Genomic DNA, 56,768 nt, shown 5'->3' with positions numbered 1-56,768 from the left:
ACCATGGTGTTGGGGAAGACCAGGAGCATGATGCCCAGGCCACCCAGGATGTAGAACACCACCAGGATGAGCTTCTTGCCGTATTTGTCTGCCGCGCGGCCCAGGAGCAGGCCGCCGATGGCCGAGGCCAGGCTGAAGACCAACAGGAACGTCAGGGATGAACCAAGATCGTAGCCGGCCTTCTTCATGATGCTCGGCAGCCAGGTGTTGAGCCCGTAGACGAGTACCAGTCCGCAGAACAGGGAAACCCAGAAGAACACCGTGGACCGCAGGTATTTCCTGGAGAACATGGTGGTGATGGTCTTCCACCACGGATCGGCGGTGTGTGAACCGGGCTGCGCGACAGTTGCAACCGGCCGGTAGTCGACGATCTCCAGCTTGGCAGCCAAGGTCTTCGCTTCCTTCTTGCGTCCCTTGGACTCGAGGTACTCCAAGGACTCCGGGAGGAACTTCCAAATGATCGGCAGCAGGACAACCGGCGCGGCACCAATAGCAATCACGGCCCGCCAGCCACCAACCGGCAGCACGAACATTGCAGCAAGCGCGGCCGCAACGATGCCCAGCGAGTAGCCGGAATACATGAGGCCATAGTTGTAGGAACGCCTGTTGGGAGCTGAGTACTCGATGGTCAGGGCTGCGGCCACGGGGATGACACCGCCCATACCGAGTCCGCCGATGAGCCTGAAGAATCCAAACAGCTCGGGCGTCGGAGCCCAGGCCGCACCTGCCTGCGTGAGGGTGAAGATCACCATGGACGCCAACAGCATCTTCTTGCGGCCAACGAGGTCACTCAGAGTTCCGATGAACAGGGCTCCGATAAGCATGCCAATCAAGGCATATGATCCGAGGCCGCCGAGCGCAAGCGGGCTGAGGTTCCATTCCTTGTACTCGGCCAGCGCCGGAAGCACTGCCCCCAGAACGCCGACGTCGTAGCCCTCCGCGAGTATGGCGAGCCAGCAACAAATCAGCACCAAGCCGGTGGTGCGCTTGGGCACGTTCCAGTCATTGACAGGTGCGGCGGCCATGGCTACTTCACCAGCGCAGACGCAGTGGCGGACGCGGGTGTCCAGCGGAGGTGGTTGGTTGTTTCTTCGGTGTCGGGTTCGCGGAGCAGGGACAGCCGGGGGCGGACGGCGTCGGTGCGTGTGCTGGGGGGCTTGCGGCGGCCGGCGCGGAATTGCGGGATCCATGCGGCGCCGGGGCCGTGGTATTCCTGTTCAGCGGCGGCGTGCAGGGTCCATTGGGGGTCGTACAGGTGGGTTCGGCCCAAGGCGATGAGGTCCGCGCGTCCTGCCAGGAGGATGGAGTTCACGTCGTCGTAGCTGGAGATCGCTCCGACGGCGATCACGGCCACCCCGGCAGGGGCGGCGACTTCCTGGCGGATGCGGTCCGCGAACGGGGTCTGGTAGCTGCGCCCGAACGCGGGCTTCTCTTCCTTGGCTACCTGGCCGGTGGAAACGTCCAGCCCGGCAGCGCCGTGCTCCACAAAGGCCTTGGCGATCTCGACCGAATCGTCGGAGGTGTTGCCGCCTTCGATCCAGTCCGTCGCGGAGATCCGCACCGTGACCGGCTTGTGGGCGGGCCAGGCCGCGCGGACGGCGTCGAATACTTCCAATGGGAACCGCAGCCGGTTCTGAAGGCTGCCACCGTACTCGTCGGTGCGCTTGTTCGAGACCGGGGAGAGGAAGGAAGAGAGCAGGTAGCCGTGCGCGGCGTGGATTTCCAGGAGGTCAAAGCCTGCCTCACCAGCGCGGATCGTGGCGGCGACGAACTCATCCCGGATGGCGTCCATGCCTGCGCGGTCCAGTTCCGCCGGGGTCTGGTTTTCCGGGCCGTAGGGCACGGCGGACGGACCAACGGCCTGCCAGTTGCCGGTCTCGAGGGGCTGGTCGATGCCTTCCCACATGAGTTTGGTGGAGCCCTTCCGGCCGGAGTGGCCCAGCTGCGCGCCGATCTTGGCGGTGGAACGGGTGTGGACGAAGTCCACAATTTCCTTCCAGCTGTCGCGTTGCTCATCGGTGTAGAGGCCGCTGCAGCCGGGGGTGATACGCCCGGTTTCGGACACGCAGACCATTTCGGTCATGACCAGGCCCGCACCGCCGAGGGCTTTGGAGCCGAGGTGGACTTTGTGGAAGTCCCCCGGGATCCCGTCGGTGGCGGAGTACATGTCCATGGGCGAAACGACGATGCGGTTCTTCAGTTCCAGTTCTCCGATGCGGAAGGGCTGGAACATCGCCGGCGCTACCTGGGACAGGCCCTGGGATTCAGCGAAGTTGCGGTCCACGGCGTCGGCGAATTCGGGGTCGCGCAGGCGCAGGTTTTCCTGGGTGATGCGGCGGCTGCGGGTAAGCAGGTTGAACGCGAACCGGGTGGGGTCCTGGTCCTTGTACTGGCCGATCCGTTCGAACCACTCCAGCGAAGCCTGCGCGGCGCGCTGCGTTGAGGCGACCACGGGACGGCGCTCGGCCTCGTACGCGGCCAGGGCGGAATCCACATCCGGGTGTTCATGCAGGCACGCGGCCAGGGCGAGGGAATCTTCCATGGCCAGTTTCGTGCCCGAGCCGATCGAGAAGTGCGCGGTGTGCGCGGCGTCGCCAAGCAGGACCACGTTGCCCTTGCGCCAGCTCTGGTTCCGCACCGTGGTGAAGTTGATCCACTTGGAGTTGTTCGACAGGACCTCGTAGCCGTCCAGTTCCTCGGCGAAAATCCCGCGGATCTTCGCGATCGCCTTCTCATCCGAAACTCCGGGAGGGAAGACCTCGTTGGCGGTCTCGTCGAACCCCGCCGCGTGCCATACGTCCTGGTGCATTTCCACGATGAACGTCGAACCCTCATCGGAGTACGGGTAGCCATGGATCTGCATGACACCGAACTCGGTTTCCTTGACGAAGAACTTGAACGCCTCGAACACCTGGTCCGTGCCCAGCCACATGAACTTGTTGGTCCGCGGGTCCAGGTCCGGGCCGAACGCGTCCGCGTACCGGGCACGAATCTGGGAATTCACACCATCAGCTGCCAGCACCAGGTCATAGTTCGCCTCCAGGTCCTCTATGGCCGGGGCCAGCGTGGAGAACCGGACATCGACGCCCAGTTCGATGCAGCGGCGCTGCAGCAACTCCAGCAACTCCTTCCGGCTCATTGCCGCGAAGCCCTGTCCGCCCACCGTGACCACCTCGCCACGGAAATGGATGTCAATATCGGACCACCGCGCGAACCGGCGGCTCATGTACTCCGCGACCACCGGGTCCGCGTTCCCGATCCCGCCGAGAGTCTCATCGGAAAACACGACACCGAAACCAAACGTGTCGCTGGCAGCATTCCGCTCCCACAAGGTGATCTCGTGCGAGGCATCCAGCTGCTTCATCAGTGCTGCGAAGTACAACCCACCCGGGCCGCCTCCAACAATTGCGATCTTCATGCTCATGCTCCTTCTCAAGCCTGGCTTTGGCCGGCGGGGGTAAGTTGTTGGGTTTGTGCTTCGCCTGTGGCGCTCTCGTTGAGGAGGCCATCGCGGAGCTTGAAATGCTGGAGTTTGCCGCTGGGATTCCTCGGCAGCTCGGTGACGAAGCGGACATCGCGCGGGTACTTGTACGGGGCGATGGTCTGCTTCACGAAGTCCTGGATTTCCTTACGCTTCGCGGCGTCGCCAATGACGCCCTCGCGCAGGACGATAAACGCGCACACAATGCTCCCGCGCTCAGGATCAGGGCGGCCGATCACCGCGTTCTCCACCACGTCCGGGTGCTGGTCGATGGCCGTTTCCACCTCGGGCGCGCCGATGTTGTAACCGGAAGAAACGATCATGTTGTCGGAGCGGGCCTGGTACGTGAAGTACCCGTCCTCATCCATCGAGAAAGTGTCGCCCGTGACATTCCAGCCATTCACGACGTAATTCGCTTGGCGTGCGTCGTCCAGGTAGCGGCAACCCGTCGGCCCAATCACGGCCAGACGGCCGGACTGGCCAGGGCCGAGCTCCTCGCCGTCCTGATCAAGAATGGTGGCGCGGAACCCCGGCACGGCCTTGCCTGTAGTACCTGGACGGATGTCATCCCCGGCAGCGGAAATGAACACATGAAGCAACTCTGTGGCGCCGATTCCATTGACCAGCTTCAGGCCGGTCGCTTCACGGACCGCTTCCCAGGTCTCCTTGGACAAGTGTTCGCCCGCCGAAACCGCAACGCGGAGGCCACGGAGCAAGTCCCCGCGCTTTTCCTTCAGGATCGCCCGGTAGGCAGTAGGAGCCGTGAAAAGGATGGTGGCCCCTGCAGCCGAAGCATGCTCGGCCAGTTCCACAGGCCCGGCTTTCTCCGTCAAAAGCGACGACGCGCCAAACCGCAGCGGGAAGATCACCAATCCGCCAAGCCCGAACGTGAAAGCAAGCGGCGGGGAACCAGCGAAGACATCATCAGCGGTGGGCTGCAGGATGTGGCGGGCAAAAGTGTCCGCATTCGCCAGGACGTCCCGATGGAAATGCATGGTCACCTTGGGCACACCCGTCGTCCCGGACGTCGGCCCCAGCAGGGCTACGTCGTCCGCAGCCGTGTCCACAGCCGCGAACTCCCCGCTCTTGCCTTCGCAACGGACGGTGAGGTCGCCGTCGTCGGGTCCTCCGTAGCTGAGGACGGTGACGTCCTCGCCCGCCGCCGTCGCGAGCTCATCCACGAAGCGGTGATCGGAAATCGCGACCACGGGCTTGGTGAGCTGGATCAACGTGGCCACTTCGCTGGAACGCAGCATGGGCATCGTGGTGACCACCACGGCGCCCGCCTTAAGAACGCCCAGCCAGGCAGCAACCAGCCACGGATTATTCGGACCGCGGAGCAGCACACGGTTTCCGGGCTCAACCCCCAGGTCTTCGGTAAGGACCTGGGCAACCTGGTTGGAGTGCTTTTGCAATTCGCCGTAGGTCCAAACCGTGCCATCCGGGGTCCGGAGCGCTGGCCGGTCCGGGCCGTACGTCTCGACGGCGTTGTCGATCAGTACGGCGGCTGCGTTCAGCCGCTCCGGGTAGTGGAGTTCGGGAAGGGTAAATTCGAGCGCCGGCCAAGTGTCGGCGGGCGGCAGGTGGTCGCGGGTGAACGTGTCCACGTGGGCCGATGGCGTCATGCTCATGGCCGTTCCTTTCAGTGGTGCATCAGTGAAGCTGGGGATGGTGTTGGGGGTAAGACTGTTCAGGCGCGGATCATGCCTTCTTGGGCGACTGTGGCGAGGAGCCTTCCTTGCCGGTCGAAGAAGCGGCCCATCGCCAGGCCCCTGTTGCTTTGGCCTGATATGGCCTCTTGTGCATAGAGGACCCAGTCGTCGGCGCGGCCATCGCGGTGGAACCACATGGAGTGGTCAAGGCTGGCGGTGGTGAGCCCGGGACTGGACCAGTTAAGTCCGTTGATCCGGAGTAGCGGCTCCAGGATCGTGTAGTCGCAAACGTAGGCAAGGGCAGTACGGTGCAGGTTGGCGTCTTCAGGGAGGCTGTCGAAAGCCTTGACCCAAATCGCCTGCTGAGGCATGGATCCACCCTCAAGCTCAATGTATACCGGTCCCGGAATATGCCGCATGTCGAAACTACGGCCTGTAGACCAATAGTCTGCGGCTGGGCCTTCTGTCCCGTCCAGCGCTTCCGCTGCGGAACGCAGCGATTCAGGCTCGACGGCGGCAGGAGCCTCCGGCTGGAAGTCCGGACCATCTTCGGGAACCTGGAACGAACCCATCGCGGCATATACAGGCTTGCCATTCTGGAAACCGCGGACATTACGGGTGGAGTAGCCGCGACCGTCGCGCAAACGTTCCACTTCATAACGAACATGCGCACCGATGTCCACGGGTCTCATGAAGTAGCTGTGCATCGAGTGGAGCTGCCTGTCGGCGTCCACGGAAAGCATCATGGCCGCTGCCGCCTGGGCCACCATGTCTCCGCCATAGGCTTTGGGCCACGGCACGTATTGGGTGGTCGCTTCATAGGCTTCGTCGAAAACCTGGGCCTCTGTTGGGGTGAGGTCCACAGCCCTGAGGAAGGTCTCCGAGGTCAAGGTTCCAGTGATCATGGTGGTTATGCCCGGCGGTAGTCGGCGAGGGTTTCGTCCGGGACGTCTTCGAGGTTGACCACGAGGTTCTCCGGGGTGCGGGCGGTCAGCCACACGAGTTCTTCGGTGACGGACATGTTTGCTTCGACGTGCGGCATGAACGGCGGAACGAACACCCAATCGCCGGCCTTCATGTCGATGAACTCTGAGTAGTTCTCGCCGAAGTAGATGCGGCCGTGGCCACGAAGTACGTAGCCGCCGGTTTCGGCTTCGCCGTGGTGGTGGGGCAGGGAGCGGTACCCGGGGGTGTTGGAAACCTGGCCGAACCAGATCTTGGTTGCCGGAGTGTGCTGGATGCTTACTCCGGAGACGCGGATGCAATCCCCGGACTGGGCGGTGTTGGTGTCTTCTTCACCCGCGCGGGTCACTACGGGGACGACCTTGCCGTCAGCGCCGGCATAGATGGAGTTGTCGCCTTCAAGGCGGTATTCGGTGGTGGTCTGGCTCATGGGGTTCTCCTTTTGGCGGTGCGTCTTAGGCGTTGGCAGGGGGTTTTAGGCGTTGGCCGTGAGTTTTAGGCGTTGGCGGGGACTGGCGCGACTGGCGCGTGGATCCGGAACTGGTTTTCCAAGCGGCCGATGCCGTCGATTTCGGTTGCGAGGACGTCGCCGTCGTTCAGGAAACGCGGCGGGGTCATTCCCATGCCTACTCCCCCTGGCGTGCCCGTGAGTACGAGATCGCCGGGGCGCAGGGTGGTGAACTGGGAAATGTACGAAAGGAGCTTCGCGGGGCCGAACACCAGGGTGCTGGTATTGCCCTGCTGCACGAGTTCACCATTGACGTAGCCACGGACTTCGAAGCTCTCGCTGGCCTCGTCCGCAGTCAGCATCACCGGGCCCACTGGTGTGGTTGCGTCGAAGGCCTTGCCCTGGAACCACTGCAGCGTGCGGTTCTGCCAGTCACGCATGGAGACGTCGTTGGCAACCGTGTAACCGGCAATCGCCTTCCGGGCCTGATCTTCCTCAGCACGGAACAGTTCAGAACCCACGACGACGGCGAGCTCGGCTTCCCAGTCCACGCGACCGCTGCCATGGACTTCTACGGCGTCAGTAGCGCCCACCAGGGTGTCCGCGTACTTGGCGAAAAGGGTGGGGTACTCAGGAAGTTCGCGGCCCATTTCCTGGATGTGGTCCCCGTAGTTCAGTCCGCAACAGATGACTTTTCCGGCGCGCGGCAGGAGCGGGGCAAAGTCGGCTTCAGTTGCTGCGATGACGGGCTGCCCTGCTTCCGCTGCCTTCTCGGCGATCAACCGCCATTCCGGCTGGGCCAGGAGCGCGCCGACGTCGGTGGCCGGCAACGCAAGGTACGTGTCGACGCCCGTGGCGAGTGCCGCCGTCGTACTTCCGCCGGAGGTGCGCAAGGTGGCAAGTTTCATGGGTTCTGCTCCTTCTGGATTCAATGTGTCGACTTTTTTACGATCGTCACATATGCTCAACGTAGCACGGCAGAAATGATCTGCACAGAGGCATTTCAAAAGTTTTTGCAGTTGCCACAACGAGGAGGAACAGCATGAGCCACAAGACGATCAACCCTGAGTCGCTCCCCAAGCCATCCGGTTTTGCGCACGGCATGCTTGCCGGCAACACGGTGTTCCTGGGTGGACAGACGGCTTTGGACAAGAACATGAACATCGTCCCCGGCGGCATCGTGGAGCAGTTCACGCAGGCGTTCTCCAACGTCCTCACCACGCTGCGCGAGGCTGGCGGACAGCCGGAGGACCTGGTCAACGTGACGATCTACCTGACGGACGTGGACGACTACATGGCGAACGGCCGCGAGATCGGACGGATCTGGCGTGAAATGGCTGGCACACAGTACCCGGCGATGGCCGGCATCGGCGTCACCCGGCTGTGGCAGAAAGAAGCCCTGATCGAAATCCAGGGCATCGCAGTTATTCCTGAGGGCTAAATCTCTGGCTCTTGCACTTGCGGTGACGGAGGATGTCACCATGGGAACCGTCACCGAATACTTGGCCAGCGTCAGCGAAGACAACCGGCGGATGCTGGAGCGGATCGTTGACATCGCCCGGGAACTCGCGCCCGACGCCGAGGAAGGCACCAGCTACGGCATGCCTGCCTTGCTTGTGGACGGCAAGGGCTTCGTGAGCGTGCTCGAAACCAAGAACCATCTGGCCCTGTACCCTTTTAGCGGCCAGATCCTGCCGGAGATGTCGGAGGAGTTGGGAGGCTACTCGTGGTCGCCGGGGACATTGCGGTTCTCTGCGGACAACCCTGTTCCCGACTCCATGGTTCGGCGGATTCTTGAGACGCGGCTGGCTGCGATCAGGAAGTAGAGGCGCCCGTCCGGCGAATCAGTGTTTGGCGGACACGTCCTGTGAGATCGCGTTGGCCGTTGCGACGACTTCCTGCCGCACCGACTCAAGATACTTGTCCGGGTCCGGCTCCGCCGCGACAGCCTGGGCCTGGAGGGACACGTTGATTGCCGCAACGTTATCGCCATTGTTGTGGTTCCACACCGGCGCCGCGATGGACATCAGGCCGATTTCCAGTTCCTGGTCCAACAGGCACCAGCCTTGCGCACGGACATGCTCGACGGCGGCCCTCAAGTCTGTCGCATTGGCCACGGTTCGCGGTGTGATGGGCTTGAGTTCGACCCTGGCCAGGTATGCCTCGAGCTTGGCCTGTGGGAGACCGGCGAGCAGCACACGGCCCATGGAAGTGGCGTAGGCCGGGAAACGGGTGCCCACGGTGATGCCGACGTTCATGATGCGCTTTGTGGCTACGCGAGCCACGTAAAAGATGTCCTGGCCGTCCAGCACGGCCGCGGAGGTGGACTCCCCCAGCTTCAGCGACAGTTCCTCCAAGTGCGGCTGCGCCAACTGCGGCAGTGACAATGCCGAAAGGTACGAATACCCGAGCTGCAGCACCTTGGCCGTGAGTGCGAAGGTTTTGCCGTCGGTGCGGACATACCCGAGCTCCACAAGGGTGTGCAGGAAGCGCCGCGCGGTTGCCCTGGTGAGGTCGGTCCGGGCTGCGACTTCGCTGAGGGTCATGACCGGATTGTTCGCATCGAACGCCCGGATCACGGACAGACCCCGGGCCAACGACTGAACGTACTGGTCGCTGGCCTGCGGGGTTACTACCGATTCGCTCATGGTTACCAATCCTAGGGGGCGTTGTGGGGCCTGCTCTGCATCCCCACCGCCTCCCTAACCTCGCAAGCTCGGCCAGGGAACCCGGGCGATGTGGGCCCTGCCAGGGCAATACCAAGCAGAGCGGGCCTCACAACCCGGGGGAGTCTTAGGCGCCGGGCTTCAGGGGCAGCGGGACCAATTCCTGGATCTCCTCGAAGGTGCACCCGAACGTCTCGCGGACTGTCACACCATCGGGCCCCGTGAGGAAGACGGCCTTGTCGGTGTACACGCGGGTCACGCAGCCCACGCCGGTCAACGGGTAGGTGCACTGTTCCACGAGCTTGGACACGCCCTCGCGCGTCAACAAAGTCATCATGACGAAGACGTCCTTGGCGCCCGTGGCCAGATCCATCGCCCCGCCCACGGCGGGGATCGCGTCCGGGGCGCCCGTGTGCCAGTTGGCGAGGTCGCCGGTGGCGGATACCTGGAAAGCGCCGAGGACACAGATGTCCAAGTGACCGCCGCGCATGATCGCGAACGAGTCGGCGTGATGGAAGTACGAGGCTCCGGGCAGCTCCGTGACGGGGATCTTGCCTGCGTTGATCAAGTCACCATCGACGTCATCCCCAACGGCGACCGGACCCATGCCGAGCATCCCGTTCTCCGTGTGGAGCGTGATGTTCTGTTCCTCGGTGAGGTAGTTGGACACGAGCGTCGGCTGGCCGATGCCAAGGTTCACGAACGAACCCGGTGCGATGTCACGTGCCACCAGCTGGGCGAGTTCGTCGCGTCCCAGCGGCTTCTCGGACGTCTGGATACTTGTTTGGGTGCGCATGATCAGGCCACCTTTTTGTTTGAATCGGCAGAATCGACGCGGACCACGCTGTTGACGTAAATACCCGGCGTCACCACGTTCTCCGGATCCAAAGACCCGGTCGGCACGATCTCCGAGACCTGCACAATGGTGTGCTTGGCAGCGGCAGCCATGATGGGGCCGAAGTTGCGGGCAGTCTTGCGGTACACGAGGTTGCCCTTGCCGTCCGCCTTGAGTGCCTTGATCAGTGCGACGTCGGCGTGGATCGGCATTTCGAACACCTGCCACTTTCCATCCAGCAGGCGCGTTTCCTTGCCTTCGGCCAGCGTAGTGCCGTAGCCGGTGGGTGTGAAGAACCCGCCAATCCCAGCACCCGCGGCACGGATTCGCTCAGCCAGGTTCCCCTGCGGGACCAGTTCCAGCTCAATCTCGCCGGCATGGAACTTGGCATCGAAGTGCCACGAATCGGACTGCCGCGGGAAGGAGCAGATCATTTTACGGACCCGGCCTTCCTTGATCAGCAACGCCAGGCCTTGGTCACCCTGGCCGGCGTTGTTATTGACCACGGTGAGGTCCTTCGCGCCGCAGTCCATCAGGGCGTCGATCAGTTCGAACGGCTGGCCGGCGTTGCCGAAGCCGCCGATCATCACCGTGGAACCGTCCTTGATGCCGGCGACAGCTTCACCAACAGTGTCAATAAATTTCAGCATGATCCACCTATTCCGATACGCCCGCAGAAACGTTTTCCAGCACCACAGCCAGGCCCTGCCCAACACCGATGCAGATCGCCGCAACACCCCACCGCTGGCCGGAGGCCTGCAGGGACCGAGCCAGCGTGCCCAGGATGCGGGTGCCGGAGGCCCCAAGCGGGTGGCCCATCGCGATCGCGCCGCCGTGGCGGTTCACGATGGACGGGTCAATCCCCCACGCGTCGACGCATGCCAGCGACTGCGCGGCGAACGCTTCGTTAAGTTCGACGGCGCCAACCTGGTCCCAGCCGATGCCCGCCTTTGCGAGGGCCTTGTTAGCGGCCTCCACCGGCGCGAACCCGAAGAACTGGGGATCGTTGCCATGGGCACCCCTGCCCGCGATGCGGGCCAAGGGATCCATGCCAAGGATCGACGAAGCAGCCTCAGAACCAATCCACGCAGCCGAAGCACCGTCGGACAGCGGCGAGGCGTTACCGGCGGTGACCGTGCCGCCGTCGGGCCCTGAAGACTCAGGCCGGAATACCGTCTTCAAACCGGCAAGCTTCTCGGCCGAAGAACCAGCCCGGATGCCTTCATCCCGCACCAGGTCCGTTCCCGGCACCTGCGACACAAGGTTGTCGTAGAATCCAGAACTCCAGGCGGCATCGGCCAGGTTGTGCGAATCCGCAGCGAACTGGTCCTGACGCTCACGCGTTATCCCGTACTTCTCGCGCAGCCGCTCGGTTGCTTCGCCCAGGGAGATGGTCCAGTCCTTGTTCATGGCCGGATTCACCAGACGCCAACCGAGCGTGGTGGACGCCAACGTCATATCACCGGCCGGGTACGGCTTGGAGGTCTTCGGCAGCACCCACGGCGCACGGCTCATGGACTCTGCCCCACCCACGAGCATGAGTTCAGCATCGCCGGCATTAATCTGGCGGGACGCAATGATTGCCGCGTCCAACGACGAACCACAGAGACGGTTGACCGTGGTCCCGGGGATGGACACCGGAAGTCCAGCCAGCAGGGTTGCCATGCGGGCCACGTTGCGGTTTTCTTCGCCGGCACCGTTGGCGTTGCCGAACACCACCTCGTCGATCCGCTCAACGTCCAGCCCTGGAGCCCGGCGGACAGACTCGCGGACCACATGGGCAGCGAGGTCATCGGGACGGACAGCAGCAAGTCCTGAGCCGAACTTGCCAAAGGGTGTGCGTACGGCGTCGTACACAAAAGCCTGGTTCATGGGTTTCTCTTTCTGCTTGCCCAACTAGGTCGCAATAGGGCGCGTTTTGGGGGGTCTAAACGCGCACAAGTGCGACCTAGTTGGGTTCGTTGGCGTCGATCTCGGCGAATACTTTCTGCGCCGTTTTGAAGGCCGAGTTGGCCGAGGGCACACTGCAATAGATTGCGGTCTGCAGCAGGATTTCCTTGATTTCATCCCTGCTCAGGCCGTTGTTGAGGGCCGCCCGGACGTGCATCGCGAGCTCCTCCCAGTGACCATGGGCCACCAGTGCCGTGAGGGTGACGGCGGAGCGCATTTGCCGGCTAAGACCGGGCCGCGTCCAGATGCCGCCCCAGGCGATCCTGGTGATCATGTCCTGGTAGTCCTCGGTAAAGGAATCCTTGTTGGCGTTCGCACGGTCCACGTGCTCATTTCCCAGCACTTCGCGGCGGACCACCATGCCGGCGTCGTAAATGTCCTGCGCAGTCGCTTGCGGCTGCACGGCACCGTTCCGCTCGGCACCGTTTTGCTCAGTTGAAGAGCTCATCGTCCGTTCTCCTTCATGAAGGTCCGCATCAGCCCGGCCACAACTGCAGGCGCCTCCGCTGGCGCGAGGTGACCGACGCCGTCGAGCGTTTCAACAACGGCAAATCCGCCGCCGGCGGTGACACCGGCGACAACAGCTTCAGCGAACGACGGCGGCGCAACCGAATCCTCGACGCCGGCAATCGCCTGGGTGGGGACGGTGATGCTGCCGAGTTGCTCGCGGACGTCGAACCCGGCGAGGGCTTCGCAGCAGAACGAGTAGCTGAAGCGATCCGCGTCGCGGAGTGAGTGCAGGAGGCGGCTGCTGATTTCCGGCTGGCGGTCCATGAACCCGGCAGCGAACCAACGCTCGGCGGAGCCCTGGATCATCACAGGCGTCCCCAGTTGGCGCACGGTTTCAGCGCGCTCCAGCCAGCCCTCAGGCGTGCCAATCTTGGCGCCGCTGCACTGGACGGACAGGCTACGGAGACGGTCGCCATGCTTGATGCCGAGTTGCAGGCCGACTGTGCCGCCCAGCGAAACGCCCGCGTAGTGGAAGTTCGCGCCCGGGCTCACAAGGTCAACAAGATCGACGACGGCGTCAGCCAGTTCCGCGATATCGAAACCTTCCGTGGCAGCTGGCGAGATGCCATGGCCGGGGAGGTCCCAGCCGATGACGTCGTACTCATCACCAAGCAGCGCTGCCGTTTCGGTCCAGAGCACGGTGGAGGTGCCCAGCGATGGACCGACCACGAGGAGCGGCTTGGCTCCCAGTTCGCGCTGCGGGGATAGCAGCACGGCCTTGACGGCTGGCTTAGCCACGGGTGGCTCCTTTCGATGAAGATCCAGTGAAGTCCGGGTAGGCGGCGAGAATCCGGCGGCTTATTTCGGCAGCTTCACCGAGGTAGCTCGCAGGGTCCAGGAGCGCTTCGAGTTCGGCGTCGGAGAGCTTGTCCGCGGGGACGGTTTCGCGCAGCAGCTTGGTGTAGATACGAGACTGCTCGGCGGCAGGAGCCTTGAGCGTTTCGTCGACGACGGCCTGCAGCTTCTGCTTTCCATCCGCACCCAGGAGAGGCGCGACGGCGGCCGCCACACCTTCGCTGAGAAGCAACGGTCCCGAGATTTCCAGGTTGCGGCGCATGGCCTCGGGGAAAACGCGGAGGCCTTCGGTGAGTTCGCTGACGTGACCTGCGGCCCCCAAGGCCAATGCGAGCAGCTGACGCAGGGCCGGCCATTCGCTGTGCCAAGCACCGTCCGGGCGCTCATCGTTGAAGGTTGCCGCGGCGAGGTGGAGCTGCGATGCGAGGGCTGGTGCCTGCAGCGCCGCACTGCGGACGAGCACGGACAGTACGGGGTTCTGCTTTTGCGGCATGGCCGAGGAGACCCCTCGTCCGGCGGCGAGCGGTTCGCCGAGTTCGCCCACTTCGGGCCTGCTCAGGAACAGCAGGTCCGCGGCGATCTTGCCGAAGGAATCAACCAGTGCCGCAAGTCCATCGCCCAAGGATGTGACGGCCAGTCGGTTGGTGTGCCATGGAGCAGGAGCCGCTGCAAGGCCAAGCTTCGAGGCCAAAGAATCCGCCAATTCAAAAGGCGTGGTCTGCGAGGAAGCAGTCAGTTTGGTCCCCGAAGCCAGCGTTCCTCCGGCACCGCCGAACTGAACAGGCAAATGAAGCGACTCCAGCCGGGCAGCTGCCGCAGCAACCCCTTGGAACCACTGCGCAGCCCTGAGCCCGAAGGTGTACGGAAGCGCATGCTGCGTCAGGCTCCTCCCGACGCACAGCGTTTCCGCATGCTGTTCCGCCAAGGTGGCGAGCGCCGTCGTCGTTCGCTTAACGTCAACGAGCAATGCAGAAACGGCGCGGCTGGCGAGCAGCATGAGGGCGGAGTCGAGGACGTCCTGGCTGGTGAGGGAGGTGTGCACGGCGCTTGCCGCTCCCGAATCCTTGGATTTCACCTTGGCGCGCAGGTCACCAAGCAACGGAATCACAGGGTTGCCCCCGCCCTGGGCGCGTTCCGCCACAGAAGCGACGTCGTAAGAACCGGGATCAGCGGCTTCGGCCACAACTGCGGCGGAACCAGCAGGGACGAGCCCCGCTTCCTCGAGGACGGCAGCCCAGGAGGCCTCGACGTCGAGGATTGCCGCGATCACGGCACGGTCGCCCGTCAGCGCCGCGACAGCGGGCGACGCCGACACTGGGCTAAGGAGGCCGAAGTCGCCGTCGGTCATGGCTGTGAGTCCGCGTTGACGCTGGTCTCGAGTGAACCGTCCTGCTGGAAGTCCAGGAACACGGTCTCGTCGCCGCCCTGGAGCCGGATGTCCCAGGTGAGCCCACCGTCGGGGTCGCGGCGGGCGATGAGCGTCTTGCGGCGTTCCGGGTCCAGGGAGCTCAGCAGCGGGTCGTTGGCCAGTGCTTCCACGTTTTCCGGCAGGTAGACGCGGGTGAAGAGGCGGTTCATGAGGCCGCGGGCGAACACGGCTACGGAGATGAACGGCGCAGCGCCCGGTTTCGTGGGGCCGGGGTTGACCGTGGTGAAGGTGTAGACGCCGGAGTTACCGACCGAGCCGCGGCCCCAACCAGTGAACGTGTAGCCGTCGCGGACCAGGGAGCCCGTGCGCTGGACGATGTTGCCGTCGGAGTCCGGCTGCCAGATCTCAAGGATGGCGTCCGGGATGGTGTTGCCGGCGCCGTCGTAGACGGTTCCCTGCAAGCGGATGCTTCCGGTGCTGCCCGGAGCCAGGAGTTCGTTGTCCTTGTTAAAGGGAAGGGCGTAACCGTAGAAGGGTCCGACCGTCTGGCCCGGTGTGGGTGTCAGCTTGCTCATGTGCTTACTCCTCGTCCCCGGCGTCGCCGAATGCTTCGTTTTCCGTCCAGGTCCGCTTGGAGCCGGTCAGGATGATGTCCCACTTGTAGCCGAGGGCCCATTCGGGACTGGTGAGCTCATGGTCGTACTGTGCCACGAGGCGGTCGCGGGCGTCCTGGTCCACGATCGACTGGTAGATGGGATCCAGCGGGAAGAGCTGATCGCCCGGGAAGTACATCTGGGTGACGATGCGTTGCGTGAACTCCGAGCCGAACATGGAGAAGTGGATGTGGGCCGGGCGCCAGGCGTTCAGGTGGTTCTTCCACGGGTAAGCGCCGGGTTTGATCGTGGTGAAGCTGTACGAGCCGTCATCGCCAGTGATGCAACGGCCGACGCCGGTGAAGTTGGGGTCCAGCGGGGCGGGGTGCTGATCACGCTTGTGGATGTAGCGGCCGGCTGCGTTGGCCTGCCAGATCTCCACGAGCTGACCGGCGACCGGGCGGCCGTCGCCGTCCAGGACGCGGCCAGCGACGATGATGCGCTCACCCTGCGGCTCGCCGTTGTGCTGGATGGTCAGGTCCGATTCCAGCGCGTGCACATCCTGGTGGCCGAACGCGGGCGAGTAGAGCTCGATGGTTTCCGGGTCCGCGTGGTGGAGGTTCTTCGTCGGGTGCCGCAGGATGCTGCTGCGGTACGGTGCGTAGTCCAGGCGCGGCATGGTCTCCGGCGCCTTTCCGTTCTTCAGGGCCTCCGCATAGCGGTCCCCGATGCCCTTCATCTCAGCACTGAGATCCGCCTGGGTTTCCACTTTCCTGGAATCATGCGCTGCATGTGCCTCAGCGGGAGGCACGAGCTCCTCGGATTCGAGCGCTTGTGCAGAGTTGACTTGTGCAGTCTGTTCTTGCGGCACAGCCGGCTCCTTTCGATGGGTTGGATTGTTGCTTCAGGGTTTATGACCGGTGTAGCGAGTCGTATTGGACGGCGTGGCGAACCGGTGCATTGGGCGCTCCATAGCCGTCGTAGTTGCCGCGGCGTTCCACCATTTCGAAGAACACACTGCCAACCGTGGCGGTGTAGAAGTGGAGGAATTCTCCGTTGGCGTCCCGGTCGTAAAGGAGGTTGAGCTCCTTGAGGGTTGCCAGGAAGCCGGGTTCGAGGTCGAAACGGGCGTCCAGGTCCTCGTAGTAGTTGGCCGGAATCTCCAGGAATTCAAGGCCACGATCGCGTGCGGAACGGGCCGTTGCCACGAGGTCTCCCACGGCGAAGGCGATATGTTCCTGGTAGGTCTTGCGTGCACTCTGGGCCTGCTGCGCCGGTGCGAGATTCAGGACCAGCCTTACCGCGCCATTGCTGGTTTCCATGACCTGCGAGCGCACCAGGCCGCTGGGGCTTGGGACCTCGGCGAAGGGCTGTGGCTCCAATGCCAGGGCGCTGGTGTAGAAGAGAACGGCTTCGTCGAAGTGCTGCCAGGGCTGGGCGAGGTTCACGTGATCAATCACAGCGTTCCGCGGCGCTGCGGAGTGCTCCAGCCCCTCGCCGAACTCATGCGTCCACGCAGCGGTCCCATCCGGGCTGCCCTGGCAGAGGAAGATTTCGGTGGAGTCCGGCGCGGAGATGCCTTGGAAGACTTCCTCATCGGCTTGGACTTTGCGGGCAACCACCGGCGCCTTGAGTTGCTGGGCGCGAGCGGAGGCAATCACTGGAGAGTCGACGTCGAACCCCAAAGCGGCGATAGCTGGTTCCGAGTGCGACGCCGCTTGCTCGTTGATGATTACGCGAGCCTGGCCCATGGTCCACAGCTGGACGTCTTTGGTGCGGTGGCGACCCTCGAATTCGAAGCCGAGCTGGCCAAGGAGCTTCTCGAGCTGCGCGGTGTCGTCGGCTTTGACCTCGGCGAAGTTGAAGCCGGCGGGCTCGTTCACCTTGGGCAGTGTTGCCAGTTCCATGGGATAACGACGCCGGGAGGCGCCACCGTTGATCGACTCGCCGTCCGCGGAGGTGCCCGCCAGCCACTTGGCGCTCTGCTCCTCCAGCCAGATCAGGGAGCGCATGGCATCGACGGCCGTCCGCTCGGTGTCCGACTGACGGAAAACATCGTTGAAGACCTCAAGGGAAACCGGGCCCGTGTAGCCGGCCCGGACCACGTGGCCCATGAACTTGGCGAGCTCGAACTGCCCCTCGCCCGGGAACACCCGATAGTGCCGGCTCCAAGAGAGTACGTCCATGGAGAGCTTGGGGGCGTCGGCAACTTGGACGAAGAAAATCTTGTCCGCGTTGATCTGCTCGATCGGCGCTGTGTCCCAGTCGCGGGAAAGGATGTGGAACGAGTCCAGGCACGTTCCGAGGTTGGGGTGGTCCACCATCTCGACCAGACGGTACGCGTGCTCGTAGTCGTTCACGTACTTTCCCCAGGCCAGGGCTTCGTAGGCAACTTTGACGCCGTGATCCCCGGCCAATTCCGCGAGTTCCGCTAGCTGGGAGGCGCGGAGTTCGTCGTCGTCGATCGTTGCAGTAGCGACGTTGGAGCAGACCAGGATGGTGTCCATACCCAGGCGTTCCATCAGGTTGAACTTGGCCTCGGCCCGCTTGAGGTTGGCCTTCAGCAGGTCCGGAGTGACGCCGTCGAAATCGCGGAAGGGCTGGTACAGATCCAAGCCGAGGCCAAGATCCGCAGCCATTTTCCGTACTTCCTCGGGACTCAGGGGCGAAGTGACGAGGTCCTGCTCGAAGATTTCGATGCCGTCGAAGCCCGCGATGGCGCAGGCCTGCATCTTTTCTTTCAGCGTGCCGGACAGGCAGACCGTTGCGATTCCGGTGCGCATCAGTGACCCGCCCTTGCCAGAGCCGGGGCTTCGGTGGCGGCAAGCGCATCCTCGACGGCGATCAGCTCAAGGAAGTGGGCCCGCATTCGGTTGCGATCGGCGTCGTGGCCCGTGAAGAGCCGGAAGGCGTCGGCAGCCTGACCGACCGCCATGCGTCCGCCGTCGAGAACCTTGCAGCCCTTGGCGCGCGCTTCGCGGACCAGCTGCGTCTCGATGGGGCGGTAGACGATGTCCGCAACCCAGTGCCGCGGTTCCAGGAGGTCGATGTCCAGCGGCAGCCCGGGGTGGGCGGCCATGCCGATCGGGGTGCAGTGAACCAAACCGTCGGCGAGGGGCATGATCTGCGGGAGCTCTTCTGTGCTCCGAGGCGTGACCGTGGCGGCCGGGAAGAGTTCGCCAAGTTCGGCGGCGCGCTCTGCGGCCCGCGCCGGGTCCATGTCCACCAGGTCCAGGGTGCCGACCCCTGCGGTGAGCAGGGCGTAGGCGACGGCGGAACCCGCACCGCCCGCACCCAGCTGGACCACGCGCTCCAGCTTCGCACCGGGGAGTCCGTCGGCGAGAGCCGAGCCGAAACCTGAAAAGTCGGTGTTGTGGCCGATGAACCGGCCGTCCTGGATGAGGACTGTATTGACGGCACCCAGGCGACGGGCGTCGTCGGAAATTTCGTCAAGGTGCTCAAGGACCAGCTGCTTGCACGGGTGCGTGATGTTCAGTCCGTTGAAGCCCATGCGCTGGGCCGCGGTGAGGAGATCCCCGACGGCGGTGGCCGGCAAAGCCAGCTCCAGCAGGTCGATGGGGCGGTACAGCAAGCGAAGGCCCTGCACATCGGCTTCGCGTTCGTGCATGGGCGGAGTCAGCGACGGCATGACGCCTTCGCCAATCAGGCCCACCAGAACGGACTCGGCTCGGTTGCTCATCCTAAAGCTCCTTTGACTTCAGCACCCCTGCTTTTGGCACTTTCTGGGGCGCCAACTGCCCGGGTGTCTTCCAGATTACTACAAGTGTTCATATTCCGCACGCTTGTTCTTATCGCGAACAAACGCGATGTGCTGACCCAACCGAGTCGCAGTTGTGCGCGTTTAGCGGCCTCAAAACGCGCTTAAGTGCGACCTAGCTGGGCTAACGCTGGGGCAGGCGGGCCGCGAGTTCAGCCGCGGCTTCCTGCAAAGTGGGGACGTGGGCAATGAGCTCATCCATGGTGAGACGAAATACCGGAACGGCCGTGGCGAGGGACGCAAAGGCGTGGCCTTGGGAGTTGAGGACCGGTACCGCGACCGCGCGCATGCCGATCTCGTTTTCTTCGTCCATGACCGCGTAGCCCTGCCGGCGCACTTGCTCGATCTCCGCCCGGAATGCAGCCCGATCGGTAATGGAGCGTTCAGTGAGAGGCTCCAAAGGCAACTCTTCGAGCAGTCGTTCGCGTTCGGCGTCGTTCTCAAAAGCGACTATCGCCTTACCCACGGACGTCGTGTGCAGCGCACCAAGATGGCCAGGATCGCTGGTGACGCGGAAGGTCTTGGGGCCGTCCACCTTATTGACGGTCAGATGGTGGTTTCCGTCGCGCACCGAGAGGATGGTTGCTTCCTCGGTCCGCTCCGTAACGCGCTGGAGCACAGGAAGGGCCGTTGCCGCGAAACCGTGGTGGTTGGAAACCCGCTGGCCCAGCTGGAAGACCCGCAATCCCAGATGATACCGACGTCCGTCGGGCTCGTAATCCACAAATCCGTCGCGCGTCAGCGAACCGAGCAGCCGGTACGTCGTGCTGAACGGAAGTCCCGCACTCCTGGCCAGATCCGCGGCGCTCGCACCCTTGGGCTCATTCCCCAGCAATACCAACAGGCCCAGGGCCTTGCCGACCATGTCGGTCTTTGTGTCCTCTTTCACACTCATGCTTAGATGCTCTCACATCGTGAGAGCTATTTCTAGATAGTGGGGACAAGTCTTGACAAGTGACCCCAATCACGGCCACTATTGCTGTATTGCACAAGTAGCTCTCACCATGTGGTTACTTTGGGATTGATCCGGCCGCACCTCGCTCTGGTCTTCCCGCAGAAGCTAGATCCGCGACATCGTCGTCACAGAAGGAACACCATGAGCCACACAATGCCGTCAGCGACGCCAGGCACAGTTACGCCAGCAGGAACCCCCAAGAAAGCCGCACTCGCCAGCTTCCTGGGAAGCGCTGTGGAGTACTACGACTTCTTCATCTTCGGCTCCGCCGCCGCCTTGATCTTTCCGCACGTGTTCTTCCCGGACGCGGACACCAACGCAGCCATCATGTCCTTCGCGACCTTCGGCTTCGCCTATGTTGCCCGTCCTGTAGGCGCCGTCATCCTGGGGCACTTCGGCGACAGGATCGGCCGGCAGAAGGTCCTCATGTTCACACTGGTCCTGATGGGCGCCGCCACCTTCGTGATCGGCTGCCTCCCGGACTTCAAGACCATCGGCTGGTGGGCTCCCGTCCTGCTGGTACTCGCCCGCCTCGCCCAAGGTCTTTCGGCTGCCGGCGAGCAGGCCGGTGCCTCCTCAATGACGCTGGAGCACGCTCCGGACAACCGCCGCTCGTTCTTCACCTCGTGGACGTTGACCGGCACCCAGGGTGGCCAGATCCTTGCAGCCCTGGTGTTCATTCCAGTTCTCGCGCTCCCGGACGAGGTCAAGTACGGCATCGGCTGGCGCATCCCGTTCTGGCTCAGTGCAGTAGTTGTCATCGTGGCCTACTTCATCCGACGCACCCTGCACGAGCCGCCGGCATTCGCAGAGGCCAAGAAGAACAACCAGATCGCCAAGCTGCCCGTCGCCGACCTCCTCAAGCTGCACTGGCGCGACGTCCTCCGGGTTGTGTGCTGCGCCTTCATCGCCGCCGTGAGCACGGTCTTTGGAACCCTGGCCATCAAGTACGCCCAGGACGTGGCCCACGTCAGCGGCACCATCACCTTGTGGCTCGTTGTAGTGGCCAACATTGTGGCCCTCGGTACCCAGCCGCTCTTCGGCATGCTCGCCGACAAGATCGGCCGGAAGCCCGTCTTCATCTACGGTGCCGTAGCCAGCGCCATCATGACCCCGGTGTTCCTGCTGACCCTCGAATCCGGCAACGTCCCGCTGATGTTCCTGGTGTCCGTTGTGTTCTTCTCCTTCGGCTACGCAGCCGCCAACGCCGTATGGCCGTCCTTCTACGGCGAAATGTTCAGCACCAAGGTCCGCTTCTCCGGCCTGGCCATCGGCACGCAGCTCGGCTTCCTCATGGCAGGCTTTGCTCCGACCATCGTCACGGCCCTGGGCGGCACCAAGCCTGGTGGCTGGGTCCAGATCTCCATCTTCACGGCAGTCATCTGCGTGATCGCAGCGGTCTCGGCCATGACGGCCCGCGAGTCAGCAAAGGTCCCGACGGCGGAACTCGGCTTGCACAAGTAAGGCCCGCCTCGCGGAAGGGGCGCCCGCGCTGAAATCGCCGGAAAACCTCCAGTTCCGCTGGAAGTTTCCCGGCGATTTTCGCGCATTTCCAGCGAACTGGTGTCGCCGACGCCGGCAGGACCTACCGCGGATTCAGCACCACTGGCATGAACTTCCCGGCACCCGTTCCGGAGTACATCAGCAACGTGCCGTCCCCGGCAACTCCCACCACGGAGGGGTCCCCAGTACCCGTAAATCCGTTGCCGAGGGCAGCGATGCTGGAGAACATGTTCCACCCTGAACCGAGGTTGGAGCGCGCAAGGAAGCCGCCAGAGCCGTTGCCCGGATAGAGCCAAAGCCCGCCGTCACCGGTTCGGCCAAGGAGATCTTCCCTGCCGTCGCCGTTGAAGTCACCGGCCTGCAGGACCAGGTTGAACATGTCCCACCCGGTGCCGATCTGCTTGCGGGCAAGGAAGCCTCCGGAGCCATTGCCGGGGTAGACCCACAACACGCCGTCGCCGGATTGGGCAACGATGTCCGGCTTTCCGTCACCCGTGAAATCGCCCGGGGCCAGCAACTGCTCGAAGCCTTGCCATCCGGTGCCGATCTGTTTACGTGCCAGGAACTGTCCCGTGCCGTCCGTCGGGTAAAGCCACAGTGTCCCGTCGGAAGCCCGGGCCACAAGATCGGGGTGCGAATCGCCGTCGAAATCTCCCGCACTCAGCACGGACGTGAACTGGCCCCAGCCCCACCCGACTTGAACACGCGGAAGGAAGCTGCCCGATCCGTTGCCCGGGTAAAGCCACAACGCGCCGTCGGTTCCGCGCGCCAGGATGTCGGCGGCAGCATCGCCGTCGAAATCGCCTGCTTCCCAAACCTGACGGAACTGGTTCCATCCGGTCCCGATCGCAAGCCGATCCGCGAAGCCAATGCCGTCACCTGGATAGAGGGTCATGCCCCCGCCCGCTGCAGCGGTCAGGACGTCCACCCGCTTGTCACCTGTGAAGTCCCGGCCGCCAACGATGTCACCTACCCCGTTCCAGCCAGTTCCGACGGCGGCACGCGGCAGGAAGCCGCCCTTACCATCGCCGGGGTAGACGTAGAGCGTGCCGTCGCTGGCCCGCGCCAGCAAACCCGGGGCACCGCCGCCGAACGAACCTGATGCTGCGAGGCTGCTGAAGGAATCCCAGCCCTGGCCGATCTGCGTTTGGGCGAGGAAACCACCTGTGCCATTGCCTGGATACAACCACAGGCGCCCATCCCCACCGGCGGCGATCAGGTCGCTCCGGCCATCGGCGTTGAAGTCCCCCGCCGCGACCAACTGCGTGAAGCCCTGCCAACCAAATCCGATCTGGCTCCGGGACAGGAATCCGCCCTTGCCGTTGCCGGGATAAAGCCACAATGCGCCGTCGCTGGTTCGGGCAAGGATGTCCGCGAAGCCGTCACCGTTGAAGTCCGAGGTCCCCAGCACGGCGTTGAAAATGCCCCAGCCCGAGCCGATCTGCACGGAATCATCAAGCCGGTTTCCAGGGAGGCCCCTGAACAAGAGCAAGGACCCGTCGGCTTCGCGCGAGATGACGTCGGCCAGCTTGTCGCCGTCGAAGTCGCCCGCAGAGAAACGCATGCGTGCCTTGAGTTTGGGATCGGCGTTGATGGTTACGGTCGCCGAGGTTGTGGAGACAGAGTTGATGGTGACCTGGGTGCCCGTGTACGTGGTGAAGGTGCTGCCGGCTTGCCACGCGTGATTCGTGGCGTAGTACTGCTCCTGGAACGGGATGGTGGATGGCATGAGGATCAGCGAAGACGCGATGGTAGCGCCGCCGCGCTGGACGATCTTGACTCCCCTGTTGCCGGCTGGCCTGCCCTCGTCCCCAAGGTAGCTGTCGTACCCCACCGGCTGCCTGAGTTCCAGGTAGTACACCTCTTTGCTGACCGGGTCCGTGAACTTGATGGCGCGCTGCGCGTCCGCGCCACCCCATGGCTTGAGCGTGTAGCTTTTGACGCCGGTGGCCACCCCGACATCGCGGATTTCGTCGCCGCGGCCCAGCCCTGCGTAGTCCCAGAAGCTGGAGCTCACCACCGGTTGGGCGTACTGTGCCGCGCCCATGAGGTCCGTGGTGTCTCCGTATTCACGGATGTAGCAGGAGCTGTCTGTGAACCGCCCGGTGCTATCCACGCCGACGTCGGATGCGCCGCTATAGCACTGCAACGCATCGGCGTGCATTAGTCCGATCACGTGCCCGAACTCGTGGCTCATGACGTTGTTGGAGAACTTGCTGATTTGCGGCATCAGCACCCGCCCGCTGTAGCTGCCACTGCTGTAGCCGACGCCCAGGGCATTCCCGGAAAGCGTGGACGTCGGAATAAAGATCACCAGCGCCGTGTAGGGGCTTGCCGTCCATTTCAACTCGCTGGTGATGGTGGACATGATGGTGCTGTAGCTGTCGGTCGACTTGGCTTTGGATTGGAATCCGGAGACCTTGCTGTCCACTGTCATGGACAGCTTGTTGTCCGTCATGGCTTTCCAGTAGCTGCTGGTGGCCCCAACAGTCTGCTCGGCCGCTGACATGGAGACCGGGTTGGTGTTATCGGCAAGTTTGGCCGTGACCAATCGAACCCGGATATCGCCATTGGGGCTGGTTGCTGCTGCCCCCTCGCCGAGAAGGGATTCGACGTCGGTGATCTCGCCACTGCTGGATGGCGCCTGTCCGGGTGGCGTCTCAAAGACGTGCTCCGAATGCGGTGTCCCCTCAAAGAACCGTACGTTCGGATTATCCGGTGTGGGTTCCGGCACTGCCGAAGCAGGGGCCTGGACGAAAAACAGGCCGGTGGCGAAAACCACCAAGCCTGTGGACACCGCGATTGCACGTCGCAAAAAACCCATCAAATCTCCCGGGGACGGAGTCTGTGGTTCCTGTGAGTCTCAAGAACCGTGTTCAGGTTACCGTCGCGCCCGCGCGGGTCCGCGGAAGCAGCCACAAAGCGAAGGTGAGTCCTGCCGCCGGTTGCACCTATCGCCGTCGGACGTCACCCGAAACGCAAGCATCCCGGAATGCTAACCGGACCCTAACCACGCCGAAATACTCCGGCAACAATGCCCCGCCACACTGGAATAGCCGGCAAGTGCAGGCACCAGCTCCAGTTCAGGAGGACACCATGCTGAAGGAAGTCACTACTCACACAAAACGTATACGCGCGATCAGCCAGCTCCACCGCGGAGACGAGATCGAGGCCCGCATGTCCGTTGGTCCCGCTTACGATGACGTGGTCATCCGCCGCGGACGGGTCCAGGAAACAGCGCCTGGAATCGGCGTCGTCTGGATCATGGACCACGTCTCCGGGATGAGGAAAGCCATTAATACCGACGAATGCAGTGTTTGGCGCGTCGCCTGAACCCCGGCTTGACCCCAAATACCCGCTTAGCCGCCGGCCACGGACTGGATAATCAAGACCTCCTGACCGGCCGCAACCTCCGTATCAAGACCTTTCAGACGCCGGACCTCATCGCCGTTCACGTAAATATTCACGAAACGGCGGAGGGCACCGGTTTCATCACGCAAACGCCTGGCCAGAACCGGATATTCTCCGGTTACCGAGTCCAGCAACTGTCCAACGGTCACAGCCCCGTCGGCGGACGCAGTCAGATAGGACTGTCCGCCGACGAGTGGCTGCAGGACACCCGGCAACACCACCGTAAAGTCAGCCACAACGGGCCTAACCAGGCACCGGAGCGCTGGCTGATTCTTCCCGCGCCCCGCCACTGCGGCTTCCAACCACGACGACGGCGGCACGCACGCACAGTACGTCCGGCAAGTGCGAGGCCACTTCAGTAAAGGTCTCGCCCTCGTCGGCGCTGGCGTAGACATCCCCGCCGCGGGTTCCGAAGTACACGCCAGTCGGTTCGGCAGTGTCCACGGATGCGGCATCGCGAAGCACAGCGTTGTATTCGTGGTCCGGCAGACCGGTGTGAAGCTCTCTCCACGTTCCGCCGGCATCCTCGGTGCGGTGCACGCTGAGCTTGCCGTCCGGTGGGATGCGTTCGCCGTCGGCCTTCAGTGGGATGACCCAGGCTGTGCCCTCGCGCCGGGGATGGGTCAGCATCACGAAACCAAAATCCGCGGGCAGTCCCTCTGCGATGGAGTTCCAGTTCTCGCCGTCATCGTCCGTGCGGTACACGCCATGGTGGTTCTGCGCGTACAAACGGCCCTCGACGGCGGCATCCGCAGCAATCTTGTGAACGCACTGGCCAAACTCGGGATTGGGATCAGGCATGAAGTAGGCCGAGATTCCCTTGTTGCGGGGCTCCCAGGAGGTCCCGCCGTCGAGCGATCTGTAAACGCCGCCCGTGCTCATAGCTACATGGACCTTCTCGCCGGACGGATCCACCACGATCGAGTGGGCCGCCGCGCCACCGTACCCCGCACCCCACTCGCTGCGGTGGGGGTGGTCCCAGAGCCCGCGGTTCAACTCAAAGTGCTCGCCGCCGTCGGTTGATTTCCACACTGAAATCGGTTCGCACCCGGCCCAGACCACGCCAGGGCGGGACTCGGTGTCCGGGTAGATCTGCCAGATGCGTTCCAAGGCAGCGTCTGCACCGTCCGGGAACTTGATGGCGCCCTGCTCGGGCTCGGTCCAGGTGGCGCCCAGGTCATCGGAATGGGCGACGGTGGGTCCCCAGTGCTCCGAACGCACCCCCACCATGATCCTGGTCTTGCCGTCCCTGGTGTCTATCCCGATGCTGGGGATCTCGCTCATCAGGAAGTGCGGGCCGGAGAGGGACCACTCCTTGCGATCCGGGCTGGTTGCCAGCCACAAACCCTTCTTGGTCCCAATCGCCAGGACATAACTTTCTGCGGTATCTGCGGTAGCCATGAACCCCATCGAACCATCAGGGCGCATGGGTGGCAACGGGTTCCTTGGAGCATGTGGATAACCGCCCTGGTTTGAAGCCGACCATAGACGAGACTCGCGTCACGTTTCGGCGCTCCGCGCACTAGATATTCGTGAAGGTGTGTTTCAACCGGGCAACCCTTCTGTTCGCTGGCAAGCGCGCCACTGAACTGGGTCACTTTAGATTGGGGAAACAGATGAAAAGGCTAGACAGCATGAGCGATAGGGCCACTTCCATTAAGAACTATGGCTACACCATCAGTTGGTGAGTTCGTGAGTATATTTGCGCAATCCCTAGTTCGACTGTTCGGGGGGAACGGGTAACACATGACTATTGATTCAGCACGAAAATCTCAAGGTGTAGGTCAGCGCCCAAAACGCGGATTGAAGGCTTTCACAAAAGCTTCTGTGATAGCTGTCCTGCTGGGGGGCACGCTCGGATTCGGTGCGGGCGCCGCATACGCCACGAATACGCAGAGTCTAATCGGCCAGTTCTCGACCGGTGGGAGGACATACCAAACGTTGGCCGCGCTTGATACCACGTGGGACGGCGGTCGCGGGAAGGCGGCATCCTTTATTTACGCCCAAGGAGGTGACGTCCCCGTCGGCTGGATTTATGCACGCGGCCGTGCCTTTATTGGTGGAAACTTCTGCGATGAGGGGTGGGATGTTTACAACGACATAGTCGCCCACCAGCTTGATAACGGTGTGTGGCTTTCATGCGGCTATGGGGCCTACCAGTCCTATGGAGTCGTCGGTGCCTGGAACGGCAACGGCTACAACTACTACTACACTCACTGGACACCGGCAGCCTACGGGGGACTCTAGGCATGAAATCATTTACTCAGCATCGCAAGGCCTTTGGCGTCGCGGCCACTACCATCGCTATTGCAATCGGCGGTGTTGTCGGGTTTGCCATCACCACGGCAAATGCCGGGGCACCGACTGTCCAAATTGAACAAGGAGACAAGGTGGACTTCCCCAAGAACGCGCGAGGTGAGACCTACGGGTCCGCAATGGAGGCGCGGACACCGGCCGACGAACCAGATCTCATCAGATCCGTCGGGGACGACGGAAAGATCGGCTATCTAAAGAAGGCTGATCTGGATCAGGGAACACCTAAGTCGCCGGAAGAAGCCATTCAGATGCAGAATGCTCGGAAGGACGGCGCTGGCCGCGTCTTGAAGCTCTACGCTGAAGACGGCACGACTGTCATCAGTCAACGCACAGTCGGCAAAGCCGCACCGTAGGATAGGTACAGATAGACGAATCCGTTTGACGTAGGCAGCCACCCTTCGGCGGCAGGGTGGCTGCTTCGTGTTGTCTGCAGTTGGCGTCTGACGCATCGGGTTCATTGGTGGCTAGCGTGGACGCCAGGCTCGGGCACCGGCCCGCCGAGAAAGGCAACCACCCGCCGTCGTAGTACACGGAAACACTCCGTGCTGTGTCACACCCCACCCGTACTCTGTCTATATGGCCCGTTTTGCCCTTGACATTGATTCCGTCCCCCGCCGTGCCCGTTCCCAGTCCCTTCTTGACGCGGTGAACCAGCGCGTCGTCATCGCCGATGGCGCGATGGGCACCATGCTGCAGGACCGGGAGCTGTCCCTGGACACGGACTTCCAAAATCTTGAAGGCTGCAACGAAATCCTCAACGACACCCGCCCGGACGTCATCGCCGACATCCACGACGCCTACTTTGCCGTGGGCATCGACGCCGTGGAAACCAATACTTTCGGTGCGAACTGGTCAAACCTCTCGGACTACGGCATCGATGACCGCATCGCGGAGCTGGCGTACAAGGGCGCGAAAATCGCCCGCGAACGCGCCGAGGCAGCTGAAGCGACGGACGGCCGCGAGCGCTGGGTCCTGGGGTCCATGGGTCCGGGCACCAAGCTCCCCAGCCTCGGCCACACAAGCTACGACTACCTCAAGAAGACCTTTGCCCTGCAGGCCGAGGGCCTCATCGACGGCGGAGCCGACGCCTTCCTCATCGAAACGAGCCAGGACCTCCTGCAGACGAAGGCCGCCGTGAACGGTTGCAAGCAGGCGATCGTTTCCCGCGGCGTCCGCCTCCCCATCTTTGTTGAGGTGACGGTGGAGACCACGGGAACCATGTTGATGGGTTCCGAAATCGGCGCTGCACTCACCGCCTTGGAGCCGTTGGGCGTCGATGCCATAGGCCTGAACTGTGCCACGGGTCCGGATGAGATGAGCGAGCACCTGCGGCACCTCTCCAAGCAGTCCTCTGTCGCTATCGCCTGCATGCCCAACGCCGGGCTGCCGATCCTCGGCGCGAACGGCGCGCACTATCCGCTCTCCCCCACGGAACTCGCCACTGCGCACGAGCAGTTCGTGCGTGAATTCGGCTTGGGTTTGGTGGGCGGCTGTTGCGGTACGACGCCGGAGCACATGGCCGCCGTCGTCGAACGTCTTGAGCCCTTCCGCAGCAACGTCAACACGCCCGACGCCGGGACCGTCTCCGGCAGCGCGAAAAGCGCCGGCGGCCGGGTACCCACCGAGCGGGAGGCCGGCGTCGCGTCCCTCTACCACCACGTTCCGTTCGACCAGGAGTCCGCTTACCTTGCCATTGGTGAGCGCACCAACGCCAACGGTTCCAAGGCGTTCCGCCAAGCAATGCTGGAAGAGCGCTGGGACGACTGCGTGGATATTGCCCGCGAGCAGGTCCGGGTCGGCGCGCACCTGCTCGATGTTTGCATCGATTATGTGGGGCGCGACGGCGTTGCGGACATCAAGGAGATCGTCTCGCGTTTCGCGTCGGCCTCAACCCTCCCGTTGGTCATCGACTCCACAGAGCCGCCTGTGCTGCAGGCCGGACTTGAGCACATCGGCGGCCGCCCCGTGGTCAACTCCGTCAACTACGAAGACGGCGACGGCCCCGACAGCCGCTTTGCGCGCATCATGCCGCTTGTGAAGGAACACGGCACGGCCGTGATTGCCCTGACAATCGACGAACAGGGCCAGGCCCGCACCACCGAAGGCAAGGTGGCCATCGCTTCCCGCCTCGTAGACGCGTTGGTGGGCGAATGGGGAATGCGCGTCGAGGACATCATCGTAGATGCCCTGACGTTCCCCATCGCCACGGGCCAGGAAGAAACCCGCCGGGACGCCATCGAAACCATTGAGGCCATCCGCCAGATCACCACGAAGTATCCTGGCATCCAGACCACCCTCGGCGTCTCGAACGTGTCCTTTGGCCTTAACCCTGCGGCGCGTATGGTGCTGAACTCGGTATTCCTGCACGAGGCCGTCCAGGCGGGCCTGTCCAGCGGCATCATCGACGCCGCGAAGATCGTCCCGCTTGCATCGCTGCCGGATGAACAGCGCAAGGTGGCCCTGGACCTCGTGTGGGACCGCCGCGAGTACGACGCCGACGGCAACGTCACCTATGACCCCTTGGCCATCATGCTTGACTTGTTCGCGGGCGTGGACAGCGCCGCGCTCAAGGACCAGCGCGCCGCGGAACTCGCTGCACTGCCCACCGGCGAACGTCTGCAGCGGCGCATCATCGACGGTGAAGGCAAGGGCCTCGAAGAGGACCTCGACCTCGCACGCAGCGAAGGCATGACCCCGCTGGGCATCATCAACGACCAACTGCTGGAGGGCATGAAGGTTGTTGGTGAGCGCTTCGGCGCCGGCGAGATGCAGCTTCCGTTCGTGCTGCAATCCGCTGAGGTGATGAAGAACGCGGTCGCACTGCTCGAGCCGCACATGGAGAAGTCGGATTCATCGGGCAAGGGCACCATGGTGATCGCCACCGTTCGCGGCGACGTGCACGATATTGGCAAGAACCTCGTAGACATCATCCTCACCAACAACGGCTACAAAGTGGTCAACATCGGCATCAAACAGGGAATCGCCGAGATCATTGCCGCCGCGGAGGAGCATGACGCCGACGTGATCGGGATGTCTGGGCTGCTGGTGAAGTCCACGGTCGTGATGAAGGAAAACCTTGCCGCGCTCCAGTCCCGGGGCCTGGCGAAAAAGTGGCCAATCATCCTTGGCGGTGCGGCACTGACGCGCGCCTACGTGGAGCAGGACCTGGCAGAGCAGTTCGAAGGCACCGTCAGGTATGCCAAGGACGCTTTTGAGGGCCTCTCCCTCATGGAACCGTTGGTGCAGGTGGCCCGCGGCGCTGACCCGGACGCGGTCGGCCTCCCGCCACTGAAGAAGCGGATCCACAAGAGTGGCCCGAAGTTCACGGTGACCGAACCGGAGGCAATGCCCGGCCGGTCCGACGTCACCGCCGAAAACCCTGTCCCCGCTCCCCCATTCTGGGGCACGCGGATTGTGCGCGGCGTCGCACTGCACGACTACGCTGCTTTGCTCGATGAGCGCGCAACCTTCATGGGCCAGTGGGGGCTCAAACCTGGGCGCGGCGACGACGGCGCCTCCTACGACGAACTGGTGGAACTTGAAGGGCGGCCCCGTCTGCGGTACTGGCTGGACCGGATCCTTGCCGAGGGAATGCTCGACGCTTCGGTCGCCTACGGCTATTTCCCCGTTGTGTCCGAGGGCGAACAGGTGGTGGTGCTGCACCACGGTGAGGACCACGACGGCGTCCTCGGCATCCCCGGTCTGCTCGCCCCTGATGGTGGCTCAGGCGGGCCAATCGGCACAGAGCGGCTGCGCTTCGACTTCCCACGCCAGCGCCGGGACCGGCATTTGTGCCTCGCCGACTTCGTGCGCTCCCGGGAATCGGGCCAGATCGATGTCCTGCCGATCCAGCTGGTCACTGCGGGCTCAAAGATCGAAGAAGTGACTTCCAACCTGTTCGCAGGAAACCACTACCGTGACTATTACGAGCTCAATGGCCTGGTCATGCAGCTCACCGAGGCACTGGCTGAAGTCTGGCACGCGCGGATCCGTTCCGAGCTGGGTTTCGCGGCCGAAGAGCCGAAGGACAAAGCCGGTTACTTCAAGCTCGACTACCGCGGTGCGCGCTTCTCCCTGGGATATCCGGCCTGCCCGGACATGGAGGACCGCCGCAAGGTCACGGAGTTGCTGAAGCCCGAACGGATGGGCGTGATCCTCAGCGATGAACTCATGCTCCACCCGGAGCAGTCAACGGATGCTTTCGTGTTCCACCACCCGGAGGCCAAGTACTTCAAGGTGTGAGTTGGTGAGGGTCTGTGGTTTGGGGGTGTTGGGGACGGCGGTCATTCTTCATGCCCGTCTTCCTGGACCCCGCGTCCTCAGCCCGGGTAGTTCGAACGCCCGGGCCGGAGACCGGCTTCGCCCGCCTGAACGCGGCGAGGATGGCCCGGCCCACCACGGTGATTCCAACGATCGTAGTGATGGCACGCAGGGTGTCCCATCCCGCCGTCGAGGTCAAAAGGGAGTACAGCAGGAAGCTGCTGAGGTTCGTGGCCAGTGGGGCGCCGGGCACGTACGAAATGCCGGTTCCGGCACCGACGGCGAACGGCCAGAACCACAGGTTGGTGAGCAGACCGAAAACGTAGGACGCCACGACGCCATAGCCGCAAAGCATCCATAGTTCAGCTCGTCCGCGAACCCTGCGCGGCAACAGGCCCGCCCCCGCCGCCACCCATGCGCAGGCGAAGATCTGGAACGGCGACCAAGGGCCTATGCCGCTCCACAGTGCACTGGAGACCGCGATCGTGGCCGCGCCAAGGAGCATTCCGAATCTGGCACCGAAGGCGCGGCCGGCCAGGATCAGCAGGATGAACACTGCTTCGACTCCCCCGACGCCGGTGCTCGCCACGCGAACTGCCGAACCGACGGCGGCCAGGACGCCCAGCAGGGCCACGGTGTGTGCGGAACGGACCGAGCCGTCGAGGGCCACGACAATGCCCACAACGGCAAGCGGTGCAATCGCCAGGGCCGCGAAAGGCACAGCCGCGGCCGCATCCTCGGGCAGGGCCGCCGCGAGCAATGGCCAGCAGAACGCTCCCAGGGCCAAAACGTTGGCAGCCGCGAGAATCGCGATCTCCAAGGCCCGTGGCAAACGGAGGTGGTGAGCCCTCTTTGGGGTAGCAGCATTTGCCGATCGGGGGTCTTTTGCCCCGTCGATGAACTGGGAGGCCTCAAGGTTCTGGATGGCTCCGGGCTGCTCCGCTGCCGTGGGTGTGGAGGTCGCCGGGCCGGCGTCGCTATCGGATGGGAGTACGGCTTCGGTTTGGGGGGCAGGCGCCACGCCGTCGTCCATCTGCACGATCCGGGCGCCCAGGCCGTGGGCGAAATCGAGGTCATGCGTGGCGATCAGGACGGCCGCGCCGGTGTCCGCCAATGCGAGCAAGGCGGCCGAGACTCCTGCGCGGGCCTCCGGATCGAGCCCACGGGTGGGCTCATCAATAAGGAGGACCTGGGGATCATCGGCGGTCTGCAGGGCGATGGCGAGGATACGGCGCTCTCCGGCCGACAGGTCCCGCGGGTGCTCGTTTCCTATCGGAATCCGGACGTCACCACGCAATCGGGCCAGGCGTGCCGCTGCCGGTTCTGACACGGTCCTGTCCAAGCCATTCCCGCCGGATTTACGCCGGGCGCGCGCTTCGCGTCGATCGGCCGCCCGGAGTTCGGCAGCCACCGTGTCCCGCGTGAAAAGGTCGTCAGAGGCGTCCGGAACCAAGGCGACCCGGCCGCCGTCAACAGTGCCGCTGGTTCCTTCGCCGAGCGCGAGGGCCACCAGGAGCGAGGACTTCCCGGCCCCGTTGGGGCCGACCAAGGCACCCACTTCCCCACGGCCCAGGGCCAGGGAGGCTTCGCGGACGAGCGGCTTGCCGTTACGGTGCACCGCGAGCTTGGTCGCAGTCAGCACCGGCGGGTGTTCCGGTGACGGTACGGACGCCGGTGACTGTACCAATCCCGGTGACTGTACCAATCCCGGCGTCACTGCCGGCGTCGGTCGGATCCCGCCCGGGCGCGAAGGTGCTGGCGCCGCACCTGCAACCAAGCCGCCGTCGTGAATCCTCCACCACGAATCGGCGACAGGCAACAGCGGCTCCGCCCGATGCTCAGCCACAATGATGCAGATGCCGGATCCATGGGCGAGGGTGTCGAGTACGGCTATGACGCGGGCGCGGGCCGTGGTGTCCAGGTCAGCAAGCGGCTCGTCAACCAGGAGCAGGGCCGGGCGCTCCACCACGGCGGCGGCGATTGCCACAAGCGTTGCTTCGCCGGCCGAGAGGGAGTTGAGGTTCCGGTCCAGGAGCGCAGACACTCCAATCCACTCCGCGACCTCCACCGTGCGGGCCCTGGCGATGGCGGGTGCAACGCCGCGCAGTTCAAGGGAAAGCGAGATTTCGTCTCGTACGCGGGTGCTGGCGAAGGCCGCGCGCGGGTTTTGCAGGACAACGCCTACGACGCCGGCAGTATCACGCGGCGGTGCTCCGGCACGGTCCACTCCGGCGACACGGACCGTGCCAGTGAGTTCTCCGCCGTCGACGTGTGAAAGGAGTCCCGCTACACCCCGCAGGATGGTGGATTTACCGGAGCCGGTGGGTCCGGTAACCACCGTTACGGTCCCGGGGTCTGGCTTGAGGTTTTCGACCTGCAGCCGCGTATCGCCGATGCGGAATTGGGCGTTCCTGATCTCAAGGGGCAACCCGGGATCGCTGGCGGGTTGGTGAGCCGCCTTGCTCCCGAAGCCGCGTAATTCCAAGGCTGCGGCCACCCGGCTCGCGTGCTCAAGCGTTCGCTCAAGTACGGGAACAAGGGCTCGCGGGCCCAGGCGTTCACCCCGCAGCCGGAAGGCCAAGCGGACGGAGGCAACGGCGTCGGCGAGCGCGGGGAGCGCAGCCCAAGCCACCACGAGTGTGCGGGCTATGCCCTGGAATGGACCGCCGCGGGCCAGCCGCATGAAGCCCCTTGCCACGTCCACGAAGGAGTTGAGCAGTCCGAAGGCGAAGATGATCCCCGCAATCGGCAGGGCTGAAGCAACCGCCTCCCACAAACCAGGCGATGTTACTGGGCCGAGGAAGACCACGTGGGCGTATGGGGCGGGCAGCCGCACCGACGGCAACTCCAGCAGCACGGGCCCAACGGTGCCCGCGCCGTTGAAAAGGATGCGGTAGATGACCCGCGCCGCTATGAACACGACGGCAAGCGCCGCGGCAGCGCGTAACGGCGCGGGTCGAAAGGTCATGCCTTGGGTGCGGCCGGTGCGCCGTCGATGGTGTACAGCAGTTCTAGGCTCTCACCTGGCTTCACCTGTTGGGTGGCGAGGCCTTCCTGGGCGTAGGCCCAGTCACCGGAGGCGGGCTTGACCCAAATGGACCAGTAGGCAAAGGCCGCGGGCATCTTGCTGCATTCTTCGCGGTATGTGCCGCCCTTGTGGGTGATGTCGAAGTCGGCAGCCGGCACGCCGTTGACCCGGCACACCAGTTCGGTGGGGTACTGGGTGGTGCCTTCGGTCTTCACCTTGGCCTCATCGAGCACCTTGGCAGCGGTCGTCGGCGCATCCACTGCCACGCAAACGGTCTTGTCGGCGGCGGGTTGCTTCAGGGCGCCGGAATCGACAATGACCTTCACGCCGCCGCAGGGCCCGGCAGCAGTGGCTGAGGCGCTTGCTTCAGAGGCGGAAGCGCTTGGCTGGGTGGTGGCCGGCGTGGAACAGGCGGCGAGGGTAATCAGGAGACCAGCGGCGGCGAGGGAGCTCGCGGCGGCCGTGCGGATCTTGGAAAAAGTCACGATCCAAGGGTAGGACGTTGCTTGGCTGGATTTGGATGTGCCGGGTTGTGTGACGTTCAGTGGCGATGCTCTGGCGCTGAGACGCTCAACAAATCTCGAAGAAATTGTTGACAATTGACAGTGGCCGATTTAGATTCATAGTGAATGAAAAACCTCCACTCGCTCGCATCAGAAGGCCCATTGCCCGAAGCGAGCGAGCGGCCCCTCCCGCTGGACCTCCACTGAAAGGACCCACCATGGCCACTACAGACTCCCGCCCGAAGTACATCTCCTTTGACATCTACGGCACACTGATCAACTGGGATACCGACTCCACTACCCGCCGCCTGCTCGCGGGCCGTTTGCCTGAAGAGCAGTGGCCTGCGTTCAAGAAGGTTTTCCGCGGATACCGCTTCGACGAGGTTCTTGGCGACTACAAGCCGTACGAGCAGATCCTTCAGAATTCCTTCGACCGGGTCTGCAAGTTTTTTGGCATAGGCCCAACCCCGGGCGCAGGGGCAGAGTTCGCTGACGCTGTACGCGGTTTTGACGCCCACGACGACGTGCCGGCGCCGCTTAAGCTCATGGGCGACAACTACAAGCTGGTTGCCCTATCCAACGCCGACGACAGCTTCCTGGAGATCAGCATCCCCAAGCTCGGTGCTGACTTCCATGCCGTGCTGACCGCCGAACAGGCCCAGGCCTACAAGCCGCGGTACCAAGCCTTTGAGTACATGCTCGATACCCTGAACGCCAAGCCGGAAGATTTCCTTCACATCGCCTCGCACACGCGGTACGACATGCACCCGATGCACGACATGGGCTTCCGCAACCTTTGGGTTCTGGACCGCGGCTACGACCCCATCACCGGCGGCTACGACTACAAGAGCGTTAAGTCCCTGGACGAGATCAACAAGCACCTCGGCCTCTAAACCGCTTGCCGGCTCTCCGTCGATGAAAGGGTGAAATGAGCGATTCTGCTTTTATCCAAGCAGTGGCATCAGAGAGTGGACTCCTGGCGGAACATCCGCAGCTCGCTGACCCCGCCGTCCTGGAGCTGCTTGAACAGTTCTACGGCCTGAAGGGAACGCTGGTTAGGATTCCCACCGAGAAGGACGAGACTTTCCGGCTCCGGGACGGGGACGAAACGTATCTGGTGAAGATCTCTCCCTCGGATGAGGACCCAGTGATCGTCCACCTTCAAACGGCCTGCATGGAGCATTTGGAACGGACTGCCCCCGAACTTCCAGTCCAGCGTCTTGTCAGGAGCCTTGGCGGAGAGCCGCAGGTCCTCATTTCGGCGCCTACCGGAGCCTTCGACCGGGTATTGCGGGTGATGCGGTTCCTGCCCGGGGACCTGCTGGCCAATCAGGACGCGTCCGCTGGCCAGTTGCGATTGGTGGGCTCAAGCCTGGCCCGCCTGGGGATTGCGTTGCAGGATTTCGAACATCCCCGCGCGGACCGTTTGCTGCTCTGGGACCTTAAGCATTTCCACCGGATGCGCCCCCTTCTTGACTATGTCGATGAGAAGGAAAAGCGCGTTCTCGCGGAGGACATTTTCGATCAGTTCGACGAAAAGGTGGTTCCGCTCCTCGGCACGCTGGCGTCCCAGGTTGTCCACGGGGATTTCAGTCCGTTCAATGTCCTCGTCAATCCCGGCAGGCCTGATTACGTCACCGGGATTATCGACTTCGGGGACGTCGTCCGAACGCCTGTCATCTTCGACATCAGCGTCACCATGGCCAATCTCCTGGGTGCCGACCCGGCCAGCCCCTGGGAGCAAGCACTCCACGTCATGAACGGTTATCGAAGCATCCGCCCCCTGCCGGGGCAGGAGTTGGAAGCCCTGGTCGTCTCTGCCCAGGCGCGCCTGCTGCTGCGGGCCCTGATAACCCAATGGCGCGCAAGCCAGTTGCCGCAAAGGCGCGACTATCTCCTCTCCCACTCAAAGCCGGACTGGGACCGGCTCGCGTCCACCGCCGCGGCCCCGGCACCAGAACTTTCTTCACACCTTGAACCGACCCCTTAGCTTCCAGGAGAAAACATGGGCACTTCCCCAATCCGCAAGCCCTCCCGGGCCATGATCAATGGCTTCGATCCCAGCCGCCTGGACGAGCTCCCGGACCAGATACAGAAGAGCATTCGACGCCGGGACAAGAGTCTGGGGCCCGGCTACAGACTGTTCTACGACGAGCCCCTGGAAATCGTTCGGGGCAAGGGTGTCACGTTGTTTGACCGGGACGGCAATGAATATCTCGACGTCTACAACAACGTTCCCTCTGTAGGTCACGGCCACCCGCGTGTCATTGAGGCTGTCCACCAGCAGATGCAGACGCTGAACACCAACACCCGCTACGTCCAGGAATCCATCCTGGATTACTCGGAACAGCTGCTTTCAACGTTCCCCGCCGAGCTTGGCCATGTCATGTTCACTTGTACTGGATCTGAAGCCAACGACCTCGCGATGCGCGTCGCAAAATATGTGACCGGACAGCAAGGCATCATCGTCACCGCCGGCGCATACCACGGCCTTACTGCCGAGGTCTCGTCGTTCTCACCTTCATTGGGCAAGGGTGTGCCCCTGGGTGCGAACGTGCGGGTCATCGACGCCCCCGACGCCCTGCGCTACTCATCCGATCAAGGCTCGCTGCAGGATCACCTGCGTAGCCAGGTGCGTGCAGCCATCGCAGACCTTCACCGGCACGGCATCGGAGTGGCTGCTTTCATCGCCGACAGCATCTTCTCCTCCGACGGCGTCTTCGCTGGCCCGACAGGCTTCCTCCGCCCCATCATCGAAGAGATCCATGCCGTGGGCGGCCTGTACATTGCAGACGAGGTACAGCCAGGATTCGGCCGTACCGGTGAGGAATGGTGGGGCTTCCAGCGCCACGGAATCGTCCCCGACATCGTGACCATCGGCAAGCCCATGGGTAACGGCATTCCCGTCGCGGCAGCAATCTTCAAGCCCGACTTGCTGCAGGAGTTCGGCAGGAACATCCGCTACTTCAACACCTTCGGCGGAAATTCAGTAGCCATAGCGGCGGCCCAGGCCGTCCTGGACGTCATCCGGGACGAATCACTCATGGAGAACGCCTTGAAGGTTGGCGGAAAGATCCTCACTGGCCTGGAGGACCTCACCCGGAATCTGGACCAGGTGGCAGAGGTACGTGGAAGCGGCTTCTTCATCGGCGTCGACCTCGTGACCGATCGATCCACCCTCGCACCCAATGGGGAGGCTGCCGCCGGCATAGTCAATGCCCTCCGGCAGGACCGGATCCTGATCTCGGCTTGCGGAGCCCAGGGCAACGTCCTGAAAATCCGTCCGCCAATGCCCTTTTCCAGTGACGATGCCGATCGCCTGCTCGAAGGAATGGGCCGTGCCTTCAAGGCTCTGCGCTAGGTCGCAACAACAAACAGGGGCGCAACAAACAGGCCAGCCTGGCGCTCCCACCAAATGCTTGGGGATTGTGCCTTCCACCGTGAAAGCACTCTGTGTATTACACCAGCCGAAATCACTTGAAAGGTTGCACCATGAAGACGACACACAAGATCCAAACAGCTGCTGCGGGGCTCGCTGTCCTGTTGGCCCTGACTGCATGCGGTGGCGCCGCAACAGGGACTGAAGCGACGGAGATTCCGAAGACACAGAACACCCGTGACATCTCAGAGGGTGTCCAGCCGGACGCAGACGCGGTGGCGTTGCTGCCGAAGGCAATCAAGGACAAGGGCGAGCTGACGGTCGCGATGGACCTAAGCTCACCGCCGATGACGTTCCTCGCCGAGGACAACAAAACCCCCATTGGCGTGAACCCGGACCTTGCCCGCCTGGTAGCAAAGAAGCTGGGCCTGAAGCTGAAGTTCGAGAACACGGCGTTCGACACGATCATTCCCGGCATCGACGGCGGCCGCTTCGACTTCACCGCCACCACCATGTCCGCTACAGCCGAGCGGCTGAAGGTGCTGGACATGATCAACTATCTCAAGGGAGGCTCGGCCGTAGCCGTAGCGAAGGACAACCCGCTCAACCTCACCAATGACACGCTCTGTGGCAAGAACGTTGGCGTGACCAAGGGCTCAACACAGCAACTGAAGCACCTGCCCAATGTCTCTGAGTGGACCTGCACCTCCCAGGGCAAGCCCGCCATCAACGCCATCACCCTGCCCAACGTCCAGGAAGCCCTGACACAACTGGACTCCAAGCGGATCGACGCTGTGTTTTACGATGCCAGTGCCCTGGCGTGGGCCAACGATCAGCAGCCCAACCACTTCACCACCTTGCAGCCGCGCATGGATACGCGCACTGACACCAATGTCGCCATGGGCGTGAAGAAGGGGTCCCCCCTGACCCCGGCACTCCAGAAAGCAATCCAATCCGTTCTGGAATCCCCCGAATACAAGAAGTCCCTGGACTACTGGGGCCTGGGAGAATCGGCTATTACTGAGGCCAAGATCCGCTAGTACCGGCCCCCTCACGTCCCGGCTTCGCTCTGATATCTCATTAAGGTTGTGCTATGCGTACCAATCCCACCGCAAGGGACCACACCAAGGCTTGGGTTCTTGATGCTGTCCTTTCAGAGGCGCCCTTGACGCGTACCAGGCTCATCGAGCTGACACGATTAAGCCAGGCCACGGTATCCCGGAAGGTGGATGAGCTTCGTTACGACGGTCTCGTCGTCGAACAGGGAGTCAATGCTGTTGCGCGTCGTGGCCGGCCCTCCACCTATCTGGATGTGCCAGGCACGGCGGGGCATGTTGTGGGCATCTCGTTCGGAGCACGGACCACTTGCGTCCTGGTGACGGACCTGCGAGGCCGAGAGGTCAGGCACGTGATCGTGCCCAGCTTGGAGGGCGGCGATGAAGAAGCCATCGCCGGGTGGTTGCTGGACCTGATTGTGGATACCAGCGATTCCGCCGAGGGGCCACTGCGCCAAATCGTCGCCGCCCTGCCTGGCCGTGTCCGGACCGGTACGGCAATTCTTCAAGAGACAATTGAAGATCGGTTGAAGGCTCCCGTGGTGCTTGAGAGCGATGCCAGCGCATCCCTCCGGGGGATCCTGAAGGGTGACGCGACCATAGGAAACGCTGTTCTCTTCATGCTGAGTACGGAGCTGAGCTTCGCCAGTTGCACTGATCATGAAATCGCACAGGGCCGGACTTCGGCTTTCGGCCATCTTGGTGAGGTTCTGTTCGCCGGTGTTGGCAACGAGACACTCGAGGGACTGTTAAGCACAAAGGGACTCCTCCAATTCGCCAGTGGACGGGGACTGGACCTGGACGACATCCAAGCGCTCTGGTCCCAACCGAAGGATGCGGCGTCCCGCGCGGAGGTGCTTGAGGCATTTACGACGGCGGTGGTCGCCGCCGTCGGTGCCGTTGCCGTGACGCTTGACCCGGAGTCCGTATATTTCGTGGGGCGTCTGAGTCCGCTCGTGGACGAAGTCCTTCCTGAGGCACTCAGGCGTCTGGCACAAATCCTTCCGGTAGTCCCTGGGATCACCGTGGTGCCGCAAGTCGTCGGACTCTCGGTGGCCCAGGGAGCGGCCTATGCGGGACTGGCATTGGTCCAGTCCCGGCTCCGGGAATCTATGCTCGAAGCCCAGTAGCAACCACGGAATGAACCCGCGCGGTCTTTGGATAGTTTTCCGCTTCGCGCTGCTCCGTAGCGGGGAATTCAAAGAGATCAATCATCAATTGCTGCTCGTAGGCGAGACCCTGTGGGCTGGACATGATGACGTGCCCGTCAACGGAGAACTCCGCCCCGGTCCCGGACCAGCGGACACCGTACGTGTGCGGCGTGGTGGCATCAATGGGCAGCTGGATGTCCCGGACGTCGGTGGTCAGCCGGGGATCGTGGTGTGCCTTGATCCCGACTCGAACAGTGCTGCTGTCTGGCGCGATCTTGTCACCGAAAAGTTCGGCGATGCACAACTCCCCGGAGTCGGCCGGACTGGACTCTTCAAATCCCACCAACCATATTGCGAGCATGCAGGTCGGGTCCGCGCTTGCGCTCACCCTTACCTGGACCTCTCCCGTGACTGGGGTCCATAACCGGCGTGTCGGCTGGGGAGTCACCACCTGCAGTCCATCGAGTCGGTGGCGGTGTGTTCCCCGCGTGGTCCCGAGGCCCCCGGAGAAGGTTCCCGTTTGGAGATTACTGACCCGAAAGGGACCGTCGGCTTCACGCCAGGCAGGCTGGTCGGCATCAATACGCAACCGCAATCCGTCAACGTCGAAATCGTAGCGGGCCCGGGACCGGCCTGGCTCGGTCCATTGGGGAAGGTAGTGCTCAACCCAAAGGGCAGGGTTCAGTGCTGAATCGGTAAAGCGCTCATCAATGATTTCTGCGGTCACCAGCAAATCCTAGTTGAATAGGCCCAGCACTTTTCGGGACCAATCCGTTGACAATCTACAACCAACCCGAGTATTGTCGACAATCGACGGTACTTCTCAAGGTGCTCTCGTCGACAATCGACGAGAGCAAACGAAATCAAACTGGAGGAAAAATGGCATTCGACATCAAGCCGAAGTTCGCAACGTTCGACATGAACGGAACACTGATCAAGTTCGCTATCGCCGACGCGACCCGTGCGGTCCTGGGCGAACGCCTGCCAGCGGAGCTCGCCGATGAATACCTGCAGGCCACCAAGGCATATCGGATCGATGAGTGCATGGGCGATTACAAGCCCTTCCACCAAATCATCGCCAACTCCATGGAACGCGCCTCACGCAGGCTCGGCCTTGAATACCGCGCGGCCGACGCAAGGGCGGTTTACGAAATTGTCCCCACGTGGGGCCCGTACCCGGGCGTGACCGAGGCCCTGAACCGCCTGGCCGAGGCAGTCTCCCTGGTCATCATCACCAACAGCGACACCGCGCATGCTGAGCGGCTTTCGGAAAACCTCCAAGCTCCGTTCGCAAGCGTCATCAGCGCCGAGCAGATGGGCATGTACAAACCCCGTCTCGGAGCGTTTGAGTACATGTTCGACAAGCTTGGCGTCACGCCCGACGAGATTGTGCACGTCTCCGCGAGCCCGATGTACGACCTGCGGTCCGCAGCCACCTTGGGCATCAAGAACAAGGTGTATGTAGATCGCGGCTTCGAACACGACGAGCACTGGCTCGGCTACGAGCGGATCACCGACATTGCCGAGCTCCCCGTCCTCTTCGGCCTTCCGCGTCCTGCTGCTTCCTAAGAAGGACTCGTTTACAGATGAGCGTCACTACGGCGGGCTCGGCTTTGGATCGACTCCGGGCCATGGGCCTGGAGCTTCCAACCCTTGCTGATAGCCCTTACTACGTGGACCACCGCGCGGTGGGTTCCAGCATCCACATCGCTGGCCAACTGCCATACAAGGACGGCGTCCTGCTGGGCCAAGGCGTCGTCGGCCGGGACGTGGGGCTGGAGACAGCACGGGAGCTCGCCCGCCATGCGGCGCTCAATTGCCTTGCAGCGGCTGTGCAGGCGGTAGGAGACCTGGACCGGGTCCGGATCGTGCAGATGCTGGTGTTCGTGGCCAGCACCCCGGACTTCGGCCTGCAATCGAGGGTCGCCAACGCGGCCAGCGAATTGCTCATCGAAGTGTTGGGGGACAACGGCCGGCACGCCCGCACCGCAATCGGCGTCGCCGGGCTGCCGGCCAACACTCCTGTAGAGATCCAGATGATCTGCACAGCCGCTTAGGCACGGACATGTTGGCGGCAAATTCATGAGGAGAACAGCGTGAACCGTATCCAGGGAGCACTCAACGCTCTGGTCGAGCGGGTCGACACCCCGGCGCCGATCGTGCTGGTGGACGTTATGCAGGACAATATCGACCGCATGCAGGCCTTCGCTGCCCAGCAGGACCTTGATGTCAGACCGCATGTAAAAACGCACAAATGCGTCGAAATCGGCCGTCGCCAGGTCAAGGCCGGAGCTGTGGGAATCACCGCAGGCAATGTTGGTGAGGCCGAAGTCTTCGCCGCAGCCGGCTTCGACAATATCTTTATCGCCTACCCCATCTGGCCTTCGGGAACGAAAGGCCTTCGCATCCGCAAACTTGCGGTAACCACCCGGCTGCGGGTCGGCGTCGACAATTTCGCGGCGATCGATGCCCTTGCTGATGCGATGGGATCCGAGGCCGAACGGCTGCAGGTTGTCATCGAGGTGGACTGCGGTGCGCGTCGTTCCGGCGCACCACCCGAGTTCGCCGGCGAACTTGCCGCCGCCGCCCGGAGGCGGGGACTGGTGCCGGTGGGCGTCTTCACCTATCCAGGTCATGGAAGCGCCAGCCCGGACGCCCGCCAGCGCGCCGCCGTGGACCAGGAAGCCGCGCTCACCGCAGCGGTGCGGAGCTTCAGCGCGGTGGGTATCAGCGCAGAAGTCGTCAGCGCGGGCTCAACACCCACCGTCGAGTACGCCACGAGCAACGTGATCACCGAGATCAGGCCCGGCGAATACGTGTTCAATGACTTGAACAACATGCGGCTCGGGGCCTGCACCGAAGATCAGATCGCCCTGTTTGTCGCCGGCACAGTGGTCAGTGACTGGGTTCCCGATCAGGTCATTCTCGATGTAGGCACCAAGGCACTAGGCCGGGAAGGCAGTCCCCAGATCGGCTATGGCGCTGTCCCCGGGACGTCGGCCGTTCTCTCCAAGCTCAACGAATACCACGGCTTCCTCCCCCTGCCTGCCGGCGATTTCCACCCCGGCGTCGGCAAGGTTCTCCCGATCGTGCCGAACCATGTTTGCCCCGTCGTGGTCAATTTCGAGGAGTACATCGTCACTGACAGCACGGGAACATCGCTGGAACGGTGGCGGGTGGATGCCCGCGGATTCCTGAGCTGATTCGTGGGAACCGTACGTCCGCCCCAGCCCGCAACCAAGCAACTTACCGACCAAGGAACGACCATCATGAGACTTGATAAGACCACTGCCGTCATAACCGGCGCCAGCAGCGGAATCGGGGAAGCAGTGGGTTCCCACTTCCGCCGCGAAGGCGCCCGGCTGCTGCTCACCGGCCGCAGGGAGCAACTCGACAGCGCCCACACCGATGACGTGTACGTCCCTGGAGATCTCAATGACGAGGCATTCGTCGAAAGCCTCGCCCGCCAAGCCGCCGAAGCGTTCGGCACCGTGGATGTCGTCGTCCTTAACCATGGTCTGCAGGTAAGCGGCCCGCTGACGGAGATGGCGTATGAGGATGCCAGGAATGTGCTCCACAGCAACCTCCTCAGCGCCTTCCTGATGATGAAGCACTTCGCACCGTTGATGCCTGCTACGGGAGGCTCGTTCGTCCTGGTCAGTTCACGGCTGGGCATGGTTGGCAAGCCCGATGAAGTCCTTTACTCCGCGGCCAAGGGCGGCCTCATCATGCTCGCTAAGGGAGCCGCAATCGAGTGGGCCTCACGCAACATCCGCGTCAACGTCGTCGCGCCGGGACTGACCGTCACCCCCGTCATCGAGGCCTCGTTCCAGCGCAGGCCCGATCCCGAGGCCTACCGGGCAGAACGCGAGGGCCAGATCCCGCTCCGGCGCCTGGCCACTCCGGAAGAAATTGCCGACGCCATACTTTTCATGGCGTCCCCGGAATCGTCCTACATCACGGGCGCTGTACTGCCCGTCGACGGCGGCTACACCGCTTTCTAAGCACCGCACCGCCTTCCACTGGCTCACCAACTCCCCACAAAGTAGGACAAAGATGAAAGCCCTCACAGCAACACCCCGAAACGGAGACCTCGGCTTCTGGATGGCCGGACTCGCAAAAAACCGGCCAACGTACCCGCGTTTCGAAGGCGAAGGCTCCGTGGATCTGGCAATCATAGGCGGTGGCTACACAGGCCTCTGGGCGGCATACTTCGCCAAGAAGCTCGAGCCCTCACTCTCGGTGGCGGTTTTTGAAGCGGAACAGGTCGGGTACGGAGCCTCCGGGCGAAACGGCGGCTGGCTTTCGGCGATGCCCCCAGGAAACCGGGCCACCTTCGCCCGCGCATCCGGACAAGGGCTGGACGCAAGCCGGGCATTGCAGCAGGAGTTCGTGACCGGCGTCGACTCTGTCCTTAATATTCTTCAGGCCGAAGGTATCGACGCGGACCAGCACAAGGGCGGTGCGCTCGTCGCTGCCCACACCAAGGCGGGGCTGGGCCGGCTGGTAGCCCGGCGTGACGCCGACTGGAAGTACGGGTTGAGCGAAGACGAAGTCCACTTGCTCGACCGGGACGAATTCCAAAGCAGGATCAACATTTCCACCGTCCACGGCGGGCTCTTGTACAAGCCCTGCGCCCGCATTCATCCGGCAAAACTTGTCTACGGCCTGGCGGACACCCTGACGTCCATGGGGGTGGCGATCTACGAAAACAGCCGGATAACCAGCATCGACGGCAAAACCCTGACCTTGGCCAATGGACGGGTCGCGGCGGCCAAAACGTTCATCTGCACGGAAGGGTACTCCGGTCAGTTGCTGGGCAGCAGGTCCTTGATACCGATCAACTCCTCGATGATCGTGACCAAGCCACTCTCCGACGAGGCCTGGCAGCAGATCGGCTGGAACGGGCTTCAGTGCCTCAGCGATTCCGCACACACGTTCATCTATTCGCAGCGGACAGCGGACGGACGCATCGCCATTGGCGGCCGGGGAAGGCCCTACCGCTACGGCTCCGGAACGGGCGGCGCCGGTGCCACAGCCCAGTCAACTGTTGACTTGATCTCCACGAAGCTTCGGTCCTTCTTCCCGGGCATCCACCTCGAAGTGGACCACGCCTGGTCCGGAGTCCTGGGCGTCACCCGCGACTGGAACGGCGGCGTGCAATGGGACCAGGCATCCGGAATTGGCTCGTCCACGGGCTATGCCGGACACGGCGTTACAGCCGCCTATGTGGGCGGGCGGACACTCGCGGAATTGGCGTTCGAACGGCAAACGGAACGGACCACGCTCCCCTGGGTTGGGTACTGCGCACGGAAATGGGAACCGGAACCCATTCGCTGGATGGGTGTTCACGGCATGTACCGGCTTTTCGGTCTTGCTGATCAGTGGGAAGAGCGCAAGGATTCCACCAAGACGTCCCTCCTGGCCAGATTCGGCAGCAGGCTCGCCGGACTACACGAATAGAGAAACGCCCCCGGAGGCACACCATGAAGACCATAAGCAAGATCCAGGCTGCAGCCGCAGGGTTTGCACTGCTGCTGGCCCTCACCGGGTGTGGCGGGGCGACAAGCACGTCCCCAACAGATCCGAAAACGGCCGATATCTCCGTGGGTGTCCAGCCCGACGAAAAGGCCGTAAGCCTCCTGCCGGCGTCCTATAAGGACAAGGGCGAACTGACGGTAGCCATGGACTTGCACTACCCGCCGACGACGTTTCTTGCTGAAGACAACTCGACGCCGATCGGCCTGAACCCGGATATCGCCCGCCTGGTAGCAAAGAAGCTCGGCCTGAAGCTGAAGTTCGAGAACACCGTCTTCGACACCATCATTCCTGGCATTGACGGTGGCCGGTACGACTTCACCGTCACCACCATGGCACCAACGCCGGAGCGACTGAAGGTCCTGGACATGATCGACTACTTCAAAGCCGGCAACTCAGTGGCCGTGGCCGCGGGAAATCCTTTGAAGCTCACCAACGAAACCCTGTGTGGCAAGAATATTGCCGTCACAGCAGGCTCCACAGGCCAACTCAAGCGACTCCCGGCCCTCTCGGAGCAGACCTGCACTTCCAAGGGACAGCCCGCGATCAACGCCGTGACCCTGCCCAACGTCCAGGAGGCCCTGACACAGTTGGCGTCCAAGCGGATCGACGGCATCCTCTACGACACAACCTCCCTCGCCTGGGCCGAGAAGCAGCAGCCCAAATCGTTCACCATCCTGACTCCCCAGGTCAACGTCGGCTCCAGCGACTTGACGGCCATCGGCCTGAAGAAAGGCTCTCCCCTGACCCCCGCCCTCCAGGCCGCCGTCCAGTCCGTCCTGAACAGCCCGGAATACAAGAAGTCCCTCTCGAATTGGGGCCTCGAATCCGGCGCTATCACCGATGCCAAGCTCAACTAGGAGACGTACTCCCCTCATGCAAACCATTAGCCACAGAAGCATGGGCTTTGCCCCCGAAACCCGCGCAACCCGTCAAACCCACGAAACCCGTCAAACAGCAGACACCCTGCTGTTCATGCATGAAGATTTCGAGGTGCTCTGAGCCATGGACGGAAAACTCGCCGTCATCGGCCTGGGCAGCATCGGAAGCATGGCACTCTGGCAGGCCTCGCGCCTTTCCGATTCCGTGGCCGGCTTCGAAACACACACCCCCGCCCATGGACGCAGCGCCGTAGGCGGGGATACCCGCCTGTTCCGCATGATCTACCGCGGCAGCCCAGCGCTCTATCCCGTCCTGGAGCGCTCACGGGATCTCTGGGCAGAACTCGAGGCAGAAACGGGACAGGACATCCTCACCCGCTGCGGCGGACTCTCCATCGGCACCACCGATGGGCCATACCTCCGCAGCGTTCTGGAGACCACCCGTATCAATGGGGCTGCCCACCGGATCCTGAACCGTGAGGAAATGGCCGAACGTTACCCCCAGCACAACCTCCGTGCTGACGACTCCGCGGTGTTCGACCCGAACGCCGGCGTCCTGCGGACTGACCGGGCGGTAACGGCAGCGATTGCAGCTGCACAGGCCAACGGGGCAACGGTCCTTGCCAACACTCCTGTAACCAGCATCCGGGAAACGAACGACGGCGTTGTGGTCACCTCCGGGGACACCTCCTGGACCTTCGAGAACGTCATCGTCGCCTCCGGGGGTTGGTCCCGGCGGCTCATGCCTGATGACCTGAAGGCGCACACCGAAACCCGAAAGGTTTTCCTGAGCTGGTTCGTTGCCCGCGACGCAGCGCAGTTCACCCCGGAGAAGTTCCCCACCTTCAGCCGGATGTACGAGGACCGTTCCATGTACGGGGCACCCGCCGTTGACGGCGTTACCGTCAAAGCCACCCTGGACGGCCGCGGCACGGTGACAACGGACCCCGATGCTTTCCCCAGGGAACTCTCAACAGCCGAAATTGCCGACACGTTGAAAACCGTCACCGAGTTCCTGCCCGGCCTGGTTCCCAGCATCGTCCGCTCCGATGCCTTCCCGGACCTCTACAGCGAGGACCGCAATCCACTGTTGGGCTGGCTCGGTGGGTCAAGCAGAATCTACTGCGCCACAGGCTTCTCCGGAGGCGGATTCAAGAATGCCACCGGCTTCGGCCACATCGCCGCGTACGAGGCGCTCGGCAAACAGTCGCTCGGCGGCCTGGAATTCGTTCGCCCGGAGCGGTTCAGGACTAGTTAAGCCGGTATAATCGACAATCGACAAGGGAGGCGGAAAATGGACCGCAAGTTCACGTGGCAGGAACAGCGGATGACGACGCCGGACGGTGTCTACCGCGTTCTCCGCACCGCCATCCTGAACGGAACTGTGCCGCCTGGTGAACAACTGCGCGAGACGCATATCGCCGCAGACCTCGGTATCAGTCGATCCCCGCTCCGTGAGGCGCTGACAAAGCTCGAGGAAGAAGGGCTGGTGGTCAAGGTTCCCTTCCGGGGGTCCTTCGTCGTAGAAGTCAGCGCTCGTGACGTCGCAGAAATCGCGTCGATCCGGGTACTCGTCGAGCCCTATGCAGCTGAGCTCTCAGCCCCCACCCTGCGGGGTCCCGAGCGGCTCCGGCTCAAGCAGACCATCGAGGAACTGTACCGGGCCACCGACACCAATGACATCCCCGGCAGCATTGACGCCCACCTTCGTTTCCACAGGCTCTTCTACGAATTTTCGGGGAATACCGCCCTGCAAAACATGTGGAACGGGTGGGAGAACAAGCTGCGCCTGTACCTGGCGGTCGATCACCGTACCTACAGCGACCTCCACGAAATCGCTGTTGAGCATGAGAAATTGGCTGAACTGGCGCTGGCCGGAGACTTCGATGCCTTCCGCCAGGAAATGGTCAGTCAATTCCAGAATGCCCTCCACGAAGAGCCCCTACAGCAGAAGTAAGCGGGGCAGACGTAAACCGGCTTTCCGCGACTCTGGCCCGGCCTTAGTCCACGAACTCCGACTGCGTCTCAATGAAGTCCCAATCCTGCACCGTCAGCACCCCACTGACTTTGTCCGGATGAGGGCCGCCGGCCTCGGCAATGTGCTGCAGGACCTGCAACGGAAGTTCCTCGGCACGCAGGTTTTCGCGTAGCCATTCCTTGCTGTCCAAGTGCAGGTCCAGCCACCACATGAAGATTTCCATCACAGACCACCTTCCTTCGGATTAACCGTAGGCCGGGGCCGGGTTGTCTACAAGGGCTGCCCGTCTGCAGGTGTCGCTGCATAAGTGCGGGGCTTTCAGGGTCCCCGAAGAATCATGTCAAGATGCCCGTCTGGGTTGATTCGTGGAATCATTTGGTTTTGCCCGGAGGGTTGGTTGGGGTTTGGCTGCGCGTTTGGCGGTGGTCAGGGTCAGGAGGTCGGCGCTGAGGGCCTGGATCTGGCGCTGGATGGCGGCCGGATTCAAGGGCTTGTTTTCACGACGCAGCCTTGTTTTCACGTCCCGTGAGACAGTGCCGGTATCGGCCAGGACACGTTGGTAGGGCGTCGCGGGCGCGTCGTAGGTCTTGGTGATCTTCGCCCCGGTCCGGACCTTCGCGAGGAGTTTCTGTTGCGGTCCGAAATGGTTCGTCAGCAGCCGCTGCAGCGCCCAGATCCGGTTCAAGAGTTCCAGTTCGGCGGCGGTGTCGTAGCGGTGGTAGCCGACGGTCTGGCGGACGATGTGCCAGTTCTTCTGTTCCACGTGCGCCCCGTCGTTCTTGTTCCCGGAGCGGGATCGGGTGAACGTTAGGCTCTCCTGTTCGCACCAGGCCAGCAGCTCCCAGTTGATGAACTCCGTGCCGTTATCGGAATCGATGCCAAGGATGGGGAACGGGAACGCGGCGGTCGCGTCTTTGATGGCCGCGAAAACCCATTTCTGGGCCTTGTTCCGCACCGATCTGGTCTCGGTCCAGCCCGTTGCAATGTCGGCTGTTGCCACCCTCGTGGCCCACCAGATCGATTTCCACGAACCCGGGCACCGCGTCGTCCCATTCGGCCCAGGTCCGCATCGGGATGGAGTCTTTCAGCAGTGTCCCGGGCTTGGTGTGGGACCGGCCCCGGGGATCGAGTTTTGCCCGGTCCGGCTTGAGCCGGCGGTCAATGGTCGCCGGTGCGATACGCAGTAATTGCGCCGCCGTGCTGTCATCGATCTGCAGCTCGTTGAACCGGCGCAGGCGTGGCACCAGATCAGGCAGGGCCGCTGCGAGCAGCCGCCCGCACGGGGTCCCCTGCACCGCCCAGCAGAACCGCAGCGCCTCGATCACCGGCTCCCCGTAGAGCGGAGGCCGCGGCGCCCGCGGCCGGACCGGTTTCAACACCAGAGCCTGCCGCAAAGCCTTCCGGGCATGGTCCCGGTGCCAGCCCGTCGTCGCGCACAACTCGTTCAGAACCTGTTTCTTCGCCGCCCGGTCCGAGCGGGCATAACGGGTGGCAATCGCCTTGGTGACAGCCCTGCGTTCACTCATCGAAAGCTACATGGCTCACACTGCCGAAGCGGCGGACACCAGCCCCGGCGGACACGCCGCTACGCGGGCATTCTCAAATGATTCCTCGAATACCGCTACGCGGGCATCTTTGATGAGTCAACGCGGGGTCTTGTGGGGAATCCGGCGAAGGGCCAATCTGTACCTAGGACGCTGGCGCACAGGTTTCAAGAACCCGTGCCGACGCCCGCTCGCACAAGGGATCCGCGATGGACTGTGACATCGAGCTGGAGATCGATACCGGCTCTGCACGCGGCGAATACACGGTGCACGTGGTCCGTGCTCCGGCGGGAGGCCACGCTTCGGGGATGTTCACCTTGGACGTTGAGGGCATCCTGGACCGGCTGCCCCAGCTTGAAGCGACCGTTCTTGCTTCTGCCGTGGCTGCCCGCCGCACCATGCCCGTGGCCGAGATGGCAGTCCGCGAAGTTGGCCAGCAGTTGTTCCAGGCGTTGTTCACCCGCGAGGTCTACGGCACGTACCGGGCCAGCCTGGGCGCGGCCCAACACGCAGGGCAGCAACTCAGGGTGGTCCTGCGGCTTGCCGCCCCGGAATTGGCTACCATGCCGTGGGAGACCCTCTTCGACCCCGAAACCGAGACGTACCTGTGCCAAACAGAACCCCTGTTGCGGCACATCCCTGCCCCTGACTACAACCAGAATCCCTTGGACGTTGCTCCCCCGCTGCGGATCCTTGGCATCGTCGCTTCGCCCCGGGACCTTCCTACCCTCGATGTCGATGCCGAGAAGGAGCACCTGAGCAGGGCATTGGCCGGTCCTGTAGCCGAGGGACGGGTGGAGCTGGTGTGGTCCAGGAGCGGAACCTGGGACGACGTCCAGTCCATGCTGCTTGCCGGCCCGTGGCATGTGGTGCATTTTGTGGGCCACGGCGATTACGATTCCCGGACCGATGAAGGCAGGATCGCCTTGGTGGGGCCGGATGGCAGGGCCGCGATGGTCCGGGCGGTGCGGCTCATGGCCTTGCTCAGTGTTGCTGCACCACGTCCGCGGCTGGTTGTGTTGAACTCTTGTTCCTCAGGCGAGATGGGCCAGTCGGACCTCTTTTCCGGCACCGCTTCCTCGTTGGTCAGGAGCGGGATAGGCGCCGTGGCGGCAATGCAATTCGCCATCAGTGACTCCGCGGCCATCGCCTTCGCCCATGGCTTCTACGCTGCGATCGCCAACGGCCGGACTGTGGACGAGGCGGCACGGGTCGGCAGGATCTCGGTCATGGCCAGCCCGGACGGCACACTCGAATGGGTCACCCCTGCCCTCTACGTCCGCGGCGGCTCCACCCAACTCTTTACGCTGCGCGGCACACCACGCTCAGCGGTTTCGGAAACACGTTCGACGCCGGCACCCCCCTTGGGCGGGCAGGCCGGCCAAGCTGGGGTCCCGACGCCGGCAACCCCCTCGGGCGGGCAAGCGTCAGTCCCGCTGCAGGGCCCGGGAAGCCCGGGCGCGGGAGACGGCGCTGCCGCGAAGGCGGCACAAACCAACGCCGACCAGGCCATGAAGCGGGCCCAATTACGTGCCCTTTATGTCCAGGCCTCCGCGGAGTTAAGGGCACGGCGTTTCGAGCAAGCCGTTGAATTGTTCGATGACCTTCTGACCTTGGAGCCCGGCTACCGTGACGCCACGGCGCTAAGGGAGAGCGCACAGCACCGGCTGGACATGTCCCGCACATACCGTGAGGCACTCGCTGCTGAAGAGGCAGGCGATTGGCTGGCCGCGGCGGACGGCTTTGCCCTGGTGCAGGACGATCCGGAATTCCCCGAAGCAGCAAGGCGCCGTCAGGACTGCGAGCGCCGTCAACGCATCTCCGACCTCCAGGGCGAACTCCGCTACCACTCGTCTTTGGGCTCGTGGGGAGCCGTGGTGGATGTATCAGCTGAACTTGCGACGCTCGATCCGGCCGCGGCCGACCCCGACGGACTTGCGAGCGCTGCAAGGGCCGAGATCGAGAGGGCGAAGCCACCAGAACCGGAGCCTGCAAAGCAGCCTTCCCCGGAAAGAGGTTCATATACGGCTGCGGACCTGCCTCCAGAACCCCGGCGGCCAGAACCTCAGCGGCCAACGGCGACCCCCGCAACGCGGATCCCGGCACCCACCCAGGTCCCGGCGTCGGGCATTCCATCCGCGAAACCGCCGCAACCAGCACTCGCCTGGACACCGCTCGCGTGGGCCGGTGCCGCCTTAGCGGTGGCTGGTGGCTTGGGGACGTGCATCGTGGTGTTCTTCATGTGGTTCGACGAGGCTTACTGGCAGGACAACGGCGGCGACATCGTGCTCCGGATCCTGTACGGCCTGCTGGCACCACTCGGTTATCTGCTGCTCATGGTCGCCGGGCTGCCTGGACGGACCGTACCAGCGCGTCTTGCGATGACCGGCGTCGTGCTTTCCGCTGCGATCTTTGGGCTCGCCGGCTTGAACTACACGGTGGAAGTGACCGCGGTCGTGGCCAGTTTTATCCTTGCCGCCTTCGGACTTTGGGCGGGCATCCTGGCCCTAAAGGACCCGGTCGGGCGGACGTTTGCGTGGCTCCTCCTGCTGCCCACTGTGTTGCAACCGATCATCTGGGTCCAAGGGAAAGGCGTGTTCATGGAGAGCTGGTACATGTCGCAGGCGCTGCCGTTGCTGCTGCATCTGATGCTTCTTTGCGCGGTGGGCGTGGTGTTCGTGGTGATGGCACGGCGGCTGCGGACCGTCCCTGCAGCGGGACCTGCAGCGGGACCTGAAGCGGGGCCTGCTGCCAAGGCGGGAAAGTCGCCGTGAGCCGGCTGGTTGAGTTCACCACCGACGACGGCGGCACGGTAGTTGTGGAGGTCGCGAGCACGGCCGGGAGCATCGTGACCCGGGGTGGCGATCATGCGGGGGATCATTCCGGCGTTTTCGCGAGGGCGCAGCAGACGTTCCAGCGGGCCCTGGAGCATGTCCGACCCGCCGTACAGGGCGTGATTGATGAGCTTTTGAGCCTGGAGAACCGGCCTGACGAGGTCAGCGTGGAGTTCGGCATAGACCTCCACGCCGAGGCCGGGGCGTTCATTGCGTCGGCCAGCACGGCATCCAATTTCAAGGTGCGGCTGACGTGGAACAAACCGCCCCAAACCAACTAGGTCGGTGAGCAGACAGCCTGTTCAAGGACTGCTCGCGGCGCAACAATAAGGTATGGCTGCGGAGAATTTCAGCGGACGGATTCCTTTGGTTGTGGGCGTCCTGCCCGACCAGCATGTGGAGGTGCTGCAAACGGCCCGGACGCTGGCAGAACAACTCGGCGTGCCGCTGGTTTGTGCGTACGTGGACGAGGCCAGCTACCTCGTGGAATGGGACCCTGCGCGGGAGACACACCGGATGTCGCTTCATCCGGAGAAGGATGACGAGGACGTCGCAGCTGTTCGCAGTGACCTGGGCAAGCTCATCGGCGAGGCCATGGATGGCGGCTCAGCGGATTGGACTTTGCGGTTGCTCGCCGGAGACCCCGCACGCGCGTTGGGCCGGCTCGCCGAGGATATCCATGCCTCGATGATCATTGTTGGAACGCCGGAACCTGGCTTGGGCCACCGCATTTCCGAGGCTTTGAACGGCTCTGTGGCGGCATGGCTGAGCCACCACCAACGCCGGCCCGTGCTGATTGTGCCGCAGAGAAAGCCCCAGGAAGCTGGCCGTAAAAACTAAAGCGAAAGTACTTATTCGAGGTGGTGGCAATGCCGTCCCGCCCAACGTAGAGTGATTACTGCAGGACGGCGAAAGCACCTGCTCAAAGACCGCTCCGGAGTGCGTATCCCCCAATAACGCACTCCGGAGCTCTTTGTTTAACACTCAGAGGTGGCCGCAGCTACCTCATGAAGCAGCTACCTCATGAAGCAGCTACCTCACGAACGTGTACAGCAGCGCCGCCATAGCGAAGCCCACGATGGACAACACTGTCTCCAGCACGGTCCAGGTCTTCAGGGTGTCCTTGACGGACATGTTGAAGTACTTGGAGATGATCCAGAAGCCGCCGTCATTGACGTGGCTGGCAATGATGGAGCCCGAGGAGATGGCCACCACGATCAGGGCGAGCTGCGGCTGGGAGTAACCGGAGGCAAGGCTTGGGGCCAGGATGCCACCCGTGGTTACGATCGCCACGGTTGCCGAGCCCTGCGCAATGCGCATGCCCGCGCTGATCACGAAGGCGGAGAGGATGATGGGCAGGCCAGCCTGGGCGAGCGAGTCGGCCACAGCCTTTCCTACACCGGTAGCCGAGAGAACTGCGCCGAAGAAGGCACCGGCGCCAACAACCAGCAGGATCATGCCCACTGGACGCAGCGATGAACCGGTGATTTCGCTGAGTTCGGCGGAGCTCATGCCGCGTCGGATGCCCAGGAGCCACATGGCCAGCAGCACTGCGACGGTCAGCGCGATGGCCGGGTTGCCGAAGAACTGCAGGACGTCCCGGAATACACCGGGAGGAGCAAAGATGTTGCCGAACGTGCCGCCGAGGATGAGGATCATGGGGAGGCCGATGGCCAACAACACCAGTCCAATGGACGGCTCGTGGCCCTTGGCTTCCTCGGCCTCGGGGACAATCCGGTCCTCGGGAACATTGACCATGACGCGCTTGCCGATCCACGTGCCCCACAAAATACCGGAAGCGAACCAGGCCGGGATACCGCAGATGAGGCCCATGAGGATGATCCAACCCAGGTCAACGTGGAACAGTCCAGCGGCAGCAACGGGTCCGGGGTGCGGTGGCAGGAAGGCGTGCGTCACGGAGAGGCCGGCCAGCAAAGGAAGTGCGTACAGTGCCAGCGACTTGCCACCGCGGATTGCAGCGACGTAAACCAACGGCGCCAGGACGAAGATACCAATATCGAAGAACACCGGGATACCCAGCACAAAGCCGGTGATGCCCATCGCGAGCGGGGTGCCCTTTTCGCCGAAGATCTTTACGAGCCTGCCGAGCAGCACTTCCGCGCCACCGGACCGTTCGAGGATGGCACCGAGCACTGTGCCAAGGCCGATGATCACTGTGATGTGGCCGAGGATGCCAGCGAAGCCCTTCTCAATCAGGGCGTCACTGCTCTTGGTGGCCGAGCCGACCAAGGCTTCCACTGAGACCCCACCCACCAACGCCACGATCACGCCGGTTCCCACCAGGGCGATGAACGGTTCGAGCTTGACCTTGATGATCAGGAACAGCAGGAGGGCAATGCCCGCGCCTGCCAGGAGGAGCAGGCCGGCGGTGTCGTGCCGCAGCCATTCGAGGAATTCATTCATGGGGGTTTCTTTCTGGGTGAGTCCTACTTGAGGGTGCCGGTAAACGCGGCGGCACGGGCCGCGATGTCTGCCCAGTTGCCTGCAGCGACTGCTGCGGGCGGGACCACGCTGGTGCCGCAGCAGACTGCGGCAGCACCGGCGTCGAGGTAGCTCTTGGCGTTGGAAGCGTCGATGCCTCCTGAAGGCAAGAAGCGGACGCCCGGGTAGGGGCCTTGCAGGTCCTTCAGATACGCCGGTCCAAGCTGGCGGGCAGGGAAAATCTTGACGACGCCGGACCCAAGGTCAAGTGCCTGTGCCACTTCGGTGGGCGTCATGGCTCCGAGGCTGAACGGGATGCCGGCGGCCACAGCAACTGCTGCAACCTCGGGCCGGATGCCTGGTGTTACCAGGAACCTGGCTCCAGCGTCGATCGCTGCGCGGGCTTGGTCTGCGGTCAGGACTGTACCGATTCCGACGGCGGCACCGTGGTCCGCCGCGGTCTCTGCCGCGCGCTTGACGTGCTTGAGCGCATCCGGGGTGGTGAACGTCAGTTCCACGCTGCGGATGCCGCCGTCGGCCAGTGCCCGGCAGAGATCCGCGGCGTCCGTGATGGACGGAGCGCGGACCACGGCGAGGGTGCGGTCGGCTTCGAGCTGCTGGATGAATTCTTCAGGAGTCATTGGGTGGTACTGCTTCCTTCTCGGGTGAGTCCGTCACTGCTTCGACGCAGGGCACGGCCGGCGCGGGCACCGGTGGGCCGGCCGCCGTCGATCGCTGCTGCGCCGTTGACGAAGACGTAATGGATGCCGCTGGCGGCTTGGCGGGGATTCTCAAAAGTGGCTTCATCGCGGATGGTTTCCGGGTCGAAGAGCACGACGTCGGCCGCGTAGCCTTCCCGGACCAGGCCCCTGTTGTGGAGCTTGAGTCGTGCGGCGGGACGGCCCGTAAGGTGATGGACCATTTCCTCGAGGCTGAGCAATCCGAGATCG

The 56,768-nt window shown here is 63.2% G+C and carries 54 protein-coding genes (2 of these 54 running past the window's edge); 24 read left to right on the top strand and 30 right to left on the bottom strand.

Annotation, left to right across the window (positions count from 1 at the left end):
• The 6 genes from AC6I97_RS03245 to AC6I97_RS03220 form a co-directional block, all read right to left on the bottom strand.
• A protein-coding gene (locus AC6I97_RS03245) for an MFS transporter (protein WP_497944042.1) crosses the window boundary here: on the bottom strand, window positions 1-1,025 show its 5' portion. The gene continues 355 nt to the left of window position 1, outside the view; 1,025 of the gene's 1,380 nt are visible here — the first part of the coding sequence; its start codon is at window positions 1,023-1,025; its stop codon lies beyond the left edge, outside the window.
• 2 nt (window positions 1,026-1,027) lie between these two features.
• On the bottom strand, window positions 1,028-3,418 hold the full coding sequence (locus AC6I97_RS03240) for a bifunctional salicylyl-CoA 5-hydroxylase/oxidoreductase (RefSeq protein WP_497944041.1): 2,391 nt from the start codon (window positions 3,416-3,418) through the stop codon (window positions 1,028-1,030).
• Between the two features lie 14 nt (window positions 3,419-3,432).
• Window positions 3,433-5,112: an AMP-binding protein gene (locus AC6I97_RS03235; protein WP_497944040.1), complete on the bottom strand. Its 1,680-nt coding sequence runs from the start codon at window positions 5,110-5,112 to the stop codon at window positions 3,433-3,435.
• Between the two features lie 59 nt (window positions 5,113-5,171).
• Complete coding sequence (locus AC6I97_RS03230) at window positions 5,172-6,038, bottom strand: acyl-CoA thioesterase (RefSeq protein ID WP_497944039.1); 867 nt, start codon at window positions 6,036-6,038, stop codon at window positions 5,172-5,174.
• 5 nt (window positions 6,039-6,043) lie between these two features.
• Window positions 6,044-6,526, bottom strand: coding sequence for a cupin domain-containing protein (locus AC6I97_RS03225; RefSeq protein WP_497944038.1), 483 nt, complete (start codon window positions 6,524-6,526; stop codon window positions 6,044-6,046).
• Window positions 6,527-6,591: 65 nt separating this feature from the next.
• Window positions 6,592-7,452 (bottom strand): fumarylacetoacetate hydrolase family protein, encoded by an 861-nt coding sequence (locus tag AC6I97_RS03220; RefSeq protein ID WP_497944037.1) that lies wholly within the window; start codon window positions 7,450-7,452, stop codon window positions 6,592-6,594.
• A gap of 134 nt (window positions 7,453-7,586) precedes the next feature.
• Here AC6I97_RS03220 and AC6I97_RS03215 point away from each other — a divergent pair, with 134 nt between their 5' ends.
• On the top strand, window positions 7,587-7,985 hold the full coding sequence (locus AC6I97_RS03215; RefSeq protein WP_442017275.1) for a RidA family protein: 399 nt from the start codon (window positions 7,587-7,589) through the stop codon (window positions 7,983-7,985).
• Between the two features lie 40 nt (window positions 7,986-8,025).
• A complete protein-coding gene (locus AC6I97_RS03210; protein ID WP_309928295.1) occupies window positions 8,026-8,370 on the top strand; it encodes an iron chaperone in 345 nt (114 codons plus the stop codon).
• Window positions 8,371-8,388: 18 nt separating this feature from the next.
• Here the strand turns inward: AC6I97_RS03210 and AC6I97_RS03205 are convergent, their stop codons facing one another.
• From AC6I97_RS03205 to AC6I97_RS03150, 12 genes are all read right to left on the bottom strand, one after another.
• Window positions 8,389-9,192, bottom strand: a complete 804-nt coding sequence (locus AC6I97_RS03205) for an IclR family transcriptional regulator domain-containing protein (RefSeq protein ID WP_309928296.1) — start codon at window positions 9,190-9,192, stop codon at window positions 8,389-8,391.
• A 145-nt stretch (window positions 9,193-9,337) separates the two neighbouring features.
• Entirely contained in the window at window positions 9,338-10,006 is a 669-nt protein-coding gene (locus AC6I97_RS03200; protein ID WP_309928297.1) for a 3-oxoacid CoA-transferase subunit B, read from the bottom strand.
• A gap of 2 nt (window positions 10,007-10,008) precedes the next feature.
• Window positions 10,009-10,695, bottom strand: coding sequence for a 3-oxoacid CoA-transferase subunit A (locus AC6I97_RS03195; RefSeq protein WP_497944036.1), 687 nt, complete (start codon window positions 10,693-10,695; stop codon window positions 10,009-10,011).
• A 7-nt stretch (window positions 10,696-10,702) separates the two neighbouring features.
• Window positions 10,703-11,917: a thiolase family protein gene (locus tag AC6I97_RS03190; protein WP_309928299.1), complete on the bottom strand. Its 1,215-nt coding sequence runs from the start codon at window positions 11,915-11,917 to the stop codon at window positions 10,703-10,705.
• A gap of 76 nt (window positions 11,918-11,993) precedes the next feature.
• A complete protein-coding gene (gene pcaC, locus AC6I97_RS03185; protein ID WP_224092914.1) occupies window positions 11,994-12,443 on the bottom strand; it encodes a 4-carboxymuconolactone decarboxylase in 450 nt (149 codons plus the stop codon).
• Window positions 12,440-13,243 carry an alpha/beta fold hydrolase gene (locus AC6I97_RS03180; protein ID WP_497944035.1) on the bottom strand — a complete coding sequence of 268 codons (804 nt, stop codon included), beginning with the start codon at window positions 13,241-13,243 and terminating at the stop codon, window positions 12,440-12,442. Before AC6I97_RS03180 ends, pcaC begins: the two co-directional genes overlap by 4 nt.
• Window positions 13,236-14,648, bottom strand: coding sequence for a class-II fumarase/aspartase family protein (locus AC6I97_RS03175; RefSeq protein ID WP_497944034.1), 1,413 nt, complete (start codon window positions 14,646-14,648; stop codon window positions 13,236-13,238). The genes AC6I97_RS03180 and AC6I97_RS03175 overlap by 8 nt, the downstream gene beginning before the upstream one ends.
• Window positions 14,645-15,244 carry a protocatechuate 3,4-dioxygenase subunit alpha gene (gene pcaG / locus AC6I97_RS03170; protein WP_497944033.1) on the bottom strand — a complete coding sequence of 200 codons (600 nt, stop codon included), beginning with the start codon at window positions 15,242-15,244 and terminating at the stop codon, window positions 14,645-14,647. Before pcaG ends, AC6I97_RS03175 begins: the two co-directional genes overlap by 4 nt.
• Window positions 15,245-15,248: 4 nt before the next feature.
• Entirely contained in the window at window positions 15,249-16,133 is an 885-nt protein-coding gene (gene pcaH / locus AC6I97_RS03165; protein WP_224165814.1) for a protocatechuate 3,4-dioxygenase subunit beta, read from the bottom strand.
• 40 nt (window positions 16,134-16,173) lie between these two features.
• Window positions 16,174-18,045 carry a bifunctional sugar phosphate isomerase/epimerase/4-hydroxyphenylpyruvate dioxygenase family protein gene (locus tag AC6I97_RS03160; protein WP_497944032.1) on the bottom strand — a complete coding sequence of 624 codons (1,872 nt, stop codon included), beginning with the start codon at window positions 18,043-18,045 and terminating at the stop codon, window positions 16,174-16,176.
• Window positions 18,045-18,962 (bottom strand): shikimate dehydrogenase, encoded by a 918-nt coding sequence (locus AC6I97_RS03155; RefSeq protein ID WP_497944031.1) that lies wholly within the window; start codon window positions 18,960-18,962, stop codon window positions 18,045-18,047. Before AC6I97_RS03155 ends, AC6I97_RS03160 begins: the two co-directional genes overlap by 1 nt.
• A 202-nt stretch (window positions 18,963-19,164) precedes the next feature.
• Window positions 19,165-19,935, bottom strand: coding sequence for an IclR family transcriptional regulator (locus AC6I97_RS03150; protein WP_224165817.1), 771 nt, complete (start codon window positions 19,933-19,935; stop codon window positions 19,165-19,167).
• A gap of 201 nt (window positions 19,936-20,136) precedes the next feature.
• Here AC6I97_RS03150 and AC6I97_RS03145 point away from each other — a divergent pair, with 201 nt between their 5' ends.
• The gene (locus tag AC6I97_RS03145; protein ID WP_497944030.1) at window positions 20,137-21,459 is read left to right on the top strand and encodes an MFS transporter; all 1,323 of its coding nucleotides are present in this window, start codon (window positions 20,137-20,139) and stop codon (window positions 21,457-21,459) included.
• 121 nt (window positions 21,460-21,580) lie between these two features.
• Here the strand turns inward: AC6I97_RS03145 and AC6I97_RS03140 are convergent, their stop codons facing one another.
• Entirely contained in the window at window positions 21,581-24,322 is a 2,742-nt protein-coding gene (locus AC6I97_RS03140) for an FG-GAP repeat domain-containing protein (RefSeq protein WP_224165819.1), read from the bottom strand.
• A 272-nt stretch (window positions 24,323-24,594) separates the two neighbouring features.
• On the opposite strand from AC6I97_RS03140, the gene AC6I97_RS03135 reads away from it, so the two are divergent.
• On the top strand, window positions 24,595-24,831 hold the full coding sequence (locus AC6I97_RS03135; protein ID WP_224092898.1) for a hypothetical protein: 237 nt from the start codon (window positions 24,595-24,597) through the stop codon (window positions 24,829-24,831).
• 26 nt (window positions 24,832-24,857) lie between these two features.
• Here the strand turns inward: AC6I97_RS03135 and AC6I97_RS03130 are convergent, their stop codons facing one another.
• Together AC6I97_RS03130 and AC6I97_RS03125 are read right to left on the bottom strand one after the other, a co-directional pair.
• Window positions 24,858-25,145, bottom strand: coding sequence for a MoaD/ThiS family protein (locus tag AC6I97_RS03130; RefSeq protein WP_216924633.1), 288 nt, complete (start codon window positions 25,143-25,145; stop codon window positions 24,858-24,860).
• Between the two features lie 7 nt (window positions 25,146-25,152).
• The gene (locus tag AC6I97_RS03125) at window positions 25,153-26,319 is read right to left on the bottom strand and encodes a WD40/YVTN/BNR-like repeat-containing protein (RefSeq protein WP_224093953.1); all 1,167 of its coding nucleotides are present in this window, start codon (window positions 26,317-26,319) and stop codon (window positions 25,153-25,155) included.
• Window positions 26,320-26,850: 531 nt separating this feature from the next.
• Between AC6I97_RS03125 and AC6I97_RS03120 the strand changes: the two genes are divergently transcribed.
• The 3 genes from AC6I97_RS03120 (at window position 26,851) to metH (ending at window position 31,467) form a co-directional block, all read left to right on the top strand.
• On the top strand, window positions 26,851-27,156 hold the full coding sequence (locus AC6I97_RS03120) for a hypothetical protein (protein WP_224092895.1): 306 nt from the start codon (window positions 26,851-26,853) through the stop codon (window positions 27,154-27,156).
• Window positions 27,157-27,158: 2 nt separating this feature from the next.
• A complete protein-coding gene (locus tag AC6I97_RS03115) occupies window positions 27,159-27,578 on the top strand; it encodes a hypothetical protein (RefSeq protein WP_224092893.1) in 420 nt (139 codons plus the stop codon).
• Between the two features lie 223 nt (window positions 27,579-27,801).
• Window positions 27,802-31,467 carry a methionine synthase gene (metH, locus tag AC6I97_RS03110; protein ID WP_497944029.1) on the top strand — a complete coding sequence of 1,222 codons (3,666 nt, stop codon included), beginning with the start codon at window positions 27,802-27,804 and terminating at the stop codon, window positions 31,465-31,467.
• On the opposite strand, the gene AC6I97_RS03105 is transcribed toward metH, so the two are convergent.
• Both AC6I97_RS03105 and AC6I97_RS03100 read right to left on the bottom strand, forming a co-directional pair.
• Window positions 31,457-34,453: an ATP-binding cassette domain-containing protein gene (locus AC6I97_RS03105; RefSeq protein WP_497944028.1), complete on the bottom strand. Its 2,997-nt coding sequence runs from the start codon at window positions 34,451-34,453 to the stop codon at window positions 31,457-31,459. The two genes, metH and AC6I97_RS03105, sit on opposite strands and share 11 nt — an antisense overlap.
• Window positions 34,450-34,998 carry a hypothetical protein gene (locus AC6I97_RS03100; RefSeq protein WP_497944027.1) on the bottom strand — a complete coding sequence of 183 codons (549 nt, stop codon included), beginning with the start codon at window positions 34,996-34,998 and terminating at the stop codon, window positions 34,450-34,452. Before AC6I97_RS03100 ends, AC6I97_RS03105 begins: the two co-directional genes overlap by 4 nt.
• Before the next feature lie 236 nt (window positions 34,999-35,234).
• Between AC6I97_RS03100 and AC6I97_RS03095 the strand changes: the two genes are divergently transcribed.
• The 5 genes from AC6I97_RS03095 to AC6I97_RS03075 all read left to right on the top strand — a co-directional run bounded on the left by AC6I97_RS03095 (window position 35,235) and on the right by AC6I97_RS03075 (window position 40,580).
• Window positions 35,235-35,909 carry a haloacid dehalogenase type II gene (locus AC6I97_RS03095; protein WP_224092889.1) on the top strand — a complete coding sequence of 225 codons (675 nt, stop codon included), beginning with the start codon at window positions 35,235-35,237 and terminating at the stop codon, window positions 35,907-35,909.
• A 35-nt stretch (window positions 35,910-35,944) separates the two neighbouring features.
• Window positions 35,945-37,006, top strand: a complete 1,062-nt coding sequence (locus AC6I97_RS03090; RefSeq protein ID WP_224165822.1) for a phosphotransferase — start codon at window positions 35,945-35,947, stop codon at window positions 37,004-37,006.
• 15 nt (window positions 37,007-37,021) lie between these two features.
• Window positions 37,022-38,377 (top strand): aspartate aminotransferase family protein, encoded by a 1,356-nt coding sequence (locus AC6I97_RS03085; RefSeq protein WP_224092855.1) that lies wholly within the window; start codon window positions 37,022-37,024, stop codon window positions 38,375-38,377.
• 131 nt (window positions 38,378-38,508) lie between these two features.
• Window positions 38,509-39,435, top strand: coding sequence for an ABC transporter substrate-binding protein (locus AC6I97_RS03080; protein WP_224165823.1), 927 nt, complete (start codon window positions 38,509-38,511; stop codon window positions 39,433-39,435).
• A gap of 53 nt (window positions 39,436-39,488) precedes the next feature.
• A complete protein-coding gene (locus AC6I97_RS03075) occupies window positions 39,489-40,580 on the top strand; it encodes a MarR family transcriptional regulator (RefSeq protein WP_497944026.1) in 1,092 nt (363 codons plus the stop codon).
• On the opposite strand, the gene AC6I97_RS03070 is transcribed toward AC6I97_RS03075, so the two are convergent.
• On the bottom strand, window positions 40,561-41,328 hold the full coding sequence (locus AC6I97_RS03070) for a glycoside hydrolase family 16 protein (RefSeq protein WP_497944025.1): 768 nt from the start codon (window positions 41,326-41,328) through the stop codon (window positions 40,561-40,563). The two genes, AC6I97_RS03075 and AC6I97_RS03070, sit on opposite strands and share 20 nt — an antisense overlap.
• Before the next feature lie 152 nt (window positions 41,329-41,480).
• Here AC6I97_RS03070 and AC6I97_RS03065 point away from each other — a divergent pair, with 152 nt between their 5' ends.
• The 9 genes from AC6I97_RS03065 (at window position 41,481) to AC6I97_RS03025 (ending at window position 48,977) form a co-directional block, all read left to right on the top strand.
• Window positions 41,481-42,170: a haloacid dehalogenase type II gene (locus AC6I97_RS03065; RefSeq protein ID WP_497944024.1), complete on the top strand. Its 690-nt coding sequence runs from the start codon at window positions 41,481-41,483 to the stop codon at window positions 42,168-42,170.
• A 17-nt stretch (window positions 42,171-42,187) separates the two neighbouring features.
• Complete coding sequence (locus AC6I97_RS03060) at window positions 42,188-42,658, top strand: RidA family protein (protein ID WP_497944023.1); 471 nt, start codon at window positions 42,188-42,190, stop codon at window positions 42,656-42,658.
• A 39-nt stretch (window positions 42,659-42,697) separates the two neighbouring features.
• Entirely contained in the window at window positions 42,698-43,804 is a 1,107-nt protein-coding gene (locus tag AC6I97_RS03055) for an alanine racemase (RefSeq protein WP_497944022.1), read from the top strand.
• A 66-nt stretch (window positions 43,805-43,870) separates the two neighbouring features.
• Window positions 43,871-44,605 carry an SDR family NAD(P)-dependent oxidoreductase gene (locus tag AC6I97_RS03050; protein ID WP_497944021.1) on the top strand — a complete coding sequence of 245 codons (735 nt, stop codon included), beginning with the start codon at window positions 43,871-43,873 and terminating at the stop codon, window positions 44,603-44,605.
• Window positions 44,606-44,657: 52 nt separating this feature from the next.
• Window positions 44,658-46,064, top strand: coding sequence for an NAD(P)/FAD-dependent oxidoreductase (locus AC6I97_RS03045; RefSeq protein ID WP_497944020.1), 1,407 nt, complete (start codon window positions 44,658-44,660; stop codon window positions 46,062-46,064).
• A gap of 23 nt (window positions 46,065-46,087) precedes the next feature.
• Entirely contained in the window at window positions 46,088-46,999 is a 912-nt protein-coding gene (locus AC6I97_RS03040) for an ABC transporter substrate-binding protein (RefSeq protein ID WP_224165830.1), read from the top strand.
• A 16-nt stretch (window positions 47,000-47,015) separates the two neighbouring features.
• Window positions 47,016-47,141, top strand: a complete 126-nt coding sequence (locus AC6I97_RS03035; protein ID WP_497944019.1) for a hypothetical protein — start codon at window positions 47,016-47,018, stop codon at window positions 47,139-47,141.
• Window positions 47,142-47,144: 3 nt separating this feature from the next.
• Window positions 47,145-48,278 (top strand): FAD-dependent oxidoreductase, encoded by a 1,134-nt coding sequence (locus AC6I97_RS03030; protein WP_497944018.1) that lies wholly within the window; start codon window positions 47,145-47,147, stop codon window positions 48,276-48,278.
• Between the two features lie 36 nt (window positions 48,279-48,314).
• Window positions 48,315-48,977 (top strand): GntR family transcriptional regulator, encoded by a 663-nt coding sequence (locus AC6I97_RS03025; protein ID WP_224092819.1) that lies wholly within the window; start codon window positions 48,315-48,317, stop codon window positions 48,975-48,977.
• Window positions 48,978-49,020: 43 nt separating this feature from the next.
• Here AC6I97_RS03025 and AC6I97_RS03020 read toward each other — a convergent pair whose 3' ends face one another.
• From AC6I97_RS03020 to AC6I97_RS03010, 3 genes are all read right to left on the bottom strand, one after another.
• On the bottom strand, window positions 49,021-49,221 hold the full coding sequence (locus tag AC6I97_RS03020) for a hypothetical protein (protein WP_224092810.1): 201 nt from the start codon (window positions 49,219-49,221) through the stop codon (window positions 49,021-49,023).
• Between the two features lie 117 nt (window positions 49,222-49,338).
• On the bottom strand, window positions 49,339-49,953 hold the full coding sequence (locus tag AC6I97_RS03015) for a hypothetical protein (protein ID WP_497944017.1): 615 nt from the start codon (window positions 49,951-49,953) through the stop codon (window positions 49,339-49,341).
• Window positions 49,862-50,524: a hypothetical protein gene (locus AC6I97_RS03010; protein WP_497944016.1), complete on the bottom strand. Its 663-nt coding sequence runs from the start codon at window positions 50,522-50,524 to the stop codon at window positions 49,862-49,864. The genes AC6I97_RS03015 and AC6I97_RS03010 overlap by 92 nt, the downstream gene beginning before the upstream one ends.
• A 227-nt stretch (window positions 50,525-50,751) precedes the next feature.
• Between AC6I97_RS03010 and AC6I97_RS03005 the strand changes: the two genes are divergently transcribed.
• From AC6I97_RS03005 to AC6I97_RS02995, 3 genes are read left to right on the top strand one after another with little or no spacing between them, the layout of a single operon-like run.
• On the top strand, window positions 50,752-53,316 hold the full coding sequence (locus tag AC6I97_RS03005) for a CHAT domain-containing protein (protein ID WP_497944015.1): 2,565 nt from the start codon (window positions 50,752-50,754) through the stop codon (window positions 53,314-53,316).
• Window positions 53,313-53,657, top strand: coding sequence for a CU044_2847 family protein (locus AC6I97_RS03000; protein WP_224092806.1), 345 nt, complete (start codon window positions 53,313-53,315; stop codon window positions 53,655-53,657). The genes AC6I97_RS03005 and AC6I97_RS03000 overlap by 4 nt, the downstream gene beginning before the upstream one ends.
• 52 nt (window positions 53,658-53,709) lie before the next feature.
• Window positions 53,710-54,216, top strand: a complete 507-nt coding sequence (locus AC6I97_RS02995) for a universal stress protein (protein WP_224092804.1) — start codon at window positions 53,710-53,712, stop codon at window positions 54,214-54,216.
• 192 nt (window positions 54,217-54,408) lie between these two features.
• Here AC6I97_RS02995 and AC6I97_RS02990 read toward each other — a convergent pair whose 3' ends face one another.
• The 3 genes in view from AC6I97_RS02990 to AC6I97_RS02980 are tightly spaced (at most 23 nt apart) and all read right to left on the bottom strand, a layout consistent with a single transcriptional unit that may run on beyond the window.
• Window positions 54,409-55,800 (bottom strand): GntP family permease, encoded by a 1,392-nt coding sequence (locus AC6I97_RS02990; RefSeq protein ID WP_224092802.1) that lies wholly within the window; start codon window positions 55,798-55,800, stop codon window positions 54,409-54,411.
• Between the two features lie 23 nt (window positions 55,801-55,823).
• Window positions 55,824-56,459 (bottom strand): bifunctional 4-hydroxy-2-oxoglutarate aldolase/2-dehydro-3-deoxy-phosphogluconate aldolase, encoded by a 636-nt coding sequence (locus AC6I97_RS02985; protein WP_497944014.1) that lies wholly within the window; start codon window positions 56,457-56,459, stop codon window positions 55,824-55,826.
• Window positions 56,456-56,768, bottom strand: the 3' portion of a protein-coding gene (locus AC6I97_RS02980; protein ID WP_497944013.1) for an N-acyl-D-amino-acid deacylase family protein. The gene runs 1,355 nt beyond the window's last position; the window shows 313 of its 1,668 coding nt (coding positions 1,356-1,668); its start codon lies off the right edge, out of view — the gene reads right to left on this strand; its stop codon occupies window positions 56,456-56,458. Before AC6I97_RS02980 ends, AC6I97_RS02985 begins: the two co-directional genes overlap by 4 nt.

This window comes from Arthrobacter sp. TmtSoilC48, from assembly GCF_059739425.1.
Note: the sequence above shows the minus strand (reverse complement) of the source record. Positions and strands in the feature narration are given on the sequence as shown.

Coding starts and splice junctions, on each gene's coding strand:
- AC6I97_RS03240 (WP_497944041.1), bottom strand. CDS start 3,418: ATGAAGATCGCAATTGTTGGAGGCGGCCCGGGTGGGTTGTACTTCGCA.
- AC6I97_RS03235 (WP_497944040.1), bottom strand. CDS start 5,112: ATGAGCATGACGCCATCGGCCCACGTGGACACGTTCACCCGCGACCAC.
- AC6I97_RS03230 (WP_497944039.1), bottom strand. CDS start 6,038: ATGATCACTGGAACCTTGACCTCGGAGACCTTCCTCAGGGCTGTGGAC.
- AC6I97_RS03225 (WP_497944038.1), bottom strand. CDS start 6,526: ATGAGCCAGACCACCACCGAATACCGCCTTGAAGGCGACAACTCCATC.
- AC6I97_RS03220 (WP_497944037.1), bottom strand. CDS start 7,452: ATGAAACTTGCCACCTTGCGCACCTCCGGCGGAAGTACGACGGCGGCA.
- AC6I97_RS03215 (WP_442017275.1), top strand. CDS start 7,587: ATGAGCCACAAGACGATCAACCCTGAGTCGCTCCCCAAGCCATCCGGT.
- AC6I97_RS03210 (WP_309928295.1), top strand. CDS start 8,026: ATGGGAACCGTCACCGAATACTTGGCCAGCGTCAGCGAAGACAACCGG.
- AC6I97_RS03205 (WP_309928296.1), bottom strand. CDS start 9,192: ATGAGCGAATCGGTAGTAACCCCGCAGGCCAGCGACCAGTACGTTCAG.
- AC6I97_RS03200 (WP_309928297.1), bottom strand. CDS start 10,006: ATGCGCACCCAAACAAGTATCCAGACGTCCGAGAAGCCGCTGGGACGC.
- AC6I97_RS03195 (WP_497944036.1), bottom strand. CDS start 10,695: ATGCTGAAATTTATTGACACTGTTGGTGAAGCTGTCGCCGGCATCAAG.
- AC6I97_RS03190 (WP_309928299.1), bottom strand. CDS start 11,917: ATGAACCAGGCTTTTGTGTACGACGCCGTACGCACACCCTTTGGCAAG.
- pcaC (WP_224092914.1), bottom strand. CDS start 12,443: ATGAGCTCTTCAACTGAGCAAAACGGTGCCGAGCGGAACGGTGCCGTG.
- AC6I97_RS03175 (WP_497944034.1), bottom strand. CDS start 14,648: ATGACCGACGGCGACTTCGGCCTCCTTAGCCCAGTGTCGGCGTCGCCC.
- pcaG (WP_497944033.1), bottom strand. CDS start 15,244: ATGAGCAAGCTGACACCCACACCGGGCCAGACGGTCGGACCCTTCTAC.
- AC6I97_RS03160 (WP_497944032.1), bottom strand. CDS start 18,045: ATGCGCACCGGAATCGCAACGGTCTGCCTGTCCGGCACGCTGAAAGAA.
- AC6I97_RS03155 (WP_497944031.1), bottom strand. CDS start 18,962: ATGAGCAACCGAGCCGAGTCCGTTCTGGTGGGCCTGATTGGCGAAGGC.
- AC6I97_RS03150 (WP_224165817.1), bottom strand. CDS start 19,935: ATGAGTGTGAAAGAGGACACAAAGACCGACATGGTCGGCAAGGCCCTG.
- AC6I97_RS03145 (WP_497944030.1), top strand. CDS start 20,137: ATGAGCCACACAATGCCGTCAGCGACGCCAGGCACAGTTACGCCAGCA.
- AC6I97_RS03140 (WP_224165819.1), bottom strand. CDS start 24,322: ATGGGTTTTTTGCGACGTGCAATCGCGGTGTCCACAGGCTTGGTGGTT.
- AC6I97_RS03135 (WP_224092898.1), top strand. CDS start 24,595: ATGCTGAAGGAAGTCACTACTCACACAAAACGTATACGCGCGATCAGC.
- AC6I97_RS03125 (WP_224093953.1), bottom strand. CDS start 26,319: ATGGGGTTCATGGCTACCGCAGATACCGCAGAAAGTTATGTCCTGGCG.
- AC6I97_RS03115 (WP_224092893.1), top strand. CDS start 27,159: ATGAAATCATTTACTCAGCATCGCAAGGCCTTTGGCGTCGCGGCCACT.
- metH (WP_497944029.1), top strand. CDS start 27,802: ATGGCCCGTTTTGCCCTTGACATTGATTCCGTCCCCCGCCGTGCCCGT.
- AC6I97_RS03105 (WP_497944028.1), bottom strand. CDS start 34,453: ATGACCTTTCGACCCGCGCCGTTACGCGCTGCCGCGGCGCTTGCCGTC.
- AC6I97_RS03095 (WP_224092889.1), top strand. CDS start 35,235: ATGGCCACTACAGACTCCCGCCCGAAGTACATCTCCTTTGACATCTAC.
- AC6I97_RS03090 (WP_224165822.1), top strand. CDS start 35,945: ATGAGCGATTCTGCTTTTATCCAAGCAGTGGCATCAGAGAGTGGACTC.
- AC6I97_RS03085 (WP_224092855.1), top strand. CDS start 37,022: ATGGGCACTTCCCCAATCCGCAAGCCCTCCCGGGCCATGATCAATGGC.
- AC6I97_RS03080 (WP_224165823.1), top strand. CDS start 38,509: ATGAAGACGACACACAAGATCCAAACAGCTGCTGCGGGGCTCGCTGTC.
- AC6I97_RS03075 (WP_497944026.1), top strand. CDS start 39,489: ATGCGTACCAATCCCACCGCAAGGGACCACACCAAGGCTTGGGTTCTT.
- AC6I97_RS03065 (WP_497944024.1), top strand. CDS start 41,481: ATGGCATTCGACATCAAGCCGAAGTTCGCAACGTTCGACATGAACGGA.
- AC6I97_RS03060 (WP_497944023.1), top strand. CDS start 42,188: ATGAGCGTCACTACGGCGGGCTCGGCTTTGGATCGACTCCGGGCCATG.
- AC6I97_RS03050 (WP_497944021.1), top strand. CDS start 43,871: ATGAGACTTGATAAGACCACTGCCGTCATAACCGGCGCCAGCAGCGGA.
- AC6I97_RS03045 (WP_497944020.1), top strand. CDS start 44,658: ATGAAAGCCCTCACAGCAACACCCCGAAACGGAGACCTCGGCTTCTGG.
- AC6I97_RS03040 (WP_224165830.1), top strand. CDS start 46,088: ATGAAGACCATAAGCAAGATCCAGGCTGCAGCCGCAGGGTTTGCACTG.
- AC6I97_RS03035 (WP_497944019.1), top strand. CDS start 47,016: ATGCAAACCATTAGCCACAGAAGCATGGGCTTTGCCCCCGAAACCCGC.
- AC6I97_RS03030 (WP_497944018.1), top strand. CDS start 47,145: ATGGACGGAAAACTCGCCGTCATCGGCCTGGGCAGCATCGGAAGCATG.
- AC6I97_RS03025 (WP_224092819.1), top strand. CDS start 48,315: ATGGACCGCAAGTTCACGTGGCAGGAACAGCGGATGACGACGCCGGAC.
- AC6I97_RS03020 (WP_224092810.1), bottom strand. CDS start 49,221: ATGGAAATCTTCATGTGGTGGCTGGACCTGCACTTGGACAGCAAGGAA.
- AC6I97_RS03010 (WP_497944016.1), bottom strand. CDS start 50,524: ATGAGTGAACGCAGGGCTGTCACCAAGGCGATTGCCACCCGTTATGCC.
- AC6I97_RS03005 (WP_497944015.1), top strand. CDS start 50,752: ATGGACTGTGACATCGAGCTGGAGATCGATACCGGCTCTGCACGCGGC.
- AC6I97_RS02995 (WP_224092804.1), top strand. CDS start 53,710: ATGGCTGCGGAGAATTTCAGCGGACGGATTCCTTTGGTTGTGGGCGTC.
- AC6I97_RS02990 (WP_224092802.1), bottom strand. CDS start 55,800: ATGAATGAATTCCTCGAATGGCTGCGGCACGACACCGCCGGCCTGCTC.
- AC6I97_RS02985 (WP_497944014.1), bottom strand. CDS start 56,459: ATGACTCCTGAAGAATTCATCCAGCAGCTCGAAGCCGACCGCACCCTC.